General features: G+C 35.9%; 39 protein-coding genes, 1 other RNA gene and 3 pseudogenes (2 of these 43 only partly in view). 22 read left to right on the forward strand and 21 right to left on the reverse strand.

The window, feature by feature from the left end; all coding sequences use genetic code 11:
• From rplD to rpsL, 6 genes and pseudogenes are all read right to left on the reverse strand, one after another.
• Positions 1 to 326: the 5' portion of a 50S ribosomal protein L4 gene (gene rplD, locus RRF69_RS02985; protein WP_316940495.1), read on the reverse strand. Its footprint begins 304 nt before the window's first position; 326 of the gene's 630 nt are visible here — the first part of the coding sequence; the start codon lies at positions 324 to 326; its stop codon lies beyond the left edge, outside the window.
• Complete coding sequence (gene rplC, locus RRF69_RS02990) at positions 326 to 943, reverse strand: 50S ribosomal protein L3 (RefSeq protein WP_316940496.1); 618 nt, start codon at positions 941 to 943, stop codon at positions 326 to 328. The genes rplD and rplC overlap by 1 nt, the downstream gene beginning before the upstream one ends.
• Positions 944 to 1170: 227 nt before the next feature.
• On the reverse strand, positions 1171 to 1476 hold the full coding sequence (gene rpsJ, locus RRF69_RS02995) for a 30S ribosomal protein S10 (RefSeq protein WP_075342599.1): 306 nt from the start codon (positions 1474 to 1476) through the stop codon (positions 1171 to 1173).
• An 18-nt stretch (positions 1477 to 1494) separates the two neighbouring features.
• Positions 1495 to 3613: pseudogene (gene fusA / locus RRF69_RS03000) on the reverse strand (elongation factor G).
• Positions 3614 to 3618: 5 nt separating this feature from the next.
• Positions 3619 to 4098: a 30S ribosomal protein S7 gene (gene rpsG / locus RRF69_RS03005; RefSeq protein ID WP_316940497.1), complete on the reverse strand. Its 480-nt coding sequence runs from the start codon at positions 4096 to 4098 to the stop codon at positions 3619 to 3621.
• A gap of 29 nt (positions 4099 to 4127) precedes the next feature.
• Positions 4128 to 4503: pseudogene (gene rpsL, locus RRF69_RS03010) on the reverse strand (30S ribosomal protein S12).
• Between the two features lie 421 nt (positions 4504 to 4924).
• Here rpsL and RRF69_RS03015 point away from each other — a divergent pair.
• The 13 genes from RRF69_RS03015 (at position 4925) to rlmB (ending at position 25262) form a co-directional block, all read left to right on the forward strand.
• Complete coding sequence (locus RRF69_RS03015; protein ID WP_316940498.1) at positions 4925 to 6349, forward strand: ShlB/FhaC/HecB family hemolysin secretion/activation protein; 1425 nt, start codon at positions 4925 to 4927, stop codon at positions 6347 to 6349.
• Between the two features lie 117 nt (positions 6350 to 6466).
• Positions 6467 to 7390, forward strand: a complete 924-nt coding sequence (locus RRF69_RS03020; RefSeq protein WP_316940499.1) for a carboxypeptidase-like regulatory domain-containing protein — start codon at positions 6467 to 6469, stop codon at positions 7388 to 7390.
• A gap of 153 nt (positions 7391 to 7543) precedes the next feature.
• Positions 7544 to 9580 carry a TonB-dependent receptor gene (locus RRF69_RS03025; protein WP_316940500.1) on the forward strand — a complete coding sequence of 679 codons (2037 nt, stop codon included), beginning with the start codon at positions 7544 to 7546 and terminating at the stop codon, positions 9578 to 9580.
• A gap of 61 nt (positions 9581 to 9641) precedes the next feature.
• Positions 9642 to 11063, forward strand: a complete 1422-nt coding sequence (locus RRF69_RS03030; protein ID WP_316940501.1) for a SusD/RagB family nutrient-binding outer membrane lipoprotein — start codon at positions 9642 to 9644, stop codon at positions 11061 to 11063.
• Between the two features lie 209 nt (positions 11064 to 11272).
• Positions 11273 to 14413, forward strand: coding sequence for a PA domain-containing protein (locus RRF69_RS03035; RefSeq protein WP_316940502.1), 3141 nt, complete (start codon positions 11273 to 11275; stop codon positions 14411 to 14413).
• Between the two features lie 355 nt (positions 14414 to 14768).
• Positions 14769 to 17900 carry a SusC/RagA family TonB-linked outer membrane protein gene (locus RRF69_RS03040; RefSeq protein WP_316940503.1) on the forward strand — a complete coding sequence of 1044 codons (3132 nt, stop codon included), beginning with the start codon at positions 14769 to 14771 and terminating at the stop codon, positions 17898 to 17900.
• Positions 17901 to 17921: 21 nt separating this feature from the next.
• On the forward strand, positions 17922 to 18926 hold the full coding sequence (locus tag RRF69_RS03045) for a SusD/RagB family nutrient-binding outer membrane lipoprotein (RefSeq protein ID WP_316940504.1): 1005 nt from the start codon (positions 17922 to 17924) through the stop codon (positions 18924 to 18926).
• Positions 18923 to 19363: a SusD/RagB family nutrient-binding outer membrane lipoprotein gene (locus RRF69_RS03050; protein WP_316940506.1), complete on the forward strand. Its 441-nt coding sequence runs from the start codon at positions 18923 to 18925 to the stop codon at positions 19361 to 19363. Before RRF69_RS03045 ends, RRF69_RS03050 begins: the two co-directional genes overlap by 4 nt.
• A 74-nt stretch (positions 19364 to 19437) precedes the next feature.
• On the forward strand, positions 19438 to 19653 hold the full coding sequence (locus RRF69_RS03055; RefSeq protein WP_316940507.1) for a hypothetical protein: 216 nt from the start codon (positions 19438 to 19440) through the stop codon (positions 19651 to 19653).
• Between the two features lie 31 nt (positions 19654 to 19684).
• Entirely contained in the window at positions 19685 to 20254 is a 570-nt protein-coding gene (locus tag RRF69_RS03060; RefSeq protein WP_316940508.1) for a hypothetical protein, read from the forward strand.
• 10 nt (positions 20255 to 20264) lie between these two features.
• Entirely contained in the window at positions 20265 to 21134 is an 870-nt protein-coding gene (locus RRF69_RS03065) for a hypothetical protein (RefSeq protein ID WP_316940509.1), read from the forward strand.
• 78 nt (positions 21135 to 21212) lie between these two features.
• Positions 21213 to 24395: a PA domain-containing protein gene (locus RRF69_RS03070; RefSeq protein ID WP_316940510.1), complete on the forward strand. Its 3183-nt coding sequence runs from the start codon at positions 21213 to 21215 to the stop codon at positions 24393 to 24395.
• 105 nt (positions 24396 to 24500) lie between these two features.
• Positions 24501 to 25262 (forward strand): 23S rRNA (guanosine(2251)-2'-O)-methyltransferase RlmB, encoded by a 762-nt coding sequence (gene rlmB, locus RRF69_RS03075; protein WP_316941101.1) that lies wholly within the window; start codon positions 24501 to 24503, stop codon positions 25260 to 25262.
• Between the two features lie 9 nt (positions 25263 to 25271).
• Here the strand turns inward: rlmB and RRF69_RS03080 are convergent, their stop codons facing one another.
• Positions 25272 to 25949 (reverse strand): rhomboid family intramembrane serine protease, encoded by a 678-nt coding sequence (locus RRF69_RS03080; RefSeq protein ID WP_316940511.1) that lies wholly within the window; start codon positions 25947 to 25949, stop codon positions 25272 to 25274.
• A gap of 76 nt (positions 25950 to 26025) precedes the next feature.
• Between RRF69_RS03080 and RRF69_RS03085 the strand changes: the two are divergent.
• Positions 26026 to 27298: pseudogene (locus RRF69_RS03085) on the forward strand (replication-associated recombination protein A).
• Here RRF69_RS03085 and RRF69_RS03090 read toward each other — a convergent pair.
• On the reverse strand, positions 27295 to 27915 hold the full coding sequence (locus tag RRF69_RS03090) for a hypothetical protein (RefSeq protein WP_316940512.1): 621 nt from the start codon (positions 27913 to 27915) through the stop codon (positions 27295 to 27297). The pseudogene RRF69_RS03085 and the gene RRF69_RS03090 sit on opposite strands and share 4 nt — an antisense overlap.
• Before the next feature lie 345 nt (positions 27916 to 28260).
• Positions 28261 to 28944: a YjjG family noncanonical pyrimidine nucleotidase gene (locus tag RRF69_RS03095; protein WP_316940513.1), complete on the reverse strand. Its 684-nt coding sequence runs from the start codon at positions 28942 to 28944 to the stop codon at positions 28261 to 28263.
• 76 nt (positions 28945 to 29020) lie between these two features.
• Here RRF69_RS03095 and RRF69_RS03100 point away from each other — a divergent pair, with 76 nt between their 5' ends.
• Complete coding sequence (locus RRF69_RS03100; RefSeq protein ID WP_316940514.1) at positions 29021 to 30157, forward strand: glycosyltransferase family 4 protein; 1137 nt, start codon at positions 29021 to 29023, stop codon at positions 30155 to 30157.
• A 161-nt stretch (positions 30158 to 30318) separates the two neighbouring features.
• Positions 30319 to 31431, forward strand: a complete 1113-nt coding sequence (locus RRF69_RS03105; protein ID WP_316940515.1) for a polysaccharide biosynthesis C-terminal domain-containing protein — start codon at positions 30319 to 30321, stop codon at positions 31429 to 31431.
• Here RRF69_RS03105 and RRF69_RS03110 read toward each other — a convergent pair.
• The 3 genes from RRF69_RS03110 to radC are packed head-to-tail and all read right to left on the reverse strand — an operon-like array spanning position 31428 to position 34368.
• Complete coding sequence (locus tag RRF69_RS03110) at positions 31428 to 32336, reverse strand: hypothetical protein (RefSeq protein ID WP_316940516.1); 909 nt, start codon at positions 32334 to 32336, stop codon at positions 31428 to 31430. The genes RRF69_RS03105 and RRF69_RS03110 overlap by 4 nt on opposite strands.
• The gene (locus RRF69_RS03115; protein ID WP_316940517.1) at positions 32333 to 33643 is read right to left on the reverse strand and encodes a polysaccharide deacetylase family protein; all 1311 of its coding nucleotides are present in this window, start codon (positions 33641 to 33643) and stop codon (positions 32333 to 32335) included. Before RRF69_RS03115 ends, RRF69_RS03110 begins: the two co-directional genes overlap by 4 nt.
• A 38-nt stretch (positions 33644 to 33681) precedes the next feature.
• Positions 33682 to 34368: a RadC family protein gene (radC, locus tag RRF69_RS03120; protein ID WP_316940518.1), complete on the reverse strand. Its 687-nt coding sequence runs from the start codon at positions 34366 to 34368 to the stop codon at positions 33682 to 33684.
• Positions 34369 to 34482: 114 nt separating this feature from the next.
• Between radC and trkA the strand changes: the two genes are divergently transcribed.
• Positions 34483 to 35829 carry a Trk system potassium transporter TrkA gene (trkA, locus tag RRF69_RS03125; protein WP_316940519.1) on the forward strand — a complete coding sequence of 449 codons (1347 nt, stop codon included), beginning with the start codon at positions 34483 to 34485 and terminating at the stop codon, positions 35827 to 35829.
• A 1-nt stretch (position 35830) separates the two neighbouring features.
• Positions 35831 to 37330, forward strand: a complete 1500-nt coding sequence (locus tag RRF69_RS03130) for a TrkH family potassium uptake protein (protein WP_316940520.1) — start codon at positions 35831 to 35833, stop codon at positions 37328 to 37330.
• 634 nt (positions 37331 to 37964) lie between these two features.
• Here RRF69_RS03130 and RRF69_RS03135 read toward each other — a convergent pair.
• Entirely contained in the window at positions 37965 to 39317 is a 1353-nt protein-coding gene (locus tag RRF69_RS03135) for a UDP-N-acetylmuramate--L-alanine ligase (protein ID WP_316940521.1), read from the reverse strand.
• Between the two features lie 94 nt (positions 39318 to 39411).
• Here RRF69_RS03135 and RRF69_RS03140 point away from each other — a divergent pair, with 94 nt between their 5' ends.
• A complete protein-coding gene (locus tag RRF69_RS03140; RefSeq protein WP_316940522.1) occupies positions 39412 to 39852 on the forward strand; it encodes a hypothetical protein in 441 nt (146 codons plus the stop codon).
• A 7-nt stretch (positions 39853 to 39859) separates the two neighbouring features.
• On the opposite strand, the gene RRF69_RS03145 is transcribed toward RRF69_RS03140, so the two are convergent.
• Positions 39860 to 40852 (reverse strand): M28 family peptidase, encoded by a 993-nt coding sequence (locus tag RRF69_RS03145; RefSeq protein ID WP_316940523.1) that lies wholly within the window; start codon positions 40850 to 40852, stop codon positions 39860 to 39862.
• A 68-nt stretch (positions 40853 to 40920) separates the two neighbouring features.
• Here RRF69_RS03145 and kdsA point away from each other — a divergent pair, with 68 nt between their 5' ends.
• The gene (kdsA, locus tag RRF69_RS03150) at positions 40921 to 41739 is read left to right on the forward strand and encodes a 3-deoxy-8-phosphooctulonate synthase (RefSeq protein ID WP_316940524.1); all 819 of its coding nucleotides are present in this window, start codon (positions 40921 to 40923) and stop codon (positions 41737 to 41739) included.
• A 156-nt stretch (positions 41740 to 41895) separates the two neighbouring features.
• Positions 41896 to 42468: a hypothetical protein gene (locus tag RRF69_RS03155; protein ID WP_316940525.1), complete on the forward strand. Its 573-nt coding sequence runs from the start codon at positions 41896 to 41898 to the stop codon at positions 42466 to 42468.
• On the opposite strand, the gene RRF69_RS03160 is transcribed toward RRF69_RS03155, so the two are convergent.
• Positions 42469 to 42690: a DUF3820 family protein gene (locus tag RRF69_RS03160; RefSeq protein ID WP_316940526.1), complete on the reverse strand. Its 222-nt coding sequence runs from the start codon at positions 42688 to 42690 to the stop codon at positions 42469 to 42471. It lies immediately after the preceding gene.
• Positions 42691 to 43896, reverse strand: a complete 1206-nt coding sequence (locus tag RRF69_RS03165) for an NAD(P)-dependent oxidoreductase (RefSeq protein ID WP_316941102.1) — start codon at positions 43894 to 43896, stop codon at positions 42691 to 42693.
• A gap of 111 nt (positions 43897 to 44007) precedes the next feature.
• Between RRF69_RS03165 and ssrA the strand changes: the two genes are divergently transcribed.
• Positions 44008 to 44400: a transfer-messenger RNA gene (gene ssrA / locus RRF69_RS03170) on the forward strand.
• 83 nt (positions 44401 to 44483) lie between these two features.
• On the opposite strand, the gene RRF69_RS03175 is transcribed toward ssrA, so the two are convergent.
• From RRF69_RS03175 to RRF69_RS03195, 5 genes are all read right to left on the reverse strand, one after another.
• Positions 44484 to 45371 (reverse strand): PorP/SprF family type IX secretion system membrane protein, encoded by an 888-nt coding sequence (locus tag RRF69_RS03175; RefSeq protein WP_316940527.1) that lies wholly within the window; start codon positions 45369 to 45371, stop codon positions 44484 to 44486.
• A gap of 24 nt (positions 45372 to 45395) precedes the next feature.
• Entirely contained in the window at positions 45396 to 49898 is a 4503-nt protein-coding gene (locus RRF69_RS03180; protein WP_316940528.1) for a gliding motility-associated C-terminal domain-containing protein, read from the reverse strand.
• Entirely contained in the window at positions 49888 to 50319 is a 432-nt protein-coding gene (locus tag RRF69_RS03185; RefSeq protein ID WP_316940529.1) for a hypothetical protein, read from the reverse strand. The genes RRF69_RS03180 and RRF69_RS03185 overlap by 11 nt, the downstream gene beginning before the upstream one ends.
• A 608-nt stretch (positions 50320 to 50927) precedes the next feature.
• The gene (locus tag RRF69_RS03190; protein ID WP_316940530.1) at positions 50928 to 51926 is read right to left on the reverse strand and encodes a PorP/SprF family type IX secretion system membrane protein; all 999 of its coding nucleotides are present in this window, start codon (positions 51924 to 51926) and stop codon (positions 50928 to 50930) included.
• Position 51927: 1 nt separating this feature from the next.
• Positions 51928 to 57671 carry the 3' portion of a PKD-like domain-containing protein gene (locus tag RRF69_RS03195; protein ID WP_316940531.1) on the reverse strand. Its footprint extends 3595 nt past the window's final position, so the window shows 5744 of its 9339 coding nt (coding positions 3596–9339); its start codon lies beyond the right edge, outside the window; the stop codon is at positions 51928 to 51930.

A 57671-nucleotide genomic window follows, 5' to 3' on the forward strand; every position in this document is an offset into this window, starting at 1 on the left:
GCCAAACGCTTTAAATTTTTGTTAAGTTTGAAAGAGTAATCTCTTGGTCTTGGTCCGAACATGCGTCCTCCACCTCTAAAAACACCAGACTTGATAGAACCTGCTCTTGCAGTACCAGTTCCTTTTTGTTTTTTAATTTTTCTTGTACTTCCAGAAATCTCAGCTCTCTCTTTCGATTTGTGAGTTCCTTGTCTTTTGTTGGCCAAATGCTGCTTTACATCTAAGTAGATCGCGTGATTATTTGGCTCTATTTCGAATACATCGCTAGAAAGTTCAACTTTTCTACCGGTATCTTTTCCTGTAATATCTAAAACTGCTACTTTCATTATTTCTGAATAGTTACGTAAGCATTTTTGTGTCCAGGAACTGCTCCTTTAACAACAAGTAAGTTCTTTTCAGCAACTACTTTTAATACTTTTAGATTTTGTACTTTAACTGTATCTCCTCCCATTCTACCTGCCATGCGCATTCCTTTGAATACTCTTGCAGGATAAGATGCTGCACCAATTGATCCTGGCGCTCTTAAACGGTTGTGTTGTCCGTGTGTTGCTTGACCAACTCCACCAAATCCATGACGTTTTACAACCCCTTGGAAACCTTTTCCTTTTGAAGTACCCGATACATCAACAAATTCACCTTCTTCAAAAAGTGATACTGAAATCGAATCTCCTAATTGATACTGATCTTCAAATCCTTGAAATTCAATGACTTTTCTTTTAGCACTTGAACCCGCTTTTTTAAAGTGGCCATCTAAAGCTTTATTAGAGCTTTTTGCTTTTTTGTCATCGAAACCAAGTTGTAACGCATTGTATCCGTCTACCTCTTCGGTTCTGACTTGGGTGACAACGCAAGGACCTGCTTCGATTACTGTACAAGGAATGTTCTTCCCGTTTTCGTCGAATAAGCTGGTCATTCCAATTTTTCTACCTATTAACCCAGACATTTAATTAAAATTTAAGACGTTAGATTTTTTATCCAGCGCGTCTATATTAGTACTTATTTGTTTGAAACTATTGTTTCCTTTTCGTCCTATGAAATTTCATCAAAAAAAAACAGCGTAAAAACATTTCAACGCTGAAGATGTTTTTACCGTTTTTCCCTTGCGAAACGCTTAGGACATGTAAATTAGAGATGCTTCTATAAAAGAAACATCTCTAAACTTTTTGATACTTATACTTTGATCTCAACTTCAACTCCACTCGGCAACTCTAATTTCATTAGGGCATCAATAGTCTTCGATGAAGAACTATAAATGTCTAACAATCTTTTGTAAGCAGATAATTGAAATTGCTCTCTTGATTTTTTGTTTACGTGTGGTGAACGCAATACAGTAAAAATCTTTTTATGTGTTGGCAAAGGTATTGGTCCGTTTACTACAGCACCAGTACTTTTTACCGTCTTTACGATTTTTTCAGCAGATTTATCTACTAAGTTATAATCATAAGACTTTAATTTAATTCTAATTTTTTGACTCATCTTAATTCTTTTTGTAGATTAACCTTTAGATTTTGCAATAACTTCTTCAGATACATTTGAAGGAGTTTCTGTGTAGTGAGAGAATTCCATAGTAGAGGTTGCTCTACCAGAAGACATTGTTCTTAAAGCAGTCACATATCCAAACATTTCAGATAAGGGAACCAATGCTTTTACAACTTTAGATCCAGCACGATCACTCATATCGTTTACTTGACCTCTTCTTCTATTTAAATCTCCTACAATATCTCCCATGTTTTCTTCAGGAGTGAGAACCTCTAATTTCATCAATGGCTCCATGATCTTCGCTTTTGCAGATTTTGCAGAAGCCTTATAGCCCATTTTTGCTGCCAATTCAAAAGACAAAGCATCCGAATCCACTGCGTGGAAAGAACCGTCTCTTAAAGTAACTTTCATTGAATCCATTTCATATCCTGCTAGAGGACCATTCTTCATTGCTTCTCTAAATCCTTTCTCTACAGAAGGTACAAATTCTCTAGGAACGTTACCACCTTTAATCACTGATTCAAATTGCAAACCATGAACACCTTCATCTGCAGGTCCAATTGTAAATACAATATCTGCAAATTTACCACGTCCACCAGATTGTTTCTTATAAACTTCTCTATGTTCTGCTTCGGCTGTAATTGCTTCTTTATATTCTACTTGTGGTTGCCCTTGATTTACTTCAACTTTAAACTCACGTTTTAAACGGTCTACAATTACATCCAAGTGCAATTCACCCATTCCGGAAATGATTGTCTGTCCTGAAGCTTCGTCCGTACGTACTGTAAAAGTAGGATCTTCCTCGGCTAACTTACCAAGACCAATACCTAGTCTATCTACATCTGCTTTTGTCTTCGGTTCAACTGCAATCCCGATTACTGGATCTGGAAAGTCCATAGATTCTAAAACTATCGGGTGCTTTTCAGCAGATAACGTATCTCCTGTTTTGATAGATTTAAATCCAACAGCGGCACCAATATCTCCAGCTTCGATAAAATCAATTGCATTTTGCTTGTTTGCGTGCATCTGGTAAATTCGTGAAATACGTTCCTTTTTTCCTGAACGATTGTTCAAGACATAAGATCCCGCATCTAAACGACCAGAATAGGCTCTAAAAAATGCCAAACGTCCTACGAAAGGATCGGTTGCAATTTTAAAAGCTAAAGCAGCAAAAGGCTCTTCAACACTTGGCTTACGAAGTTCTTCTTCACCAGTATCTGGATTGGTTCCAACAATTCCTTCCTTGTCCATTGGAGAAGGTAAGTAACGACATACAGCATCTAAAAGAAACTGAACCCCTTTGTTTTTGAACGCAGATCCACAGATCATTGGAATGATAGACATATCCATAACAGCAGCTCTCAATGCAGCGTGCACCTCATCTTCTGTTATAGAGTCTTCATCCTCCATGTATTTTTCTAACAAATTTTCATCATATGCAGCAACTTCTTCAATCAGTTTGCCACGAAGCATTTTTGCTTCTTCTTTCAGGTTTTCAGGAATATCAACAACATCAAATGTTGAACCCATTCCTTCTTCATGCCATACAATAGCTCTATTCTTAACTAGATCTACAATACCTTTAAAGTTCTCTTCATCACCAATGTTTAAAACAATTGGCACTGCATTAGAACCTAACATTTCTTTTACTTGATTACAAACCATCATAAAATCAGATCCTTGACGATCCATTTTATTGACAAAACCAATTCTTGGCACTTTGTAATTGTCCGCAAGTCTCCAGTTTGTTTCTGATTGTGGCTCTACACCATCAACCGCAGAAAACAAAAACACCAACCCATCAAGAACACGTAATGATCTGTTTACCTCTACAGTAAAATCTACGTGACCCGGTGTGTCAATAATGTTAAAGTGGTAGTCTTTTGTTTCAGGAAGAACTTGTGCATTTTCTTTTGGAAATTGCTAAGGTACAAGTTGTAGCAGCAGAAGTAATTGTAATTCCTCTTTCTTGCTCTTGCTCCATCCAATCCATTGTAGCAGCACCATCGTGAACTTCACCAATCTTGTGAGAAACTCCAGTGTAGTACAATACACGCTCTGTTGTTGTAGTTTTACCTGCATCAATATGAGCTGCAATTCCAATATTTCTTGTGTATTTTAAATCTCTAGCCATTTCTATTAAAATCTAAAGTGAGAGAATGCTTTGTTTGCTTCTGCCATTTTGTGAGTATCAGTACGCTTTTTAACAGCAGCACCTTCTTCTTTAGCGGCAGCTAAGATTTCAGCAGCCAATCTCTGAGCCATTGTTTTTTCATTACGCTTTCTAGCATAAAGAATCATCCATTTGATAGCCATAGATACTTTACGATCTGGTCTAATTTGCATTGGAATTTGGAATGTTGCTCCACCAACACGACGAGATCTTACTTCAACGTGAGGCATAACATGCGACAAACCTTCTTTCCACACTTCTAAAGATGATCTTTCTTCATCTTCTCCTTTTTTCTGTTCTACGATGTCTAGTGCATCATAAAATACTTTGAACGCTACAGACTTTTTACCTGCCCACATTAAGTTGTTCACAAAACGTGTTGCTAATTGATCATTAAACTTTGGATCCGGTAAAAGGACTCTTTTTTTCGCTCTTCTTTTCCTCATGTCTTTACATTAAAAAAGTTAATTAATAATTACTTCTTTGGGCGTTTTGCTCCATACTTTGATCGTCTTTGGGTTCTACCCTCAACTCCCGCTGTATCTAATGCACCACGTACTACGTGATACTTAACTCCTTAGCAAATCCTTTACCCTTCCACCTCTAACTAATACTATCGAGTGCTCTTGTAAGTTATGTCCTTCTCCTAGGATGTAAGCGTTTATCTCATTACCATTTGTCAATCTAACTCTTGCTACTTTACGCATCGCTGAATTAGGTTTCTTTGGTGTTGTAGTATAAACACGTGTACATACTCCACGTCTTTGAGGACAAGACGACAAAGCAGCCGATTTACTCTTCTTAGTTATTTTGGTTCTTCCTTTACGAACTAATTGTTGAATAGTTGGCATACTAAATAATTCCTGTTTTCGTTTATATTAAACTTTTCTCTTATTTTCTAAGAGTGCGCAAATGTACGACTAATTTCTATTTATACAAATATCAGGGAGTTATTTTTTTAAAATGATCCATTTCCAAATCATATTCTCTCATTTTAATTTACTTTTGAATCACTTTTTATACCTAATTTTGAAAAACAGCACTCCTTATTATTTCCTTGCCTTTTGTTTTTTGTTTTTGTTGAACGAAATTCATTCCCAAAAACTGGAATTAAAAATCGAAACTTCTTCCCAAAAAAACAATTCAATCATTAACAACATAAACTATCAAAAAACGCATCAAGACTCGACAAGTTTACAACAGGAAATACATCGAGTTGAATACCGTTTAAAAAATAGAGGCTATTATAGTTTACTCCTTCAAAAAATTGACATGAAAAAGGACACTACTATTGTCCAATTTTCTTTGGGCGAACGAATTCAAACAGTTTCTATGACAATCGATTCAGCTCAGCTCAAGTTTTTACAAAAATTCAAGCCCGAAAACGGAACCCTCAAGCTTCCTTCAGAAAATTTAGCTGCTACTTTAGAAGAGATTTCAAATGAACTAGAACAAAAAGGATATTCGTTTGCTGAAGTGTCCTTATATAACACAAAAATTAAAGACTGTATTTTATATGCAAATTTACAAATCCTACCCGCATCAAAAAGAACTATTCAAAGGGTGGTTGTTAAAGGCTATGAAAAGTTCCCCAACTCATATATCAAACATTTTCTAAAAATCAATGAACAAACCCACTTCCAGAAAGCAACCATTCAGGAAGTTTCAAAAAAAATAGCAGCACTTTCATTTGTTACGGAAACAAAACCCCCAGAAACTTTATTTAAAAAAGATTCTACCCTTCTATACCTCTACCTAAAAAAGAAACAAAACAGTAGTTTTGACGGGTTGGTCAATTTTAATTCTAACGAATCAGGTAAAGTTGAATTTCAAGGATACCTAGACATACAAATGCATTCTATTTTTAATAAGGGAGAAGAATTGTCGTTACTATGGAATCGATTCGATGAAGATCGACAGGAATTGAAGATAAAAACAACAGTTCCCTTTCTATTAAACTCTCCGATTAGTAGCCGTTTAGAATTCTCCTTGTACAAACAAGACAGCACGTTTTTGACCACAAGCTTTAAAACCGATTTCAGCGTGTATCTCAATGAAAGACTTCAATGGGGAATCAATTATGAATCAAACGCTTCTCAAACAACACAAACAAACATCAGTACTAAAAATACAGCGGACTTTTCTAGTCAATTTGTTGGTCTTTTGATGAACTATAGAATCCCACTCAATGATGTATTTTCAACTCAAAAAGTCAATTTAAGTATCAATCCTCAATTTGGACAAAGAACCTCCAATTCGACCACTTCCAATCAATTTAAAATTGACTTCTTTTCTTCCTATCTTTATGAAATCAACCAACGAAATCGTTTTTATTTGGCAAACAGTACAGGATATCTGAACTCAAACAGATTCCTAACCAATGAATTGTATCGAATTGGTGGAGTAAAATCGATTCGCGGTTTTAACGAACAAAGTCTTTTCGCCTCTAAATACTCTTTTTTCACCTTAGAATATCATTTTTTAACTACTCCTACATCTTTTGTCTATATGTTAACAGATTTCGGTAAATTCAAAAATTTAATCGCTACCAATACCATACACGGAATTGGCACTGGATATCAATTCATTGTTAGCAATTTACGAGTGAATATAAGTTACTCTACGGGAAAAATCAACAATCAATCCATTGACATTAAAGGTTCTAAAATTATTTTAAACCTATCTACTTTTTTCTAAAATCATCATACCTTTATATTGTTAAAATGTTAAAGTTTAACACAATTTAACATAAATATTTTGTCAGTAACTGTATGTTTACTACATTTGATAAACATAATTCAAATAATACTAACAATGAAAACAAAGTTAAAAGGATTTTTAACGCTATTACTAGCGTTGGTTGTGCAAATTACCTTTGCACAAGAGAAAACAGTTTCAGGAACCGTAAGCGAGAGTTCAGGACCCTTACCTGGAGTGAGTGTCCTCGTCAAAGGAACCACTCGAGGTGTTGAAACTGATTTTGATGGAAAGTACAGCATCAAAGTGAACACAGGTGATGTATTAGTCTTCAGATATCTGGGCTACACAACAGTTGAAAGAACAGCTGGAAACTCAAACACTATTGACGTTACCTTAAAAGAAGGTGGCGAAGTATTGGATGAGATTGTGGTGACAGCTTTAGGTAACAAAAGAAACAAAAGATCATTAGGTTACGCTCAACAAGGTGTAGACTCAGAAGAACTCGTTAGCGCAAAACAAGCTGACATAGCTAACGCGATCGCAGGAAAAATCTCAGGAGTGCAAATTTTAGCTGCTCCAAAATCAGGATTTAATCAATCTCAAATTAGATTGAGAGGTAATAGAAATGTTCTCTACGTTGTTGATGGGATACGTCTACAGAATTCTGATGATGTAAACCCAGAAGATGTATCAAGTATGTCGGTCCTTAAAGGTGCCGCTGCTACAGCTTTGTATGGACCAGAAGGGAGTAATGGTGTTGTAATTATCACGTCTCAGAAAGCTAAAAATGGTGATTCGAGTATATCATATGACGGTGCATTAGAAATTGGAAATGCCGCATACATTCATGATCTTCAAAATGAATACGGAGGTGGCTACTCGCAAACTTTTTCTAAATTCTCATATGATGACACTAGAGACCCTACTTCTTGGGCAAGTTTTGACGGCGACAATATTGTTGACTATTTTGCAGATGAATCGTGGGGACCCAAACTAGATGGTAGATTAGTTAGACAATGGGATAGCTGGATCCTATGAAATCCAAATTTCGGAAAATCTACGCCATGGGTAAGTAATGGAGGGATTAAAGATTTTTTCAAAAACAGTACTAACACCAAACATAGCTTCACTTTTAAAAAAGGTGGCGAAGGATATAACTTAAAGTTTAATATTTTACGAAACGATAGAACTTTGAATATTGAAAATGCACATAGAAAAAATAATAGATTATCATTTTCTGGTGATGTTGATGTAAATTCAAAAATGAATATTTCATCTAACATAGCTTATCAAGACAGATCTACTCAAAATAACCCAAATGAAGGTTATGGTTCTCTTGGAGCAAATATATTTCAATGGTGGCAAGCACAATTAGATTTAGATAAACTAAAGAATTATAGACAAGGAGGTAATATTGTTTCATGGAATATTTCTAGCCCCCGAAATCCAACACCCAAATATTGGGACTCTCCTTACTTTGAATTGTACGAAAACGTAAAGAATCAAGACAGAAAATCAATTGTTGGAAATATAGCTATAAATTATAAATTTACGAATGACTTACAAACAATTTTAACCCTCAATAAAACCTACGAAATTAATAATTTTGACAGTAGACAGGCATTTGGAGGATTAGAAACACCGTCATATAGTGAATCCAGTTGGTATAAAGACAGAAATTTACTTACAGGTCGTTTACTATACGAAAAAGAATTAGGACAAATTAGTCTATCTGCAACTACTGGTTTTGAATTTGATCAATTCAAACTCGAATCAACAGGTGCATCTAGTAAAAATGGGCTAACCGTTCCTGATTATTACAGTATCAGAACCTCTAAGGAAAGACCTGATTATTTTAATTCAATAACAAAAACAAAAGGAAGAGCACTATACGGTTCTCTAACTCTTGGTTTCAAAAAAATATTGTTTTTAGACACTAATCTCAGAAAAGACTGGAGCTCTACAGCAAAAATTGGAGACAATAGTGTTTTTACAAAAGGAGCTACTTTGAGTTTTATTTTTTCTGAATTAATTCAGAAAAACACCTTTCTAAGTTACGGAAAATTAAGAGGAGGTTTTGCACAAGCCCCTAGATTCCCTGGGCCATATGCTCTTTCTGAAACATACGGAATATTAAATAGTTATGACGACAAAGCTGTATTATCAACTAGTTCAACAATATTTAACAAGAACTTAAAAGGAGGGATTCGTGAAGAAATAGAACTTGGAACTGAATTAGGATTTTTTGACAATAAACTTTCTCTTGATGTTACCTACTTTTCGAAAACTGACAAGAATTTACCAACTCAGTTATCATTAGATCCTACCACTGGTTATTCATCTGTTTTAGTAAACTCTGGGGAACAGTCATATAAAGGGTTTGAAATTGGGATTTCAGGATCACCAATTAAAAATGAACTTTTTTCTTGGAATTCAAAATTTAATTTCGCGACACTAGAACGAAAGGTTATTAAATTAGCTGAAGGATTAACACAAACTGACCAAAGATACTTATCCGATCGTTGGGGTGGACTTGTTTTAAGAGACAAAGTTGGCGACAGATGGGGAGAAGTTTATGGTACAAAAGTGAAAGAAATTAATGGAAAAAAAGTACTCAATAGCAGTGCTAATTACGTTACTGAAACTAATCAATCTTTAGGCAACTTTCTACCTGATTTCACAGGAGGTTTTATAAATTCATTTAAATATAAAAATTTAACATTGGATATAGACATGGATTTCCAAGTAGGAGGTAAATATTTCTCAATTACTCAAATGTTTATTAATTACTCTGGCCTAGGAACCCCTACAGTTGGTAACAATAATTTAGGCAACCCCAAAAGAAACCCAGTAACTGGTGGATCATCACCTAGCTATGTTTTGGCTGCAAATGCAGGAGCAGATTCTGGCGGAACATATATAGAAGGTGTAGATGAAAACGGAAAAGATGTTGCCTATTATGTGGATACACAAAGATGGTGGGGTAATCAATTTGGAAACATTAGTGATTTTTCATATCACGCAAGCTATCTGTCAGTTAGAAATATAAAATTAGGTTACACTTTTCCAAACTCAATTACAAAAAAAATTGGTTTTAAAAATCTTAAACTGTCTGGATATGTAAATAATGCTTTCTTACTTTTTTCTGCATTACCAAATATTGACCCTTCGCAAATTGAACAAGTATATAATAATGTTAACTTTATGGAAGGTGGACAGTTACTATAGGTGTAAGAACATTTGGATTAAATTTATCAATGAAATTTTAAACATACTAAAAATTCAAAAAATGAAAAAATTAAATATTTTTGTAATCCTACTATCTTTATTAATAATAGGATGTACAGATGTAGACTTTGGAGAAACTAACAGAAATCCAAATAACCCAAGCGCTCCTTTAGCATCAGCAATATTGACTCGAGCTGAACTAAATATAGGAAACACATATAGCGATACAAGACCTTCATTGTATGTTCAATATTTATCAAATGAACAATATGAGGACGAATCCCTATATGTAACAGAACGATTTGATTATGCAGGATATTATTCTGCTATTACAAATTTAAATAAGGTCATAGAACTTAATACAGATCCTGAAACTGCTTCAAAAGTAATTAATCAAGGTTCAAATTCTAATCAAATAGCAGTTGCAAGATTAATTAAAGCATACTATTTTCATCATATGACTGACCGATGGGGCATGATTCCTTATAAAACTTCGAATCAGGGTCTTGAAAGTAAATTTAACGTCTTTAACACCCAATTAGATATATACAATTCTTTATTTATCGAAATAGAAGAAGCTATTGCTCAAATAGATACTGGAATTGGTCCAACTGGCGATATCATTTTTAACGGAAATATGACTAAATGGAAAACTTTTGCTTATACATTGATGATGAACATGGCTATGAGGTTGTCAAAAAAAGAACCAGCACTAGCAAAAACTTATTTCACTAAAGCTTTAAATGGAGGTGTAATTTCATCAAATCAAGAAAACATTTTTTACCCATATATTGCTTCAGAAGATTATGATAATCCTTGGGAAGATAGATTTACAACACGTTCTGACTATTTAATTAGCAAACCTTTGGCTGACGCACTAATCGGGTCAGGATCCAATATAAATCCAGAAGACCCAAGATTAACTAAGTTTGCTAGTGTAGCTGAAGAGTCTCAAACATATAACGGAGCTCCTTATGGAAATTCCAATTCAGCTACTACTACTTTTTCAAAAATTACTGATGACATAATTAAAAACCAAGAAGCAAAAGGTTATATTTATACCTATGCACAGATATTGTTACATTTAGCTGAAGCAGCTGAGATAGGGTGGATCACCACTAAAACTGCAAAAGAATACACAGAAGAGGGTATTACCGCCTCTATGGAGCAGTGGGGAGTTGATGCAGAAGATATAAATACGTATATAGAAAATAGACCAGCTTTTAATGGCCAAAAAGAAATCTCTTATCAAAAATGGGTAGCATTATTTTTACAAGGCTATGAAGCATGGTCTGAGTGGAGAAAACAAGGAGAAAATCAGGTTCAATTAACAAAACCTTCTGCTGCAAATACTTCTGGAATACCTAATAGACAAGCATATCCTCTATCTGCTGAAAGTTCGAATGAAGACAACTATAAAGCTGCAATATCTATTCAAGGTCCAGATAATTTAGACACTAAAGTCTGGTGGGCTAATAATTAACTGTTAGAAATTTTGAAATCATTTATAATAAGCCGTAAAAGGAATCCTTTTACGGCTTATTTTAATTTTGTAAGTTCTTTAAAAAACTTGATATAATACTTTAAAAAATAATCTAAACGTAACTTAAAATCATTTTTCAATAGATGTGCTATTATAAAACCTATCAAATAAAAAATAAAAAAAATCTTTTTTTATTACTAGTGAGTATTTTGGGAGTTTATTTATTGTCAACCACCCCTTTAAATAACGATAAAACAACAAGTATTAATAAAGAAATAAAAACACTTCACAAACAGAATATAGACCAAAACCCTTTTAAAGAAACATTACAACTCTCTAAAGAAGAACGAAAAAAAATTGGCCTCCCCCCAAACAAATACAATGAGGAACAATGGGTACTTTCCATGAATCCTGAATTAGGGAGACCAACTCCAATCAAAGTCGCTCAACTACAAAAAGAATTGTTTGAACAGCAATCTAATTTTGCGCGTACCCCTTATGATGCCCCTGACAATTTATGGATCAATCGTGGACCCAACAATGTTGGAGGGAGAACCAGAGCTCTAATGTTTGACCCAAATGATCCAACCGATGAGACTGTATTTGCAGGAAGTGTAAGTGGTGGTCTATGGAAAAACACCAAAATCTCTGATGCTAATTCTGTATGGCAACGCGTGAACATCCCAGAGAATTTAGCGGTTTCAAGTATTGCTTTTGACCCAAACGATACCAATATCTTTTATGTTGGAACTGGTGAATCTTATGTTGGACATACCGATGGTTCTGTAAATGGAGATGGAATTTGGAAATCAGTTGACGGTGGAACTACTTGGACAAATATTTTTGGAGGAAATACCGGAGTTAGTTATTTTGTATCTAGTTCTAATATATCTGTTAATAGTCCTTCAACCATTGCAGGAAATTATCAATCTTTTCCTACAACTAATTTTGGAACAACCATTACATCTAAAATAACTGCTGATTTTATTTTAGCAAACGATCCTTCTGGAACCCCTACTGAAGGGTGTTCAGCATTTGGACCGGATGCAACTGGTAAAATTGCACTTATTAGAAGGGGAAATTGCCCCTTTGTAGACAAGGTGAAAAACGCCCAAGATGCGGGTGCCATTGGAGTAATCATGCTGAACAATGTATCTGGTGAACCGATTCCAATGGGCGGTGAAGATACCTCTATTACCATCCCTTCTGTGATGATATCGAAAGAAAATGGAGATCTTATTGAAGCTGCTTTAGCCTCAGGATCTGTAAACGGTTCTTTAAACCCTGCTGCTGGTAATTTTACAGCTACCGTAGTTCCGGGAGTACAACACATTAACGACATTACAATCAAAGACAATGCTGGGGTTTCTGAAATCTATGTCGCTGCAGCAGATGCATTGTACGGAACCTCGAATGCAGCAACTACTGTAGGTGGATTGTCCTACGGACTCTATAAATCTGTAGATGGAGGAAACAACTGGGTAGAACTCGAACTTCCTTTGACTGCAAATGGAAACAAGCACTGTCCCAATGATCTTGAAATTGGTGCTGATGGAAAAATATGGCTTGCAACAACGGAAAGTAAACTCTATGGAGATGGTGGGGGGGAAATATTCTCATCAACCGATGGAACTACTTTTACAAAGACCTATACCGTTTCAGATGGTAGAAGAACTCAAATCGCAGTTTCAGCTAAAGACGCCAACAAAGTATATGTACTCGCTCAAGTCAGTGGAGGGGTAACTATTAAAAAAACAACAGATGGATTCAATATTTCTTTTTTAACACTCTCAAAAGCGCTTCCAAATGATGATGACACTGGAATCACTGCTGGAGACTTTACCAGAGGACAAGCATTTTATGACCTACTTCTCGAAGTTGATCCAAATGATGATGAAGTAGTTTACACAGGGGGAATTGATTTATTCAAATCTACTGATGGGGCTTCTGCTTGGACTCAGTTTTCACATTGGTACGGAGGTTTTGGACACCAATATGTACATGCCGATCAGCACATAGCTGCTTTTGGACATAAAGATTCCAATAAAGTCATCTTTGGAAATGATGGGGGTGTTGCCTACTCTGCAGACGGAGGAATAACAACTGAAGAAAGAGTAAACGGATTGGTTACTTCTCAGTACTATACCGTTGGTGTAGGACCCACAACAGCATTTACAGGAGACTATTTTGCTGGAGGACTACAAGATAACGGAACCCAACTTATTCAAGATGGGAATATAACAAACCCTGATAGTGCAACAGAAATCTTTGGGGGAGATGGTGCATACACCTTCTTTGACCAAGACGGAACCGACCGATATATCATCAGTAATTATGTTTACAATGGTGCAGTCAATTTATATAATTTTGATGGAGACAATGTCTCAATTAATAGCGAGGACGATAGCAATGGTGCTTTTATAAATCCGCAAGCATTAGACTCTAATTTAGACATTCTTTATTCTAACTATTCTGCTAGTGGAAATTATATTGTAAAAAGATATGCTGGTATCAAATCTGCCGAAACTTTAACTAAAACCGATTTGACTGATGAACTGTTGACAACAACACCAACGGCGTTTACTGTATCTCCACATACCACGGCTTCTTCTACTTTACTTGTAGGTACCGTATTGGGAGATGTTCTTTTGGTAGAGAATGCAGAAAGTACAAGTCCTACTTGGACAAATCTAGATCGTCGTTTACTCATAGGTAGCGTATCTGATGTAGAATTTGGACAATCTGAAAATGATATTTTTGTAACCATGCATAATTATGGTGTCAATAATATTTGGTACACCAGTGACAAAGGAGCTACATGGCAAGAAAAAGATGGCAACTTACCCGATTTACCCGTAAAAGCGATTTTGCAAAATCCGCTTAATTTGGAAGAAGTCATTATAGGAACTGAACTGGGTGTTTGGTACACCAGTAATTTTTCTAACGAAAATCCAACTTGGCAGACTTCTTACAATGGAATGAGCAATGTAAAGGTCTTGGATTTGGACCTAAGAGATGACAATATGGTCTTTGCAGCTACACACGGTAGAGGAGTCTTTTCTGGACAGTTTACTGCAGAAGCATTGGCCGTAAAAAACGAACTGTTTGAAGAAACTACAATAAAAGTCTACCCGACTGTCTCGAACGGAGAACTACAAATAGCTTCAAAAGAAAATCTTGGAAAAACAGAAGTAATCGTTTATACCATTTCTGGGCAAAAAATTCATTCTGAATTTAAAGAAATCTCTACTATTGAAAGTACTTTAAATTTAACACACTTATCTAGTGGAATGTACCTACTAAAATTTTCGAATGATACTAAAAGAACTCATAAAATTATGATTGAGTAATCTGTATGAAAATTTAAACCCAACAAAACCGTCAAAGAATTCTTTGACGGTTTTTTTATGTTTTGTTTTTCTCAAATCTTATACATAGGCCTCTCATTTTTAACTTAAAAAGAACCCTCTTGAAAAGTTATGAGAAAATAACATATTGGAGGCCTTCTTGATTGAAAAAATAAGTTTCTGCAAGAATAAATACAAAGTTGAAAAGGAAGAAAGGTAAATTTTTACTTTTTACAAGCCAATAAATTAGGGATTAATCAATAAAAATTAACAATATTTAACAGATTTTCTTATTTATTTTTGTTTTATTAAGATATATTTAAGACTTTTGACATAATTAATTCAAATTAAATAAACAATGAAAACAAAGTTAAAAGGAATTTTAACGCTATTACTAGCGTTGGTTGTGCAGATTACCTTTGCGCAAGACAAAACAATTTCAGGAACGGTATCCGAGAGTTCGGGCGCATTACCAGGGGTTAGTGTTGTGATTGAAGGAACAAATAGTGGAACAGAAACTGACTTTGACGGTAAATATTCGATCAAAGCAAACAGTGGAGATGTTTTAGTCTTTAGATATCTAGGATACAAAACAGTCCAAAAAACAGTAGGTGCTACTTCAAATACTATTGATGTTACCTTAGAAGAAGGTGGCGAAGTACTAGAGGAAGTCGTTGTTACTGCTTTTGGTATCAAAAGAAAAGAAAAAGCACTTGGATACTCTGTTCAGAGTATCAAAGGAGATGCGATGACAGAAGCAAGAGAAAGTAATATTACCAATGCAATTAGTGGAAAAATTGCTGGGGTACAAGTTACTGGAACTTCTGGTAGTGTTGGTGCTTCTTCTAGAATTGTATTAAGAGGAAACTCTTCAATTACTGGAAACAACGAACCTTTATACGTTGTAGACGGTGTGCCAATTAGCAACTCTAACTTTGGTAGTGCTGGATCAGGCGGTGGTGTAGATTTACCTAACGGTGCTGCAGACATCAATCCAGATGATATTGAATCGATTACCGTATTAAAAGGACCAAATGCAGCTGCATTGTATGGTCTAAGAGCAGGTAATGGTGTCATTGTAATTACTACCAAAAGAGGAAATGCCAATAAAAAATTTGGAGTTTCCATCAATACAAACGTTACCTTTTCTAATCCTTTACTCTTACCAGACTACCAAAACTCGTATGGTCAAGGGGGAGATACCAACAACTTCAAATATGTAGATGGAGCAAGTGGTGGTATTGGTGATGGTGTTGATGAAAGCTGGGGACCAGCGCTTGACGCAGGTTTCGAATTTGTTCAATGGGATTCTCAATTAACCAATAATGGAAATCCAACTCCTTGGATCTCTCATCCTGACAACGTAAAAGATTTCTTGAATACGGGTGTCAACATTTCAAACAATGTTTCTATTACCAGTGGTAACTTCAGATTATCTTTAGGAAATAGTGATCAAAAAGGAATGGTCCCTTTTACAGAATTAAAGAAATTTACAGTAGGGGTAAGTGGATCGTTAGAGCTTGGAGAAAAAATGAAAGCAGGAGTTTCTGTCAACTATATCAACCAAGATTCGGATAACATCCCTACAAGTGGATATAATAACGAAAATCCTTTTCAACAGTTTATCTGGTCTGCAAGACAAGTGAACTTTTCAGACTTAAGAGACTGGAGAAACTTCCCATTAGCGCCGGTAGGAACTGCTGCAGAAGGAACTCCTTTAAACTGGAACCATAACTTCCAGAACAATCCATACTGGATTTTGGAAACCAACAGAAATACCTTTGAAAAAGATCGTGTAATTGGGAACGTAGATTTGACTAGTCAATTATCTGATCACTTATCTTTAACAACTACTTTAGGATTAGATTCATTTAGCCAGCGTACCACTAGCAGACAAGCTGTTGGAAGTAACAATGCACAAAATGGATCTTATAATGAAAGAATCAGAAGATTTGAAGAAGTCAATGCAAGTTTCTTATTCAATTATAACAGAGACTTAACAGAAGACATTGGATTCTCTATGAGTTTTGGTGGAAACCACATGAACAGAACACAAGACAATGTTAATGGATACTTACCAGCATTGGAATTGCCAAACCTATACAGTTTGTCAAACTTACAAACAGGATCTACAGCTGTATTAAGCAACTACCACTCTGATCAACAAATTAACAGTTTATATGCATATGGGCAGTTTTCTTATAAAGACATGTATTTCTTAGACTTTACAGGAAGAAATGACTGGTCAAGTATTTTACCCGTTGCAAACAATTCATTCTTTTACCCATCGGTAACAGGTTCTGTATTGATCTCTGATATTTTTGATGAGTTAAAAGCGAATAACATCAACTTCTTAAAAGTAAGAGGTGGATGGTCTAAAGTAGGTAGTACAGGAGCATTGGGTGCTTATTCTTTGAACCAAACGTTTGGATTATCTAATTCAGGTTTTGGAAATCAAGCTAGTGTGCCAAATACTCAGTTTAACCAAAACTTAAAGGCTGAGACAGTAACTGGAATTGAATTCGGTTTGGACTTAAAAATGTTTCAAAACAGATTGCGTTTTAGTGCAACTTATTATGACCAAAACAGTGAGGACTTATTAGTGCCAATTCAAGTTTCTGCTTCAACAGGTTTCACCAATGTGTGGGATAATATTGCAGACATGAATAACTCTGGTATTGAATTACAATTAGGAGGTACCATCATTAAAAAAGATGATTTCAGTTTTGATGTAGATGTAAACTTTGCACAAAACAGTAATAAAGTTACTTCTTTAGACGGTTTAGATTCGTATGTATTAGGAGGTCAATGGGGTGTGAGCTTAGAAGCAAGACCCGGACAACCTTATGGTACATTAGTAGGTAGAGATTTTGAAAGAACTTCTACAGGACAAGTAATTTATCAAAATGGTTTACCATTGATTAGTTCAGAGCAGAAAGTGATTGGTAATATCGCTCCAGACTGGACAGGAGGTGCTAATTTCTCGGTACGTTACAAGTCACTTGATTTCTCTGCGTTAGTGGATGCAAAAATGGGTGGTGATGTTCACAGTATGACTTATGCTTGGGGACGTTATGCAGGTACCTTATCAGAAACAATGGTAGGTCGTGAGACTGGTATCATTGGAAATGGAGTAATGGCTGACGGTAACGGAGGATATGTTGCTAACAACGTTCTTGTTGGAGCTAAATCTTTTAACCAAGCTTCGTATTCAAATTCTATAGAATCTAGTTCTGTATTTGATGCTTCTTATGTAAAATTAAGACAAGTATCAATTGGATATACATTACCACAAAAATACCTTGAAAAATCAATTGTACAATCTTTAAAGTTCTCAGTAGTAGGAAGAAATTTAGCGATTTTATACAAGAGAGCTCCACATATTGATCCAGAAACAGGGTTCAGTAGTTCAAATGGAAATCAAGGTCAGGAATTTGGACAGTATCCATCTGCAAGAAACATTGGATTTAATGTTAACTTAAGATTTTAATTTAAAAAAATATAGAACATCATGAAAAAAATAAATATAATTTTATATACTTTTTTGAGCTTTATCTTAGTCACTAGTTGTGACAAAGACTTCGAAGAGTTAAACGTGGATCCAAATAACTCCACGGCTGTTCCTGCACACCTTTTACTAGGTGGACCACAAAGAATATATGCAAACACAATGTATTCAGCTGGTTTGGGTGGAGACATGGGAGCATGTTGGGCACAACACTGGTCGAAAGTTCAATACAACGATGAAGCAAGATATGTTCCTAGAAGAGGAAGTATCGATGCTATTTGGAGAAATATGTACACAAGTGTCATTGCAGAATCAAGTGCAATGTATGACTTAGCTGAAGCGGAAGGAAACACGAGTTTGATGGGAGCTGCATTAGTTATGCAAGCAATCGGTTTTCAAACTTTAGTAGATTTATACGGACCAGTTCCTTTTACACAAGCAATTGATAGTGATGTATTGCAACCGGCTTACGATGATGAAGCGGTAGTATACGAAGGGATTATCAGCTTGTTAGATAGAGCTTCAGGTCTTTTGAACGGAAGTTCAACAGCGATTGTTGCTAGTTCAGATCTTTTTTACGGTGGAAATGTTTCAAAATGGTACAAGTTGGCCAATTCATTGAAATTTAGAGCCTTGATGAGAGTTTCTTCTACAAGAAGCGTAAATACTGAATTGCAAGCATTGATGGGGAAAATGTTTACCTCTAATGATGACAGCGCACAAGTTACTTATTTAGCAGCTGCTCCAGATGCAAATCCAATTTGGGAAACCATTGTTGATGGAAACAGAGCAGAATACAAGATAAATTCTGTAATCGTTGATGTATTAACAGAATTGAATGACCCTAGACTATCAGTATATGCTGGTGTGAATGCAAGTGGTGATATTGTTGGAAAACCTTCTGGTTTTGGAGCACAAACTACCTTACCAAATGAGGGCTTAGGCTATACTTATGCAAACATCTCACCTTTAGGAAAGTTTTACTTAACACCAACACTTATGGTGTGATTATTTCACATGCACAATTGAGTTTATTAATTGCTGAAGCAATGAATGAAGGCTATGTAAGCGGAGGAGTTACTGGAGCTTTAGCATGGTATAAAAAAGGAATTGCTGCGAATCTTGAGTTCAATGGGGTAAGCTCTTCAGATGCTACCGCTTACTTAGGTCAAGCGTCATTAGACTTTTCAACTACAACAGATGGAAGAACAAAGATAGCTACTCAGGAATGGATTGCTTTGTTTGGACAAGGATTTGAAACTTGGACAGAATGGAGAAGAACTAAAACACCTGTTTTAGCTCCTGCTGCAGAAGCGTTAATCTCTCAAGTTCCATCTCGTTTATTTTACCCAACTAATGAGCCATCTTTAAACAAAGCAAATTACGATGCTGCTGTTTCTAAGATCAGTGCTGATGAATTAACATCATCATTATTTTGGCAATAAATCAACACATAACACTTAAAACTAAAAAAATGAAAAACATAAAATTTCTATCAATATTCTTCCTCTCGATCTTTATGACCTTTACGTCATGTGAAGATAGTGAGAGTGCATCTGATGTAGATTATAATATTGCAGCAGAAGGAGTTGTTACTACTTTGAAGGGAACATCGGGTAAATTATTAGGAAATGCTTTAAATCCTTCTGATTTAGCAAATTCTGAAGTAGCTTTATCGGATGCAAACGCAGAATTGACACTTAATTTAGATGTATTACTAAGGTCAGATTGCTAAAAATGTAGCCAAATACCAAATCGTAAAATCATTGAAAGGTGGTGCAGAAGCGGTAGTATTAGAAACTACTACATTACCTGTTTCGGCTAGTTTCTCATCTGTAAATGAATTCTTAGATGGGTTAAACGTAAGTGCAAGTGATTTAAGAATTGGAGATCAAATAGAATTTCAAGTAAAGGTATTCACTACTACTGGAAATGTGTATTATGAAGGATCTAATTTCAGCAAATACAATGTAACTATTAACTGTGCGTCTAACTTAGCAGGTGCATATAGTTTAATTCTTTCAAGAGATAATGGTGCAGATGTAGCTTTTCCGAATGAGATCATTACTGAAGTAAGTCCTGGATATTACAAAACAGAATCAACGTATCGTTGGGCTGTAGGTTCAATCGCACCAGATCAAGGATTTAATTTCAACGATGTGTGTGGTACTTTAACGGCTCCTCAACAGGGCTTAGCTCAAGGGTACTATTCAAACAAGGTGTATAGCTTTGAAGATGGTAGTGCAGACCCAGTAACAGGTGATTTAGTAATAAAATACATCGTTGAATTCGGATCTGGACCAGTTGAATGTATCGGAACTTATACAAAACTTTAAAATGAAAAAAATGAAAAAACTTATAAAATACGCATATCTTACTCTAATTACGGGTGCACTATTGACATCATGTAGCGAAGAAGATCATACTGGTGCCTCTGAAATGAGCTACAGTAGTACAGCGATTACTTTGACAAGTGCTCAAGCTGCATATACCATAGACGAAAGTCTTATTGACGAAGACACTCCGTCTACATTCACCATCACGATCAATGCAAGCATTGCCCAACCACAACCAGTGGACGCAACCGTGTCATTCGTACAATCAGATGGAACTGCTGATAGTAGTGATTATTCTGTAGGTGAAATTAAAATCGCTGCAGGTACAACGTCTGGATCTACTAAAGTTGAAATAAACAGAACTGGTGATATTGAAGGTACTGAAAACTTTAGCTTAAGTGCTAAAGCTGGAAGTAATTTCACATTAGCAAGTTCTTTTAACTTAGCTGTTACAATAGAAAATGATCATGTAAATGATATCTTAGAAACCGCTACTACATGGAGTGGTGAAACGTCTTTTGATGATGCAAGTGGTGCAGTTGTTACTTTAGATTTTTGCAATATAGATTTGGATGTATTACTATTTACTGATGCAGGAGATTTTGTAAAATATTTAGGAGCTACAGGTGCTTGTACAGAAACAGGGGCAATTAGTGGATTGCCTGATGGAGACTATTTTATTGTATTGGATCTGTATGACAACCCATACTCTAGTTTTGGTGTTACAGAAGCATTACCAGTGACTGTCTCTTATTCACAAGACAATTTTGCCTCAGATTCTTTTATTTATGATGGACTTACAGTGAGTTCTCCAGAAGGACTAACCGCAGTGGCTGTGATTACAATAAGTGGTTACAACTATACAGTTACTCCTCTATAAGAAGTACTAATTATTATTCTATAAGGCGTCTCTGTAAATTCATTTTTGCAGAGACGTTTTGTTTAAAACTGAAATCGTATGAAAAAAAATATACTTTTTACAATTGCTATTATTTGTGGAGTACTGCTAATTACTAGGTTTGCGAATCAAGACAAAACGAATACGCATTTAAGTAATATTGACAAGATTAAAACACTTCACAAACAGAATATAGACCAAAACCCTTTTAAAGAAACATTACAACTCTCTAAAGAAGAACGAAAAAAAATTGGCCTCCCCCCAAACAAATACAATGAGGAACAATGGGTACTTTCCATGAATCCTGAATTAGGGAGACCAACTCCAATCAAAGTCGCTCAACTACAAAAAGAATTGTTTGAACAGCAATCTAATTTTGCACGTACCCCTGATGATGCCCCTGACAATTTATGGATCAATCGTGGACCCAACAATGTTGGAGGGAGAACCAGAGCTCTAATGTTTGACCCAAATGATCCAACCGATGAGACTGTGTTTGCAGGAAGTGTAAGTGGTGGTCTATGGAAAAACACCAAAATCTCTGATGCTAATTCTGTATGGCAACGCGTGAACATCCCAGAGAATTTAGCGGTTTCAAGTATTGCTTTTGACCCAAACGATACCAATATCTTTTATGTTGGAACTGGTGAATCTTATGTTGGACATACCGATGGTTCTGTAAATGGAGATGGAATTTGGAAATCAGTTGACGGTGGAACTACTTGGACAAATATTTTTGGAGGAAATACCGGAGTTAGTTATTTTGTATCTAGTTCTAATATATCTGTTAATAGTCCTTCAACCATTGCAGGAAATTATCAATCTTTTCCTACAACTAATTTTGGAACAACCATTACATCTAAAATAACTGCTGATTTTATTTTAGCAAACGATCCTTCTGGAACCCCTACTGAAGGGTGTTCAGCATTTGGACCGGATGCAACTGGTAAAATTGCACTTATTAGAAGGGGAAATTGCCCCTTTGTAGACAAGGTGAAAAACGCCCAAGATGCGGGTGCCATTGGAGTAATCATGCTGAACAATGTATCTGGTGAACCGATTCCAATGGGCGGTGAAGATACCTCTATTACCATCCCTTCTGTGATGATATCGAAAGAAAATGGAGATCTTATTGAAGCTGCTTTAGCCTCAGGATCTGTAAACGGTTCTTTAAACCCTGCTGCTGGTAATTTTACAGCTACCGTAGTTCCGGGAGTACAACACATTAACGACATTACAATCAAAGACAATGCTGGGGTTTCTGAAATCTATGTCGCTGCAGCAGATGCATTGTACGGAACCTCGAATGCAGCAACTACTGTAGGTGGATTGTCCTACGGACTCTATAAATCTGTAGATGGAGGAAACAACTGGGTAGAACTCGAACTTCCTTTGACTGCAAATGGAAACAAGCACTGTCCCAATGATCTTGAAATTGGTGCTGATGGAAAAATATGGCTTGCAACAACGGAAAGTAAACTCTATGGAGATGGTGGGGGGGAAATATTCTCATCAACCGATGGAACTACTTTTACAAAGACCTATACCGTTTCAGATGGTAGAAGAACTCAAATCGCAGTTTCAGCTAAAGACGCCAACAAAGTATATGTACTCGCTCAAGTCAGTGGAGGGGTAACTATTAAAAAAACAACAGATGGATTCAATATTTCTTTTTTAACACTCTCAAAAGCGCTTCCAAATGATGATGACACTGGAATCACTGCTGGAGACTTTACCAGAGGACAAGCATTTTATGACCTACTTCTCGAAGTTGATCCAAATGATGATGAAGTAGTTTACACAGGGGGAATTGATTTATTCAAATCTACTGATGGGGCTTCTGCTTGGACTCAGTTTTCACATTGGTACGGAGGTTTTGGACACCAATATGTACATGCCGATCAGCACATAGCTGCTTTTGGACATAAAGATTCCAATAAAGTCATCTTTGGAAATGATGGGGGTGTTGCCTACTCTGCAGACGGAGGAATAACAACTGAAGAAAGAGTAAACGGATTGGTTACTTCTCAGTACTATACCGTTGGTGTAGGACCCACAACAGCATTTACAGGAGACTATTTTGCTGGAGGACTACAAGATAACGGAACCCAACTTATTCAAGATGGGAATATAACAAACCCTGATAGTGCAACAGAAATCTTTGGGGGAGATGGTGCATACACCTTCTTTGACCAAGACGGAACCGACCGATATATCATCAGTAATTATGTTTACAATGGTGCAGTCAATTTATATAATTTTGATGGAGACAATGTCTCAATTAATAGCGAGGACGATAGCAATGGTGCTTTTATAAATCCGCAAGCATTAGACTCTAATTTAGACATTCTTTATTCTAACTATTCTGCTAGTGGAAATTATATTGTAAAAAGATATGCTGGTATCAAATCTGCCGAAACTTTAACTAAAACCGATTTGACTGATGAACTGTTGACAACAACACCAACGGCGTTTACTGTATCTCCACATACCACGGCTTCTTCTACTTTACTTGTAGGTACCGTATTGGGAGATGTTCTTTTGGTAGAGAATGCAGAAAGTACAAGTCCTACTTGGACAAATCTAGATCGTCGTTTACTCATAGGTAGCGTATCTGATGTAGAATTTGGACAATCTGAAAATGATATTTTTGTAACCATGCATAATTATGGTGTCAATAATATTTGGTACACCAGTGACAAAGGAGCTACATGGCAAGAAAAAGATGGCAACTTACCCGATTTACCCGTAAAAGCGATTTTGCAAAATCCGCTTAATTTGGAAGAAGTCATTATAGGAACTGAACTGGGTGTTTGGTACACCAGTAATTTTTCTAACGAAAATCCAACTTGGCAGACTTCTTACAATGGAATGAGCAATGTAAAGGTCTTGGATTTGGACCTAAGAGATGACAATATGGTCTTTGCAGCTACACACGGTAGAGGAGTCTTTTCTGGACAGTTTACTGCAGAAGCATTGGCCGTAAAAAACGAACTGTTTGAAGAAACTACAATAAAAGTCTACCCGACTGTCTCGAACGGAGAACTACAAATAGCTTCAAAAGAAAATCTTGGAAAAACAGAAGTAATCGTTTATACCATTTCTGGGCAAAAAATTCATTCTGAATTTAAAGAAATCTCTACTATTGAAAGTACTTTAAATTTAACACACTTATCTAGTGGAATGTACCTACTAAAATTTTCGAATGATACTAAAAGAACTCATAAAATTATGATTGAGTAATCTGTATGAAAATTTAAACCCAACAAAACCGTCAAAGAATTCTTTGACGGTTTTTTTTTATCATTTAGCTTAAAATTGAAAATATTTTTGGCATACCTTTGCTCCATGACTACAGAAACTACAGAATCAACTAATATATTTGGAATTCGTGCTATTATTGAAGCTATTAATAGTGGCTCAACGATGAATAAAATATATCTTCAGAAGGGACTCCGAGGAAGCTTATTTTTTGAATTGAATCTTTTGATCAAAGAAAAAGGAATTACCACCAGTGTGGTTCCTGTTGAAAAATTGGATCGTCTTTCAAAATATAGCAATCACCAAGGGGCTGTAGCTCAAATTTCACCTGTTGCATTTCACGATTTAGAACCTTTGATTGAAAAAGTCCTCGAAGAAAAAAAAGCTCCGATCTTTTTATTATTGGATCAACTGTCAGATGTTCGAAATTTTGGTGCCATTTTAAGAACCGCTGAATGTACCGGTGTAGCTGCTGTAATTGTTCAAAAAAACGGGAGTGCCCCTGTCAATGCAGAAACCATCAAAACCTCTGCGGGTGCGGCTTTTAAAATTCCGATTTGTAAAGTAGACCACATTAAAGATGCAATCTTTTTACTACAAGCTTCCGGAATTAAAACGGTTGCTGCTACTGAGAAGACCGAACAATCTGTTTACCAGGTAAATTTGAATCAACCCATTGCTATCATTATGGGTTCTGAACACAGAGGAGTCAATCCTTCCATTTTAAAAATGGCTGATTACAAAGCAAAATTACCTATTTTGGGTGAAATAGAATCACTTAATGTATCTGTGGCCTGTGGTGCCTTCTTGTATGAAACCCTAAGACAACGATTGGTTACAGAAGAGTAAAAGTACTCTTTATACTTCCGTTTCATCAGGGTGGTCCTCCTCTATTTTTGGCGGAGAAAAATTTCCGTTTTCATCAAACAACAAATCAAAGGCTGTTTCTTCAAAATAAGGAGTTTTTTTTCTGAGTCCCTTCTTTCTATACAAAAAGGCGAACAAAAGCCCTACAAGAAAACCCGACAGATGTCCTTCCCAAGACATGCCTTCTTTGATCGGAAAGACATACCAAATCATTCCTCCATAGAGAAAAATGATCATCAGAGAGACTGCTACCAAGCGATAGTATTTTTTAATGACTCCACTAAAAAAAATAAAACTAAACAAGAGGTATACAACCCCACTGGCTCCAATATGATAAGATTCTCGGGCAATACATAAGGTTAAAACTCCCGTTAGAAAACCTCCCCACAATAGTACTTTTAGTGCAGATTCTTTATAAAAGAAGCAAACGGTTGACAACAAGACAAATAACGGAATTGAATTATTAAAAAGATGCTGGGTATTGCTGTGGATAAAATGAGTCAAGAAGACACCCCTAAAGCCTGTCAGATCTCTAGGATATACCCCGTATTTGTTGAAATTAAATCCAAACTTTATTTCTATGAAATAAATCGCCCAGATCAAAACGACATATAGAATCGGAATTCGAAATATAGAGGCTGAAAAGTGAATATGAAGGTCGTTTTTCATAGGACTAAAGTAAACAAAAACCCAACCAAAATAGATTCAGGCAAATTCTGTCAGAAAACTTTGCTATTTTTACCTTATGAATGAACCTTTGGCAGAACGCATACGTCCAAAAACCCTAGAAGATTATATCAGTCAACAACATTTAGTAGGCGAAAAGGGTATTTTAACCAACCACATCAAACAAGGAATAATTCCATCGTTGATTCTTTGGGGGCCTCCTGGTATTGGTAAAACAACTTTGGCCAATATCATTGCTTCGGTATCCAAACGACCGTTCTATACCCTAAGTGCCATCAGCTCGGGAGTCAAAGATGTTCGTGAAATTATTGAAAAAGCAAAACAAAGTGGCGGTCTTTTTACTGCAAAAAACCCTATCTTATTTATTGACGAAATTCATCGGTTCAGCAAATCACAACAGGATTCCTTATTGGGTGCTGTAGAAAAAGGCTGGGTAACACTGATTGGTGCCACCACAGAAAACCCAAGTTTTGAGGTCATCCCTGCCCTCCTCTCTCGTTGCCAAGTATATATTTTGAATTCTTTTGACAAAGATGACCTAGTAAACTTATTGAAAAGAGCCATGGAAAAAGATGAAATGATTTCCAAAAAAGACATTGTTTTAAAAGAGACTGAAGCACTTTTGCAAGTCTCTGGAGGAGATGCCCGAAAACTACTTAATATTTTTGAGCTAATTGTGGGTGCAGAAGACCGCATAGAAATTACCAATGAACTGGTCTTGTCCAAAGTTCAAAAAAATACTGCCCGTTATGACAAAACAGGAGAACAGCATTATGATATTATTTCCGCATTTATCAAATCGATCAGAGGAAGTGATCCGAACGCTGCAGTGTATTATTTAGCAAGAATGATAGAAGGAGGGGAAGATGTGAAATTTATTGCAAGAAGAATGCTAATATTGGCTTCAGAAGACATTGGGAATGCCAATCCTACAGCTTTTATCTTGGCAAACAATACCTTTCAAGCTGTGACCGTTGTTGGTCATCCAGAATCTCGGATTATATTGAGTCAATGTGCAATTTACTTAGCCAGTTCGGCAAAGAGTAATGCATCGTATATGGCAATCAATGAAGCACAAAATCTGGTAAAACAGACTGGTGACTTGTCGGTACCTCTTCATTTGAGAAATGCTCCTACCCAATTGATGAAAGATTTAGACTATGGAAAAGACTATCTATATTCACACAACTACCCCGAGAACTTTGTTCATCAAGAATTTTTACCCAAAGAAATTTCGGGCAAAAAACTTTATGACCCTAAGCAACAACGCTCGAGAGAATCAATTTAGAGAGCTTTTAAGAAAAAGATGGAAAGATACCTATGGGTATTAGAACTTAATCTGATAGTGAACACTCACCAATTGTTGGTCTTGATAATACTCAGCAATCCAATGATCTTGTTTCTTGTATAAAACACCCTGTGGATTTTCTAGGATAAAAACTTCTTTTTGATTCGTTTTTAAAATTCGAAAAACTACCTTATTTTTTTGATTGAAAAGCTGAAACCCATTGTGAAATTCTTTTGCATACAACCTATTGTCACAAACTACAGGTTTACTAGGAATCGGTAATGAAACACTCGGCACAATTACTACAGGGACCTCTTTTACATCCTCTTCAACAAGTTCGGGAGCTGCGGGTGTTTTTGTTTCAAGTATAACTGCAACTTCTTCATTTGGTTCTGGATTGTACTGAAGATCTTCTAGGGTATTAAATGCATTTCTAATCGCTTCATGATAGGCCTTTTTATAGTCTTTTTCCCGACTGCTTCCTGCTTCAGAAGTAAACAGTAGATTGCCATAACAATCTTTAAACTGAAGTCTGCTCACAACCTTAAAAAGTCCAGAATCGTCGACAACATCGACTTTGATCGCCAGACAGTTGTTTTGGCTTAAAGCTACGGGGAGTTGTTCATCGCTTAAAAAAACAGTAAATCCTTTTTTCTTCAATAAGAATTTTGTGAGAGAACTGGTTTGATATTGATCTGATTGTTTTAGAAAATCAAAATGATTGGACACAATCAGATACTTATATTTATTGAGATTTTGCTGTTGACCCTTCGTAGAAAGTGTCCATATAAAAAGAAAAGCGATTGTTATTTTTTGTATCATCATCTTAAAAAAAAATTATTGAATCCTATTTGAAGAGTACTGCTATATCCATTTGCTAAAGTAGTAAACTCTAAGAGATTGTCTAGCATCCGCAAAATAAAATAGTTCTTGAAACGAACGATCCTAGAGGTCGTTCGATCGTTTCATTTTGACCTAGAAAGGTTAAAAATCGAAATTTTAGGATTAAAGATATTGTTTTATTTCTAGTAATGACGTGACAGTTGTATACTGAGAACTTCTCACGTTTTTCTTTTCAAAATCACAATAAATAGCTGGTATCCCATAATTTATGGCACCTTCAATATCGGCTTCCAAACTATCCCCGATCATGATTGAATTTTCTTTGGTGGCATTGGCAGATTGAATGGCATGTTCAAAGACCCTAGGATTTGGTTTTTTGACACCTACCGATTCTGAAGTGATTACTTGGTCAAAATAATGATCGATTTTGGAGCTACTCATTTTTTTAGACTGCACTTCTTTAAAACCATTCGTGATGATATGGAGTTGGTATTTCTCTTTCAAATAATCTAAAATTTCGAAAGTTCCCTCAAAAAGATGGTCAAACAATGGCAATTGTTCAATATACTCGATCGCCAACACATTGATCAGCTCATCTGAAATTTCGTAATGAACAATATCAAATGCATCTTTTAATCGGCGGTATCTTAAATCTTCTTTACTGATTTTCTCTTCTCGATACATGCGCCAATACTTTAGATTAATAGCGACGTAGGCATCTAAGAAGCTCTTGTAGTTGAGAGAAATTTCAAACTCTTTAAATAATTTCTGAAAGGTTAAAGCGGAATTTTTTTCAAAATCCCATAAGGTATGATCTAAGTCGAAGAAGACGTGTTTTATTTTCATGTGTAAAAATAGAAAATTAATAAATAAAGAGCTCAATTACTCGCTATATTTGTTAGACTATTTTAAATACTTTTTTTTGGATACTAAACTTCATATTTTATTTCTTTGTGGGTGGTACCCTTCTAGGGTTTTACCAACAAATGGTGATTTTATTCAAAGACATGCAGAAGCTGTTTCTTTAGTTCATAAAGTGAGTGTCTTACATATAGTTTCTGATCAAAGTTGTAAAGAAGACATAGAAATTGTATCTAAAATAAATAAAGGAATTCACACTCATATTGGATATATTAGACCTTCAAAGAATCCTATTTGGAAAATCTATCTTTTTTTAAAAGCGTATCAACAACTACTTTTAAGAATTGAGGCTTTTGACTTGATACACTTAAACACCCTATATCCCTTTGGATTATTCGCCTTACATCAAAAAAAGAAAAATAAAATTCCTTTTATTATTTCTGAACATTGGACAGGATATCATAAACCACAAGTAACTCAATTAACACTCATAAGAAAACTTATTTCTAAACGAATCACCCAAAAAGCCGCTTTTATTTGTCCGGTGTCAAATGATTTAAAAAAATCCATGAAGCTTTTTGGACTCAAGGGAACTTATAAACGGGTGCCTAATGTCATCGATACTGATCTATTTCTTCCTAAAGAAAAAACAAATCAACTATTTACAATCCTTCATGCTTCAAACATGGTAAATGACCATAAAAACATTGAAGGTATATTACGTGTTGTTGCTAGACTCCAGCACAAAATAAACCCTTTTGTTTTTAAGCTAATAGGTGAAAATGCAGCGCAATATCAATTATTGGCAAAACAATTAAAAATAAAACCCAAAGTCCTAATTATTAAAAACCATATTTTGCACAAAGAAGTTGCCCAAGAACTAAATGCTAGCAATCTTTTTATTTTATTCAGTAATTACGAAAATTTACCTTGTGTGATTTTAGAGGCCTTTTCTACGGGAACTCCAGTTATAAGTACAAATGTTGGTGGTATTGATGAATACTTCCCTGCAAATTTTGGGTCTTTAATTGAAAAAGAAAACGAAGACGAATTATTCGATAAAATAGTAACCTTTTATAAAGGGTTTAGTGTTGATCAACATAAAATGCATGCCTATGTTCAAGAACATTTTTCAAAGAAAAAAATTGCTCAAGAATTTACCAAAATATATGAATTATCCTTAAATAAAAAAAACTGAAACAAATAGCCACATATCTTCTTAACTTTAAAAATCGATCTGGAAACTATGTTTTAACAGCTACTATTTTAGCTCGTATTATTTCTTTTTTAGCTTCTTGGATTGCTTTACAATTAATTTCTAATAAGGAATTAGGGGTGGTTCTGTTCGCATATAATATTGTGTATTTTTTAATCCCTATAAGCGGTTTGGGGCTGTCTCAAAGTTTACTTCGATATGGAGCCCTTTTGAATACAAAAGAAGAAAAAGATAGTTTGTTTCTCTATGTTTTAAAAAAAGGCCTACTAGCAACAGTTTTTTTAATCTTATTAATTATTGTTTTTAGTTTTTTCATTCCATTTAACTTTCCCAATACTCAAACTTATATCATTACCTTATCTTTTATTCTTATCCCTTCTTTTATTTTTGAAATAATCAGAGCTCAATTAAGACTCAATCACAATAATAAAACTTTTGCCTATACAGAAATTACGCATAGCTTGTTGTTATTCTTTAGTGTCTTTTTTTTAAGTAACTTTTTCAAAGAAATGGGGTATGCCATTGCTCTTTTAGTCCCCTCTTTATTAACATCTTTATTATATATAAAAAAACTTAATATTGATTTTAATAAAACAATAATCCTTTCTATCACAGATACTGCTTTTTGGAAATATGGCTTTTTTGCAAGTTTATCAAATGTTGCAACCCAACTCCTTTTTTCTATTGATTTAATATTAATAGGATATTTACTTTCTAATACAGAACTTGTTACTACTTATCGGTATATTTCTATCGTTCCGTTCAGTCTTTTGTTTTTGCCCCGGGCATTTATCGCCACAGACTTTGTTACTTTTACAGAGAAAATTTATGACAAACAGTACATCTTCAATTATATAAAAAACTACATGTTATTCTTCTTTTCTGTAAGTATCCTTTTATTGATATTTTGTAGCCTATTTGCGAATCAAATCATAGCTATTTTAGACAAAGGTTTCCTTCAATACTCTAGTTCTTTTTTAGTTTTGGTATTTGGAATTACTGGTATTTTTATTTTTAGAGGATTGTTTGGAAATCTATTATCATCCATCGGAAAAGCACATGTGAATTATTATATCGCAAGTTTTGGTTTGCTTATTAATATTGTTAGTAATTATTATCTAATTCCTAAGTACGGGATTTTGGGCGCTTCCATAACAACCGCTTCACTAATGTGGATCACAGGGATTCTGTCTGCACTTCTTTTTAGAGGATATTATAGGAACTTTTTTTCTAGATCCAACTCAACAAAAAATTAAGCCTTCAACATCTTTAACAGAAAAGGCAAATTATTATATTTCACTTGCTGATACTCCTCTGTTTTTGCTCCAAAGCTCATAAAGTATTTTGCAATAGATTGCATTGACGAACCCCCAAAATTAAATATTTCAAAACTCTTTTCGTATTTGTAAATGGCTCTATCTATAAGGAAGGTATTGGCGCCATTGTTTCTATTTTTAAAATCTGTTGAAGATATTAAAATTGAAACCCTCTTTTTGTCTTTAAGAAAAAAACCAGAAGCGATAAGGTTTTTTGAAGAATCGTAAATGGACAAAATCTCTCCTACATCTTTTTGAATACACGTATCAAGAAGATTTTTTAAAACAGTATAATCTTTATCTTGAATTTTTGAAGTTCTCTTCCCTACGTTATTTCGAAAAAGTTCAATCAACTTTTCTGAAGAGTCATTCCACTTTTCAGTTAACTTATTTTTTAATGCCTTTTGGAGATCTTTTTTTCGATCTTTTCTGTAATTTTTACAAACACTTTCATAAGCATCCTGAATTGATAATGTTTGTAGCTGTTTTTGTACCACAAAAGAATCCAGTTCTTGATCACTGTTTTCAGTATTCAATCTCAATTCTACATATTTGAATTTGGTAAAAAGAACTTCAGAAAAAGAACTGTAATCTACAGTCTTCTTCAAAGAAAATATCCCTAATTCTAATAGCCAAAGTGGTGGATATACATATTTTATTCCCAATTTTTTCCTCCAAGGCAAAGGCATCACCGCTTTATAATCATCTAACACCAATACATCCCAATGATCTGCAACGATGTCTAAATACCATGAAAAGGCGTAGATTCTAGATTGTATCGAAGATGCAATACAGTCATCATATTTTTCAACATGAAGCTCCTTTCGTTTTACGTAGTGTATCATTGTTTTGCGGTGGCAATTTTTAGCATCGATTCATACAACCTATACCATCCTTTCCAACGGGTGTAATTGCTTAAACTTTCGTTATGAAACAAGGTAATGAACAAGCCATCAACAGCTTTAACCTCATTTCTTAGATCTCTAATTCTACCCAAAGATTGCTTGGGGGTCAGTTTCATATAATCATTTAAAGTCGTATCCATCAAAGCAAACGGAAACACTTTTAAGGGAGTCTGTATCTCAAAATCTAAGTCATAAAAATAAAAAGGTGTACAAGTTCCTGCTCTAAATCCTACATTACTGGCATAACCCATGGAATAATCTTCTTCAATTTCTAAATCAATTAAATTCTGATAGGTTTCTGGCATACTAAAACGCAGGTAGTGTTGTCTTGAACGTTTTGTGGGCATGTTCGTAATGTCTTCCAAACGTTCTTTTTCTTTCTTTAAAAGAGAACTGTTTAGCATTGTGAAATATGAAGGATGTAGCCCCACACTGGCATAGTCAACAATAGATTTGATCAACAAACGAAATTTATTTTTTGAAGCAGAAACATTGGTGTCAAAAGTGGTGTAGTCAGCAATTAAGAAGAAAAATAAGGTATTTACATTGTATTTTTTTTTATGTTCCAACAACTTGTCAAAAGTATTGAAAGGATCTTTTTTGATATTCGAAAGCACAGCAAAACGATTGAAAAAACTAAAAAATTTAAGCTTATACAGATCATTCAAAAACCCTCCAACTGTCCTCAATAAACTTTTATGTTTGTAAGCAAAAGCGTTGTCTACATCGATGGTAGAAATGAATTCATAGTTTCTTTTACCGAAGGTGTAGTCCGGGAATTTTTCTTTAAAAAGCGCCAAGAATTTAGTCGCCCAAATATCAATTACGGGCTTTTCCAAGAATTGATGCTGGAACGCAAGACTCTGCTCGGCAGTAAACCTGCCGTGTATGTCTTTTAAATGGGGTAAATATTCTTCATAACGGCTGATTAAATAAAAACTTGCTGCAAAAATATCAAACGGAATGAAGGATTTTGAACCCACACTAAAAAAACACGGTACTGCATCCCATTTTGCTATATTGATTTCCAAATCATTTACGCCTTGCTCAAACAAGATTTCAGTACTACGTATAAAAAACTCAGATCCTAATGGCTTTTTGGTGTAGGACATTTTAGGACCATTGTGTGCAACAAAGTCTTCAATCTTTGAAGTAAAATCTACCGAAGCCATTAAGGTTCTGGTGAAAATATGCTTAAAAATATATCGAATTCTTGGAGTAACTTTATGAGTGTAAACGAGTATCAATTAACTGTTGTTTTTAGTAAATGCTATGAACTGTGAAATTATAAGATACCTTCATCAGCAAAGCTAAAATACGCTTTTTCAGTAATAATTAAATGATCTAATAGTTTAATGTCTAAAGTAATGCCAGCATCTTTAATTTTTTGAGTCAATTCTTTATCTGCAGCACTAGGTTCTAATTTTCCTGAAGGATGATTGTGACAGATAATAATGCCAACACAGGAAAGCTCTAAAGCTCTTTTGTAAAGCAAGCGCATATCGACAAGTGTGGCTGTTAAGCCTCCTTTGCTAAGAGCTTGTTTGGAAAGTACTTTATTTGAATTGTTAAGATATAAAACCCAAAATTCCTCATGCTGTAAATCGCCAATCAGCGGTTGCATTAACTCAGATACTGCTTTGCTACTGGTAATTTTTAAAAGGACTTCTGCAGTTTCGAGTTGCCTTCTTTTCCCCAACTCCAAAGCAGTGATAATAGCAATGGCTTTCGCGGGTCCAATTCCATGAAAAGAAGTGAGTTTCTCTACTGAGAGTTTTGCCAAGGCATTGATATTTCCCTGTACAGATGACAAAATTCTTTTTGCTAAGGAGACTGCACTTTCATTGGAACTTCCTGACCCTATTAAAATGGCAATCAACTCTGCATCAGAAAGGGCCATTTTTCCTTTTGCAACTAATTTTTCTCTAGGCCTATCATCTAAAGCCCACGACTTTATTGTGAGTTTTTCCATTGGAAAGTTTTTACTAAAAATACAAAAATCCTTCAAAAGCAGTTAAAAATTTATTTTTTCACCTTTTCTGCCAAACTCTTTTTTATCTTTGTAGGACATTTCTATATTTTAAATATGAAGATCATCATAGCTGGAGCTGGAGACGTAGGTTTTCACTTGGCTAAACTACTTTCATACGAATCTCAAGATACGTATATCATTGATTTTGACTCTGAGAAGTTGAACTATTTGAATAATCATTTAGATGTTATCACCAAAAAAGGAGATGCTACTTCTATCAAATTATTGAAAGAAATTGGTATCGATTCTGCAGACTTGCTGATTGCAGTTACAGATAGTCCAAATACCAATTTTACAATTTGTGTAATTGGAAAGTCATTGGGTGTTAAAAAAACCATTGCTCGAATTGACAACACCGAATTTTTAAATACTACAGAAATTAATTTCAAGGACTTTGGGGTCGATTTTATGATTTCTCCACAGGAGCTAGCTGCAAATGAAATTCAAATGCTGCTCAATCAATCTTCTTTTAACGATACGGTAGAATTTGAAAGTGGTCTTTTTAATGTAATGGGAACGGCTCTTACCTACAAATCTCCTTTGATCGATTTGACGGTAAAAGAAGCCAAAGAAAAATTTTCTGCCATTGACTTTATTACCATTGCCATCAAAAGAGAAAATGTTTCTCAAACCATCATTCCACGTGGAGACACTGTATATGAGATCAATGATCAAGTATATTTTTCTGTCCCAAATTACAGTATGAAAGATTTGTACCCGATCATTGGTAGAAAACAATTCAATATCAAAAATGTAATGATTTTGGGTGGAAGTAGTATTGGCGAAAAAACGGCAAGGAACCTTTGTGAAGACAATTTTCAAGTAAAATTAATCGAAAAAAATAAAGAAAAAGCTGAAGCCTTGGCAGAAAGCTTGAACAATACTTTAGTCATCAATGGAGACGGAAGAGATTTAGAGTTGCTTGAAGAAGAAAATATTCGAGAAACAGATGCTTTTATTGCTGTTACGGGGAATTCTGAAACCAATATCATGTCCTGTCTGGTTGCAAAATCTAAAGGAGTTAAAAAGACCATTGCACTGGTAGAGAATATGGACTATATAGACATCTCTCAAACAATAGGGATTGAATCTCTCATCAATAAAAAGCTCATTGCAGCAAGTAATATTTTTAGACACATTCGAAAAGGAGGCATTTTGGCCTTGGCGAATTTGCACAATATTGATGCGGAAGTTTTTGAGTTTGAAGTACAAGAAAACGCAAAAATAACAAAAAAACCAATTAAAGATTTGCGTTTCCCTAGAGAAGCCGTTTTTGGCGGAATCATTCGAGGTGATAAAGCATTGATGTCTTTTGGAAGTATGCAAATAATGGCAGGAGACAAGGTGATCGTTTTCTGTTTGCCAGAAGCCATCAGTACCGTAGAAAGTCTTTTTAAATAGGATGGGAACTCTAAACACAAAAATCATTTTTCGCTTTTTAGGTATCACAGCTGTATTGAACGGTTTTTTTATGTTCATCGCCTTTCCTTTTAGTCATTTTTATAACGAATCCGTTAAATGGGGAATCTTAAATTCGGGAATAATTACTGTTTTTATTGGTTCGTTGTTGTATTTCTCAAATAAACCCACAAATACAAGTATTCAAAAAAAGGAAGGCTATTTGATCGTAACCCTTGGTTGGTTGACACTTTCTTTAACAGGAATGCTACCCTATCTTTTATCGGGAGAAATCCCGAATATAACGGATGCTTTTTTTGAAACAATTTCTGGATATTCGACCACAGGTTCTTCCATCCTAACCGATATTGAATCCATGCCCAAAGGAATTTTATTCTGGCGAAGTATTACTCACTGGATTGGCGGTATGGGAATTATCGTCCTTACCATTGCCATTCTACCCCTATTAGGAATTGGAGGAATGCAGTTGTTTATGGCGGAAGCTCCTGGACCCTCTGCTGATAAATTGCATCCTCGAATTACAGATACCGCAAAGCGTTTGTACCTCATTTATGTGGTATTGACTCTGGTAGAATTCTTATTACTCAAATTGGCTGGAATGACTTGGTTTGATGCTATAAATCATGCAATGTCTACAGTGAGTACTGGTGGTTTTTCTACCAAAAATGCAAGTATGGCCCATTACAATCACCTACCTTTTGTTCAGTATATTGTCATCTTTTTTATGATGGTTGCTGGAACAAATTTCGTGTTGACCTATTTCGCCTTGAAAGGAAAAATTCAAAAAGTATTTCAAAGCGAAGAGTTCAAGTACTATATCCTTGGGATTATTGGAGTTTCTGCTATCGTTACAATCATTATTCTCTTTTTTCAAGACCCTGATTTACATACCAGCATTCAGCATCCAAAAGTATATGGTGAAAATGAGAGTGCTATTCGGCACGCCCTTTTTCAAGTGACCTCTGTAATTACAACTACTGGTTTTGTTTCTGCTGATTTTACTCAGTGGAGTTTTTTTGCCACTGGAATCTTTTTTGCGTTGTTTTTTACAGGAGGATCTGCAGGTTCTACCAGTGGAGGGATCAAAGTAATGAGGCATATCGTCATGTTGAAAAATAGTTTTTTAGAATTTAAAAAAGCGCTTCATCCCAATGCCATCATACCTGTACGATATGACGGCAAGGCGATCAACCATACCATTGTATTAAACATTATTTCGTTTTTTATTATCTATATGCTAATTTTTATAATGGCATCAGTAACACTGACACTTTTAGGACTCGATTTTGAAACTGCTTTGGGAGCAGCAGCCTCTTCTTTGGGGAATATTGGACCTGCAATTGGAAAGGTTAGTCCTGTAGATAATTTTGCGCATTTATCTGGAGCAGCCAAGTGGTTTTGCTCATTCCTGATGCTGATTGGGCGTTTGGAGTTATTTACAGTACTTATTTTATTTACTCCTTTTTTCTGGAGAAAAAACTAAGTCATTTTTTTATATACTTTTTAGAACGCTAAAAACTAAGTTCTCAAATTTCGCTCCTGTGTGTTTTTTTGGATTCATGCTAAATGTATATTTGTAACCCAATCTATGGAAAAAGTACTTCCTTAGCAATCTTACAAGCTAACGGCTTTGACTGTGTAGCAGATGATTTTTTCCTATCGATGCAAAAGAACAAGAAGTGTATAGCTTTCCTGCGGCAATTTCTGTTAAAAAAAATAGTGTAGAGCCCTTACTCCCTATGTATCCTGAATTGAAAAGCTCAGCTGAATATCATTTTGAGCGTTTGGGGAAAATTGTTCGGTATTTGCAACCCAACAATCACAATTATGCACAACATCTCCCCTGTAATGAGTTGGTATTTATAAAATATGAACAGAAAGCTTTATTACAGTTTTCAATAATCAATAATCAATAAGATTGATGCCTTTTCTCAATTAGTTCCCGATTCTTGGTTGTCACCCAAAAAAGAAAATGCCCAGGTGTTTCTAGATTGGTTTTCCAATTTACAATGTTACCAATTGACCTATTCAAATAATGAAGAGATGTTTCAAACTGTAGGAAAACTCTTCAAAGGAAACTAGCAGACCAGACGGATTGAAGAGGAAAATGTTTGGCATTACAGAATCTGTTTGACTTCTTCAAAATCCAGCCCTCCATAATTCCCAGAACTCATTAATAAAAGTACTGTATTTTTAAGATTTTCTGAAAATATAAAGTCCTTAAATTCTTGTGGGTTGGTATAGATAATTAAATCCTCTCGTTGAAAAGCAGCTGCAATTTGGATGTGAGTAACCTCTTCCAATTGTTTAATTTTTACAGCATGCGGAGAATAAAAAACCACTGCTTTGTCTGCAAACTTTAAAGCCCCTTGGTATTGAGCTAAAAAATCTGCGTTGAGACTTGAATAGGTATGCAATTCTAAACAAGCCAAAATCGTTCGTTCAGCATACTGTTTTTTAACAGCCTTCGTTGTGGCTTCAACCTTAGAAGGTGAATGCGCAAAGTCTTTAAAAACTACAGTTGATGCGTTTTCTGCAATTTTTTCTAAACGCTTGCTTGCACCAGAAAAACTGGCAATGGCTTCATAAAAATCATCCTCATCAACACCCATATGTTGGCAAATCCATTTTGCTCCTGCCAAATTTTGTAAATTATGGGTTCCAAAAATCTCTAAAGGCAAATCGCCTTCTGAAGTTTCTAAATAAGTAACTCCATTTTCAATATGGTGATTTGGGGTTTGATACGGATACTTTTGAATATGATTTTCTGAAGACTCGACCACTTCTTTTACAATAGGATCTTCTTCGTTGTACACCATAATTCCTCCGTGTACCATCGAGTCTGTAAAGATTTTAAACTGTTCTGTGTAGTTCTCAAAAGTTGGAAACACATTGATATGATCCCAAGCAATACCGCTTAATAAAGCAATATTGGGTTTGTACAAATGAAATTTTGGACGCATGTCTATGGGCGAACTCAAATACTCATCTCCTTCCAAAACGATAAAATCATTTTCTTGAGTTAAATGCACCATGGTTTCAAAACCTTCCAATTGTGCACCTACCATATAATCGACTTGCTTTTCATGGTAATTTAACACATGTAAAATCATCGAAGTGATAGTCGTTTTTCCATGAGATCCTCCAATTACAACTCGTGTTTTGTCTTTTGATTGCTCGTATAAAAACTCTGGGTAGGAATAAATTTTCAATCCTAATTCTTGTGCCTCCAGCAATTCTAAATTGTCTTTTTTTGCATGCATACCCAAAATAATCACATCTAAATTTGCAGTTATCTTTTCGGGAAACCAACCAAATTTTTCGGGTAATAAGCCATATTTTTCCAAACGAGATTTTGACGGATCGTGAATAGTATCGTCACTTCCAGAAACGCAATATCCGTTTTGATGGAGTGCAATTGCTAAATTGTGCATGGCGCTTCCGCCAATGGCTATAAAATGGATGTTCATGAACTAAGAAATTTTAAAAAAGTAAAAATACAAAAGCTTTGGATACTAAAAAGAGTATTATTCCCGTTTTATTGGAACAAAAAAAACAAGACAAATGAAACAAATACTCTTCATTTTTGGCTTTCTATTCTTGGCTGCCTTTTCCTCCAAAGCACAAGAATTTCCTAAAAATGCCATTGGTCTCCGCATTGGAACAAGTGAGGGTTTTGGTGCTTCAATTTCTTATCAAAGAAAACTAAAAGAAAGAAATCGCTTGGAAGTCAACCTTGGACTTCAAAAACTCAATGAATTAAAAGCATCAGGATTGTATCAGTGGGTTTGGAAATTGGAAAATCAATTCAATTGGTATGCAGGTATTGGTGCTGGCATTTATTCAACTTCTCAATCTTCTTTATTTTTAGCCAGTGGAATTGGAGTCGAATATCATTTCACCTCTCCATTTTTAATCGCTATCGATTTTAGACCTGAATTTTCTTTAGATCAAGGAATTGGATTTCAGTCTGAAATTGCAATTAGTATGCGCTATCGATTGTAATTCGCCTTTATTTTTTTTCATCCAACACCACTCTTGAGGGCGTGTCTTTTCCGTTGATAATACTTTCAGTTCCTTTTGCTACCGCTTGAATGGTTTGTGCAATTACCATCATGTTCAATGTTTCTGCTTCGTCAGAGACTTTGTGGTAATCTTTATCAACATCGATCGGTGTTGTTGAAAAGGTGTGTGATGGGACTCCCAATCTTGCCAAAGAAGCATTATCCGACCTGAAAAATAAATTAAATTTTTTGTACGGATCAGGAAATAATTGATAGCCTGTCCCCTCTAGATTCCGCTGAATGATTTGCCCAAAATCGGAGCGTTCAAAGCCTGTCAACCATGCTGTGTTGGGACCAAAACTTGGAGTTTTCCCAATCATTTCTAAATTGATTCCCGCAACAAAAGCACTGGCATTGATTCCTTTTCCAAAGTGCTTCGAACCAATCAATCCCATTTCTTCTCCTGTAAAAGCAACAAAAACAATGGTTCGCTCATTGGATGCTTTGTTTTTAAAATACTCAGCCAAGGTTAAAACTCCAGTCACTCCAGATGCATCATCATTGGCACCGTTATAAATACTGTCCAATTCCCCTTCCTTTTGTCGAATTCCCAGGTGGTCAAAATGGGCAGAAATTACTACATATTCATCTTTTTTACCATTCCCTTCTAAAACGCCAATAATATTGCTAGCTTGAATTTCCTTCTTGGTTCGTTTATTTTGAAAACGAAAGGTTTGTCTGTAGGTTTCTAAATCTTGAAAAGTAGAAAGTCCAATTCTTTTGAATTCATTTTCGATATAAACGGCAGCTTTTTCGATCCCTGGAGTACCCGTTCTACGCCCTTCCATTGCATCGGAAGCTAAGGTATACAGGTGTTTCTTTACAGAACTGGAGTCTATCTGAAAGATTTCTAGGACAGGGTTACTTGTCGTTGTTTTTTGATTGTTCTTACAAGAAAACAGAATTCCAAAAAAACAAATGACTAGCGCAAATTTTTTCATTATAAATTGATTTTTAAAGCATAAAGATAGCTAAATTAATTTCGTATTTTTGTGGAAAATATCAAGACATGATTTTATCTGAAATTCCAAATATAAAACACACCAAGGCTAATAATTTCTTTTTATTGGCAGGTCCTTGTGCGATAGAAGGCGAAGAGATGGCCTTACGAATTGCTGAAAAGATCCTTACAATTACAGATAAATTAGAAATTCCATTTATTTTTAAAGGAAGTTTTAAAAAAGCCAACCGAAGTAGAATTGATAGTTTTACAGGAATTGGCGATGAAAAAGCCTTGAAAATTTTACGAAAAGTCTCTGAAACATTTCATGTTCCTACGGTTACAGACATTCACGAAGTTGCAGATGCTGAAAAAGCCGCAGCCTATGTAGATGTGTTGCAAATTCCTGCATTTTTAGTGCGTCAAACAGACTTGGTCGTTGCCGCTGCAAGGACTGGCAAAGTGGTCAACCTTAAAAAAGGACAATTCATGAGCCCTAGCGCAATGAAGCATGCTGTTCAAAAAGTGATTGATGCTGGGTCACACAAAGCATGGATCACCGATAGAGGAACTATGTTTGGATATCAAGACATGATTGTAGATTTTAGAGGCATTCCAGAAATGCGAGAATTTGCTCCGACTATCTTAGATGTAACTCACTCGCTCCAACAACCAAATCAAACCGCAGGTGTGACGGGTGGAAGACCAGAGATGATCGAAACAATAGCTCGAGCAGGGATCGTAAACAATGTTGATGGTTTGTTTATTGAAACGCATTTTGACCCTGCAAATGCAAAAAGTGATGGTGCAAACATGTTGCACATTGACAATCTTGAATCTCTTTTAAGCAATTTAGTTGCCATTCGCAAAACGATCAATCAGTTTTAAGGTATATCGTTGACTCTTTTTTGACCATCTCTAGAAATTAGCATTTTTTCTCATGTGAATCTTTTTTTAACTGAAGGTTTTCATAAGAAATTTGTACACTTCTAAAAGAAGACTGAATTAATGCTAAAATTTGTATATTGTGCTAGAATAAAAACCATGCGCAAAAAAACCTATTTACACGACAACTATGACGTAAACTTTATTTTAAAAGGTTTTACAAGCATTCTTGTAGGTATCTATATGATTGTTGGTGTCTACTTAATGCAATCAATTTTGTCTGGATTTTTAATTGAAAACAACCCGTTGGGGATGCTTTCTGCTGAAATCATTGAGCTTCTTTTTGTTGGAATTCTTTTTTTCGTGGTTATGGGTGCATCACTTGCATTGATTTTTGGTGGAAGAAGAGATGCCAAAAAGTTTCAGTATAAATTATGGAATCGCAAAACCAAAAAAATAGCCTTTCAATATTTACTTCTTGTAGCGATGGTCTTTTTCACCCTCATCATATTAATGAATGTAGGTCAAATAGATGCCTTAACCCCCACTTTCTTACTATTATATGCTCTTTTTCTATTTCGCTTAAAAAACAAAAATCGTGCTCAACTCCTTCTTCTTTCTGGGCTAGCACTCTTATTGGCAATTTGTTGTTTTTTCATCCCTAGCTATTGGGCTTCTACCCTTTATGTGCTAGGTATTGGACACATTGCATATGGTGTCATTATACGTTAGTCAATAGCGTTTCTTAATCTCTTTTACGAGATCTTCCAAACCATTCAGTTTTAGTTCATAGACCAAACCCATTTGCTTTCCTAATTTTCCGGCCGGAAACCCCTTGGTTTTATACCAAACAATATAGTGCTCAGGTAAATCAATTAAAAAAGTGCCTTTGTATTTCCCAAAAGGCATTCTCATTTTGGATAAATCAATTAAAAATTGTTGATCTTGTATCATTTATTCTTTTCCGTCTAAATAGGCTTGCAAGTAGGAAAATCGAGGGGTTAATTTTCCGTTTTCAGTCATTTTTGCACGGGCCAAAATTCCGTCTTTGTCCTCATTGAAAAAAGCAGGAATTACATATTTCAAAAAGAGGTCACCAAAACCTTCACTCGCGTCTTTAGGTAATTCACACGGTAAATTATCTACAGCCATCACTACAATAGCGTTTTTAGCTTGAAAGTCGACTTCTTGTCCTGTAGCTGGGTCGTATCCATAGACTGGGTCAACAATGGTAGATGCCCGAATCGTAGAAGCAACTGGACCGTCAATATCACAAGAGATATCTGCTACAAAACGGATATTAAAATTGGGAGTTCTTGCATCCTCTCTGGTAAATAAATATGGAGATCCTTCTCCAAAAAAATGTCCCGCAATAAAATAATCTGTCACTTTTGCAAATCGCATAAAATTTGAGACATATTGTTCTGGATGCTCATAAAAATCTCTATTATTCAATACTCTACCGTCCATCCTCTGATTGTAGTCTAGCACGTCGATCAGACAATACACAGGTTCGTCAAAAGTTTTTGACAAATACGCTGCTACCGATACTTTTTTGATCTGCATAGCATCCAACATTTCTTTGGCTCCACTTGCAACTTTTCCATTTCCTGTGAGTACTATTTTGATGTTTGGAAGCTCAATGCCTTTTAATTGTTGAATGAGTTCTTCTTGTCCCCTTAGTGTTTCTGCTTTTGGCAACTGAAAGGTTTTAAGAGTACGTCCAATAGCTCTAAAACCATTGTACACTCCCACAATCCCTGCATACCTTCCAAAACCAATCAGGCGCATTCCGTTTTCTTTTACAATCACTTCATGATCATACAGTTCAATATTTTTATCCAATACTGCTTGCAATAAGTTTCTATTGTAGGGTTGTTTTTTTATGGTATGACTAAAGAAAAAATATTTTTTATTGGGAAGTAATGCTTCAATAGGGACTTCTTTTACCCCAATAAGCACATCGCAATCAGAGAGGTCTGAAACTACATCAAATCCCTCCTTTCGATAGGCATCGTCGGTAAAAACACGAATGGGTGAAGACTCTACTTTAAGAATGGCTGTAGAATGGATCTTTTTAAATTCAGATAGTTTTTTTGGTGAAAAAACTACTCTTCGATCTGGTGGATTTTTACGTTCTTTTAGAATTCCAAACTTTATCATTTTCAATTTTGTAATGTTTGTTCGAAGATATTGGAATTTATAAAGATAGACAACAAGATTTTGTATACTTTTGTATCAATTTGCATACTTTTGTAGAGTAAATAAACTGGGGACGACTGGTTTTGACAGCAAGGTTTGTTAATTAGTAAGCATATCAAGGACTGAAATCATTCTTGTAAAACTCATTTCACCTTTTTAAACGGCGAAGATAACTACGCTTTAGCTGCTTAATCCGAATCACAGTAGGATTGGCCTCGGCACACTAGGTGTGCAAGCTTTATGTCCACGAAAAGCCTTGGTTTACGGCGTTTCACTTTTGGGCATCGTAAAAGTAAACATAGAAAACTTGATGCTTTGGCAAGTTTTTGAAAATCAAAAAGATACGTTTAAAATGGATTGTTCTTAATCAGTTTTAGACCGACAATCAACTAAGAACTAAATATGTAGAAAGCTATTTGGCTGCTTGTTTGGACCCGAGTTCGATTCTCGGCGTCTCCACAAAATACGAAAACCCACACCTTTTATAGCTGTGGGTTTTGTTTTTTTGAGTGTGTTTCGTCCTGAAATAGCGTTACACTGAATTATTAAAATTCGTAAAGCAAAATAAATTCAAAGCTATCGCCTATCGAAGACATTTCGGATCTTGAATTCACCTCATAAGTCCAACCAAATTGCATGGTCTCTGTAATATCTACTTGCGCTATTCCAGCATAATTACCTCCAGATCTAACGGTAGCACCTACCTCAAACCTATCCATAAAACGAACCATCGTGTTTAGATCTATAGAAGTGGGGGCCCCAATTACATTTCGTGTAAAAATACTTGGTTTTAAATGGATGTCTTGCACCTTATGCAACACAAAATCATACCCAATAGCACTGTATATGTGTAAAAGACCTCTTACCGAAGTTACCCGATTATTTGTGACTTTTGCTCGAACTGTTTTTAGCATTCGTGGAATTCCCAATGAAACATAAAAGGCTCCTTTAGTAATATAGGCTCCAATTCCAATATTTGTGGCAAAATGACTCATCGAATTCAAAGAAGGATCTATATAAGAAGGAGTGTATGTATTCAAACCAGAAGTATCTAAGGAGTAAAAATCTACTCCAGCCTTTATTCCTAAATAAAGATTTGTAAGCGCGTCTAATTGTATTTTATACGAGTAATCAATCCCTACAAATGTACGCTGTTCAATAAACACTTTATCGGTTACAACAGAAAGTCCCAGACCTACATTTCTTCCAACGTAAACCCCATAGCTGAAACTAGAAGAAACTGGAGAAGAAGGAATATTTATCCATTGTCGTCTATGTATGACTGACAATCTTGAAACTCCATCAATACTAACTGCAGCAGGATTAAACAGTGTCATTTGCTGTCTGTATTGAGAGATCAACCCTTCTTGTTGACTCCAAAGATTGACGCTTACAAGCGTCAGCAAACTTATCAAAATAGTTATTTTTTTCATCTGAATGTTTTTCTAAATAGTTACTCACTTTGTAATATAGATCCATCCGTTATAATCAATTACACCATCGCCATCCAAATCCAATTGGTAGTAATAGGATGCAGCCTCAGGTAGTATTTTAGGATGATTACCATTGTAAGTTCCATCCCAGTCATTTTGGTAGGCTTTTTTAAAATACACCCGTTTTCCCCAACGGTTATAAACGCTGAGGTTGTTGTTCGGATGATTTTCAATATTGTAAATAATCCAAGTATCGTTAATTCCATCTTGATTGGGTGTAATCGCTTCCGAAATATTTACAACATCTAAATCACAAACATTTCCTAACCCATTTCTATCCCGATCTTCTTGAAATGGATTGTAAACTAGAGAACAGTTATCATCTGCGTCTAAAACTCCGTCATTATCATCATCATCGTCGCAGAAATCTGCGGATCCGTCTCCGTCAGTATCTAGCGTGTCAATCGTCAACTCATAGGGATTACTTTGGGCACTAGTATTGCCTACAGAATTTGTTGCACTAGCTGAAAAGTTGTATCTCCCATCTGCTAACACTGTATTGGTGTAATCGAATCTAAAGAATCCATTGCGATCTGTATCTGTTCTCCCAATTCCATATCCGTTTAGAAAAAGAGTTACTAATGAGGCGACCTCTGAAGTTCCTTCTACTACCAAGGTGTTATCACCTGTTACTGCTAGATTTGCAGTACAAGTAAAATCAGAAACACGGGTAATTATGGGTACTGCAGGCGGGGTAGTATTATAATAAAACTCAGATACATTACTTGCTATATTTCCGTTTGATCTACAGTCTTTCACCAATCCTGGTGCTAAAAATATTGTTACCAAGCCCTCATTAATGGGAGTGACATCAACTGTATAGGTCGTTGAAGATATTGCGATTAAATTAGAAAGCATTGCATTTATTGCACTGAAATCTGAAAGAGTAAAATCATAAATAGTTTCTGTAAAATCTATTTGCGCAACAACTCTTTTTGAATTGGTTGGACTAGACTCGCTCAAAATAATTGCTACTCCTAGCTCAGTATGATCTATAACTGTAATCGTTTGTTCTGCAGTAGTAATACTTCCACTTAGATCTGTAGCCTTCCAAGTTACAGTAGTTAGCCCAAATGGATATTCAACAGGAGCGTCGTTGGTTAAAGATGCGATACTACAGTTATCTGAAGCTGTTGCTTTTCCAATTGAGATATTAAACACATCACAAACTCCATCTACATTTAAACTAACATCTGATGGTAAGAAAATTGTTGGGCCGATGTTATCTTCTACAGTGACCTTAGCTGTATTTGTAATCATATTTCCGTTAACATCCGATACAGTTAAAACAATCGTATTGGCTCCTATATCATTACAATCAAAAGAGGTTGTATCCAAACTAAAAGTTGTCTTAGCACTAAAAACACCAATATCACAGATGTCTTCTGGAGTAATTGTTACCAGCCCGTTGCTTTCTAACTGAACTACAACATCTTGGGTTTCTACTGTGTTAATCTCAAAATTAATGCCTGTTTTAAAATCAATAAAATAATTAGTTGCTTTAAAATTAGCATTGTCTTTTAGAGTCAATGACCCAATTTTGATATCATAAAGACCAACTTTTTCACCGACAGAGCGAGATAAATTTCCTGAAAATTGAGCATCCTCTCCTTCAATAGATGAAGAGAATACAAAGATTAATAAAGGGTCTTGTTGACTAAAAAATTTTGATTGCTGCTTTGCTGGAGCTACAATTAACCCTTTTGCAATTATGGTAAATTCGGTTGTTGTCACACCACTGTAATTTCCCAATCCTGTAATTGTGATCGTTGCAGTGCCAACATGTATATTATTACTATATTCCAACGAATAATCGATATCTTTTACTAAAGGACTAGAACCATCTGTTAAACTTACTAACGGTGTTTGAGATAAACCTGAATAGGTCTGATCTACTATGGTTGATGTTTTGATACTAGGGGAAGACATATCTATTGTGTCAGTAACATGGTATATAAATGGAAATTCAATGTATTGCTCATCACAATCGTTTGTTATCAAGTGCATTGCAGGAGAGAATGAACCCGCTTCTGTAGGGCTAATTTTGAGTGATATCACTTTTTGTTCTCCTTGTTGAATGGTTAGTGGAAATGTAGCCCCTGAAATAGTTAAGTGTGTTGCACCCGACCCTGAAAAGTTGGCTCCACTAATTCTCAAATCGGTAGGTCCTGAATTGGATATGGTATAATGATAGGTAGTCTCTGATTTTTTAGAAACGATACCACTATCTTTAATTGTTCCCGATACAAAGCTTGAAGATTCAAAAAATACGTCAACCTCAGGAGCTGCCTCATTCGACACTACAATAATATCAGAGGTCGCTATGCAACCAAATGAATCGGAGACTCTTACCTGATAATCTCCAACAGTTGTGGGTTTGTAAAATTGAAAAGTCGCATCAGGAATCTCTGTTCCATTTTTAATCCATTGATAAATTGAAGATTCCGCGGCCATAAGCTCTAAAGATTCGCTACATAAATATGTGATTCCATCTGGAAATACATCAATAACTGGACTAGTAGCAACTGTCACTTGTGTCTCTAGAGAAGTCCCTGAGCACCCTCCTGAATTTATTACTTCTACAGAATAAGAACCACTCTCTGAAGCTGTATACACTCTGTTGGTAGCGTTTACAATTAAAAAATTATTTTTATACCATTGATAACTATCTCCCTCATTAGCCGTTAGTTCAACAGTTTCTCCTACACAAACAGTTGTTTGACTAGCTACTTTAATTGCAGCCTGTTTAATGGTTACAATTGCAGTTGCAGTACTTACATTTCCTGCGTTATCTGTCACTGTAAGCGTAACCGTATTGTCACCAACATCACTGCAAGTAAAAAGGGTTTTAGACAGCTCTAAGCTATCCAATCCACATGCGTCACTGGAACCATTATTTACCATATCTTCGGTAATAATTACAGTACCGTCTGTGCCAAGACCAACAACAATATCTTTGGTGAGTGCATTTGGTGGTGACGTATCAGAAATGATACTCTTATTTCTAAAGATCCTAATAGTACCCGAAAAAGATGTAGATATACCAATATCGGGTACAAGATCTCCGTCAAAATCACCAACTACCAGTCCAGCAATGTCTGCTTCATAAATATCATCAAAATCAATTTTTGCATCAAACTTTAAACCACTAGACACTTCATCACTTTTATTTATGTAGACAGAAAATTTCCCTGAATCAAAAGATCTCGTTATCAAATCAGGATAACCGTCTCCATTAATATCTCCCTGACCGATACGGTAGTTCCCAGCAGGGCTCGGATCATTGTAGACAATATCAAAAGAAATATCCCCAGGGACAGAGTTATTTCGCCACACAGCAATAGAAGTATCTCCAGTATAATTTGGAGATGCAAAATCCATCTTACCATCCTTGTCAAAATCTGACATTACCAATCTGTAAGGATACGATCCAACTCCTGCCTCATTGGGGTTATCAGATCCCCACCTCTCTATCGTCTCAAATTGGGGTGTACTAGATCCAACAGGAGTTATATTTCGTAAAGAGACCCCTTGATTTGAACTACCAACAGCACCAAAAAAATCAGGTTTACCATCTCCATCAATATCGGAACACCGAGCACCAGTAACATTACCTGTTTGAAACCCAGTTTTTCCAACTTGTGTCGTTATTATCCCAAAATTCCCGGGACCTGTAGAGGTATTTAATCCAACCTTTAAATAATTGGAAGACCCAATAATATCTACTTTACCATCCTGATTAATATCTCCAACTGTAATTTGATAGTTAGAAACTTGAGTAAATGGTCTGCGAGGTCCAAAAGTTAAGGCTCCTCCGTATGTAGCTGTCGTATTCGGATATATGTTTTCATTTGTTATAATATCTAAAAAACCGTCACCATCCATATCTGCTATGGCAACTGAATTTGAACTACCTGATAAATCTATGCTGGTAAAACTCAAATTACCCGGAGTACTATTATTGACTAAAATAGTTATACCCTCCCAGCCTTGAGAAATTAGATCTGGTTTGCCATCCAAATTTAGATCCGCATATTTCATATTGTAAGATGGATTCCTGACTGCTTGTTCAAATGGAGAAGAATTTTTGTAAGTATTCTCATCAATCACATTTTCACAAAAAATACCGTTGAATGTTTGTTTTGAATACCCTGTTTGAAAATTGTCAAGGTTCGTTATCGAAATTGTACTATTGGTAGCTCCAACAGGAACTATAACTTTTAATTTCCCGAAAGAAGATTCAATAACTTGTCCATATGTCGCACCAAATAATACTGCGTTTCTTGAAGAATTTTGATTGAAATTAGCTCCAAATACTTCAATCACTCCACCTATAAAAGCTGTTTTGGGGCTAAAATCATTTATAATCGGTCTAGTACTTTGACTATAAATTGAAACAAATATCAATTGAAGCACTATAAAAAAAATCCTAATGAAAGAACTTGTTGAAATGATATTAATTCTCATAATCAAATTTTAATTTAATTTTTTTTGTAGAATTATCTGTTCTCCAATTTAAAGTTGAAACCAACTTTTGTGTTAAATTTGAACAGTTAGAGATCAACATTTCACCAAACTTATAGTTCTTGTTTGGGAAATTAAAAACTTCAGATTTTCCATTTTCATCACTTATTGTAATTTGAAAGCTAGTCACGATATCTTTTCGCGCTCTAGACTCATTAAATGTTCCTATTCTGAGACTAGGAATACCGTCACAATTGACCACACTGACAAAGACGTCAAGATGCAAAGGGTGTTCAAAGGATATTGCTGGATATAAAATATCATCGTTTTGACTGAAAGTAGTTGATGAATTTGTTTGTTCTTGAGAAGAAATTCTGACTATTATTAAAATAAGGCAGACGAAAAATAAATAATTGTTTTTCATGATTTAGAATATTAGAAATTGGGTTGGGGAACTATTTTATGCGCTTCTTCCAAACAAGAATAAGATCTATATTTAAATGACAAAATGGGTCGTATGCTCATTCGGTTTTCCGAAAGAGTTCTGTTTTAAAAAAATTGATGTGCAATTAAAATCTCAGTCAAGAATAGACTGAAAAGAAGATGTAATGAAAGTACAGAAATAAATATGTACATGTGTTGTAAGTTAGGGGCACTTTAAATATACAATAAATATCATAAAAATAAAAGTTCATTTACGAAATAAAATATCGATATTATTTTCATATTTGAGAATTCCGTTTTTTAAAACACACATTTAAAGCATACTGTAGAAATATATCCTTCTTATATTTTTAATTAAAAACCTGTAAATTCAAATAAAAAAATACGTCCCTAAAAATAAATTTATAGGATTAAATTCTTTAAATATCAAATACATGATTAATTTAATAACCTATCTTTAAATACTTAGAAAGGATTAAAAACGGGTTTTTATGAACAAAGTCTCAAGAGAACCTCCTTTTAACACTGAGCCCCACAACTAGATGTTGTGGGGCTCTGTGTTTTTTTTCAGAAATTATCCTCCGTTTCCTAAAAGAAAGGAACACATTTATATCGATTCAATTCTCTGATATTGATATTAAAATCATAGGAAATTGAAAATTCATGGATACCACCAGAATTCAGTAGTTCTGAAGTATTTAGATCATACGAATATCCAAATCGATAGCCCTGCCACTGAACTCCTACAAAGGTACTGAGAGAACTCAATGGGGTGGTTTTATCTGTGTTCTTGGACGGCGTGGTTACCGACGTTAAACCCAAAGATATTTTGTCATCAAAAACATATTGCACTCCCGCATCAAAACGACTGTTAACCCCTTGTTTCATATAGTTTGACAGGAGGTAGATCTTGCTTTTGTCGGCCAACCATGTTCTCACATTGTCTAATACAGGTAGGTAATATTTTCCATGGGCTGAAAAGAAAATATCTAGCGGAACATTTCCAGCTTCAGTCAATGAAATATTCGGTTTATTAAGATGCCGTATCGTAAGTCCAAACCACGACTCTTCGTTATTAAAAAGAAGGGAAGAACTAATGTCAATAAAAGATCTTTGAGCTTTTAACACTGCAGGATCGATAGAACCTGTATTCATCCATGGACTTCCTAAGTTGATTTGATCTTCTAAAAGCAAATTTTGAAAACCATAGTTTTTCATCCCAAATCCGGCTGAAATACTAGGTCTAAAAAACCATGTTTCACTGATTTCAAAAGCCATTGCAAAATTCAGATTGGCCTGATTAAAAGTATAGCTTGAACCGCTTTCCTTTTGATTCAATAGACTAATCCCAATTCCAGACTTAAAGCCTTCAAACCAAGTGTCTGCAAATGCAAAATTTGAGGATACTTTTAAAGCACTACTTCTCCATTGAGATCTAAAAACAGCACCCGTCTTGGTTCCTCTAGTTGCTCCCGTAAACGAAGTATTCAACGTTTCTGGTACTAAGAAATTTTGTGCAAAAATAACATCCTGTGCATAACTAAATACAGAAGTAAAAAACAGTAAAAAGAGTAAGTATTTTTTCATCTTATTTAATTAAAGTTATTGATTTGTTTTGCACAATTTCTTTCCCATTGAAGGTAAATCCTTTTACATACATGATGTAATTTCCATTTTCTGCAGGGACATTTCGAATCAATCCGTTCCACCCTTCTAAGCTCGTTCCTTCTTCAAAATATACTAAGGATCCCCAAGTATCATAAATTGACATCTGCACATTCTCCATACACGAAAACAAGGGCCTTATGGTATCATTGATTCCATCTTGATTGGGTGTAAAAGCGTTTGGAAGCACCAGTTCATAGCCTTTGGTTATTTCAATGCGTTCGGTATAGGTTTCTGTACAGCACTCGGAAGGATATTCTACAGTAAGTGAAACTTCATACGACCCTGCTGTTGCATACAAATGTGTTGGATTCATATCTCCAACCAACACGGGAGAGCCATCCCCAAAGTCCCAGTAAAAATCGACAACATCTCCTGTAGATTCATTACTGAATGTAACCAGTTCATTATTACTCACCAAATCACAAAAACTATTGTTTGGTGAGGTATAGCTAAATGCAGCATCACCAAGTACTGGCAAATCAACAATCACTTCCACCTCAATCGGAGGACATCCATTGGCTAAACTTTCTTGATCGTGGATGAATGCAATATAAGTTCCAGATTCGGTGGTTTCCATACACTGTGGATTGATGGGATCACACCAATCTCCACCCGACCAAGAAAACTCATAGGGAGGAGTTCCTCCAGTAACAAACACATAATTGGTTTGAGTCATGGTATTGGTCTCACACGCAGCCGTAACGGTAGTAGTAATGTGCGCATCGATTGCAGGTGGTCTGGTGATGACCACATCGGTACTATTGACATTGGTAGAACAATTATTGATATCATCCACATCAACGGTATAGGTTCCTTCAGATAAATTTTCTAAACACCAAACCCCTCCTCCCAAAGAGATCCATCCTACTCCTATGGGAGACGGATTGGTTCCTCCTGAGATGGTAATACAGATCGACCCATTGGAATAACTCCAATCTGGAGAACAGGTGGGATTTTCTACACTGTCAATCGTATATAGTAATTCATCAGGTTCGTCTACAAATATATTATTAGAATACACACAGCCATTGGCATCGGTAACCGTGAAAATAAAATCACCTGAAGTTGGATTGAAAATTCCAGTTCCAGCATAAGGAGGTGTTCCTCCACTTGCGGTAACCGTTACTTCGCTCGCATCACCAAAACACAATATAGGACTTGTAATACTAGCCGAAGCTGTTAATTCGGTAGGCTCACCGACTGTAATCGTTTCGGTTGTTTGACATCCGTTGGCGTCTGTAACAACAATTGAATGAATTCCTGCTGGGAGGGTATAATTTCCAGTACCTGCATAGGGTGGTGTTCCACCTGAAGCGGCAACATTATAGGTTACAGTATCTCCAAAACATAGTGCTGGTCCAGAAACTAATGCATGTGATGAACTCATTGGTGTAGGTTCTTCCAACGTATACTCGAATGTAATGCTAGCTGGACAATTATTGTCTGTTAAACTTAGTGTATACACTCCAGCTTGAAGATTCTTAAATTCAAGAAGATTTGGAGTACTCGTATCGCTATCTAACACGCCTCCTGGACTAAGAGAATAGGAGAAGTTTCCTGAACCACCTAAAACCGAAACCTCAATAAATCCATCGTTACCGCCCATACAACTCACTTCATATCCATTGTAATCTGAAAAGGTTTCACTAACCAAAATTGGGCTAGCTGTCTGTTCAACTGTATAAATTGGTGAGGTAAATTCACAGCCATTGGTGTCGATTACCTTTAGCACATAATTTCCTTCACAGGCATTGTTTAATTCGCTATCTCCTGTTTCCACGATGGTATCAAAATTTCCTGATTCTGCAACAGACTCTGTATACCATTCTAATAAGGTATAGGGCTCTGTTCCACCTTGAGGTGAAACTTCTATAGCACCATCGCAATTCGGTGAAATATTATTACAGGACAAATCAACTAAAGAAATAAGATCAAAGGTTACCGGAAGCGGAGGCACCACCACATAATCAAAAAGATAGGTACATCCTAAAGAATCTGTTATTGCAACTGAATACTCTCCCGGACAAAGATTGTATTGATCTTGAAGTGTTGGATCTGAAAGCGAACCAATTCCATCGCCAATATAAGTCCAATTATAAGTAAGTGGCCCAATCCCTACTGGATTTAAGACAATACTTCCACCACAGAGAGGACTGTAGCTACAACTGATATTGGTAATGGTTGCATTATCGTCTATACCTGGATTCACTGTAACTGTAATCCGAAAGGGATCTCCAACGCATTGTGGCAATCCAGGATTGGATGGCTTGTAATAGGTAGGAGTGACATCATAAATGAGAGTCTGAATTTCCGTACTGTTATTAGACAGTATTCCTGAATCTATAAATGGCTGATCAGTGCCGTCACTGAACCCAGAAATCTGGCCTCCACTCAAATCTGTTACCGCCCAAGAATACAAGGTGAGATCGGGAACAATGGTACTTGCATCTGGGAAAATACCATTTTCTGGAGCAAACAAAAATGAGTCTCCATCACATACCGTCTCAAAATGGTCCAGTACAGAGGGAACCGGTTCTATCCAAATTACCGCATTGAAAACTGGTCCTTCACAGGTCCCATTAGATGGTGTGATTAAGTATTCAATATTTTGTGGAATATTGGTTAAATTCACTAACCGTTGTGAAATTAAATTCACTGGTACCGTAGCATCACTCCAACCTACCAAATTGTTGTTTGGAACAACCACCCATGTGTAGCTTGTGTTTTCAGGAACTATAACCGTAGCATCTGGAACTGCATTTACGGGTTCGATGACAAAAGGATCATCGCTACACCTTGTATCTGTTAATCCCGAATCATAAGGAATGAAAGGAGTTGGCTTTACGATAATTTCTAATTCAAAAGTACTTGAACAATTCCCTGCAGCAACAGCAGTCACTGTATAGATTACCGACTGATTGGTATTACTCGTATTGATTAGGCTGGTTTGTTCAAATTGAATTTCACTAACACCATCAGATGCCCCTGAAATCGATGAATTATCTCCAAAAGTCCAACTATAAGTCGTTCCTACTGGAATGATGGTTGTTGGTGGATTGTCTGTAGGTAAAAAAGAAAAAGACTCACCACTACATATTTCAACTTGTTGATCTGGTATTTGAGGTGCTGGTGCTACAGAAATAAGCACTTCAAAAGTAGTTCCCAAACACTCTACATCTGTTCCTGAAATAGGAGTCACTTGATAAGTTACTGTTTGAACGGTACTACTGGTATTGGTCAATGCCTGAGAAATCACAGTTCCAGAGCCACTTGATGCATCTGGAATTTCAGTATTTGAATCCAAGACAATCCAAGTATATGTGGTGCTTAATGGAACAATATCTCCATCAACATTATTGATGGGCTCCACAATAAAGGTATCCGTAGAACACATATCTGCAGACTTGTTTTGTATTAGTGGCTTAGGATTTACCGTAATGCTAAAGGTTTCTGCTGATCCTTCACACGATACCCCGCCACTACTGTAAGTTGGTATAACCGTTACAGTTGAAACTATTGGAACATTGGTTGAATTCTCTGCGATAAATAAAGGGAAATCACCAGTACCTGTTTGCGGACTAAGACCAATCGCTGTATCCATAGACCAACTATAGGTCGTAGTTCCACCAGTATTCAGAGTACTAAAAACTACCGCCTGAGTAGCCTCATTCTCACAGACAACCTGAGGAGAAATTGCATCTACTTGACCAGATGGATTGACGGTGACGCGAAGCGTAAAAACTTCTCCTTCACAACCCGAAACTGAAACTGGCACAGCCGTATAAACAACATCAACAGGTGCATTGGTTGTATTGGTAAAGGCATCGTCTGCCAAATCACTTGCCAACAAATCATTGGCAATACTTGCATCTCCCGCTGAAACGGTCAATCCATTTAGATTTAGTGCAATGACATTATAAGTATCTGCTGCAACAGTGCTACTTGCGTTAAAGTTGATTCCGAAAGCTTCATCACTACATACCGTGAAAAATTGATCACTGACCACAGGCTCTGGAGCGATGGTAACAGTAATGGTAAAAGGGCTTCCCTCACAACCATTCTCAGAAGTTGGAAGTACCGTATATGCAACCGTACCTGAACTTGCACTAGTATTGCTAATGGTTCCTGTGATGTTTCCTATTCCTGAATCACCTTGTGAGACTCCGCTAACCGTTCCTGTGATTTGGCTTACTGTCCATGTAAAACTACTGGCAATGGAGTTTCCTCCAGTTGTAATATTCGCTTGTGGATCAAAATCAAAGGCAACATCTGAACAAACCGTTTCTACTGAAGCAACACCTACAGGCTCGGGATTTACAGTAACTGTTACCGTAAAAGCATCTCCCTCACAACCATTGTTACCAACAGGGACAAAAGTGTAAATAACATCAACAGCGCTTGAGGTGGTATTGCTCCAAGTATCACTACTGATGGCAGTATTGGCATATCCTGTTTGAACTGTACTGTTTCCTGAACCTGGAAGCAATCCATTCTCTTCAATGTTGGTCAGATTGTAACTGGAAACAGGAAGGTTCTCAGAACCATTTAGGGTGTAATTTAGCAATTCATCACTACACACCTCAATGCTTTGAGCAGCAACAACAGGTGCTGGATTGACGGTCACTGTAACCGTAAAAGAATTTCCTGCTGTTCCGTCAGTACTCACAGGAACAACTGTATAGATCACATCAACTGGTGCATCGGTTGTATTGGTAAAGGCATCGTCTGCCAAATCACTTGCCAACAAATCATTGGCAATCGCTGCATCTCCCGCTGAAACGGTCAATCCATTTAGATTTAGTGCAATGACATTATAGGTATCTGCTGCAACAGTGCTACTTGCGTTAAAGTTGATTCCGAAAGCTTCATCACTACATACCGTGAAAAATTGATCACTGACCACAGGCTCTGGAGCGATGGTAACAGTAATGGTAAAAGGGCTTCCCTCACAGCTATTGGCTGTAGAAACAGGGAGTACCGTATATGCAACCGTACCTGAACTTGCACTAGTATTGCTAATGGTTCCTGTGATGTTTCCTATTCCTGAATCACCTTGTGAGACTCCGCTAACCGTTCCTATGATTTGGCTTACTGTCCATGTAAAAGTACTAGCAATGGAGTTTCCTCCAGTTGTAATATTCGCCTGTGGATCAAAATCAAAGGCAACATCTGAAGAGACTGTTTCTACTGAAGCAACACCTACAGGCTCGGGATTTACAGTAACTGTTACCGTAAAAGCATCTCCCTCACAACCATTGTTACCAACAGGGACAAAAGTGTAAATAACATCAACAGCGCTTGAGGTGGTATTGCTCCAAGTATCACTACTGATGGCAGTATTGGCATATCCTGTTTGAACTGTACTGTTTCCTGAACCTGGAAGCAATCCATTCTCTTCAATGTTCGTCAGATTGTAACTGGAAACAGGAAGGTTCTCAGAACCATTTAGGGTGTAATTTAGCAATTCATCACTACACACCTCAATGCTTTGAGCAGCAACAACAGGTGCTGGATTGACGGTCACTGTAACCGTAAAAGAATTTCCTGCTGTTCCGTCAGTACTCACAGGAACAACTGTATAGATCACATCAACTGGTGCATCGGTTGTATTGGTAAAGGCATCGTCTGCCAAATCACTTGCCAACAAATCATTGGCAATCGCTG

The sequence above is a fragment of the Polaribacter sp. HL-MS24 genome, assembly GCF_032758595.1.
Classification (GTDB): Bacteria; Bacteroidota; Bacteroidia; order Flavobacteriales; family Flavobacteriaceae; genus Polaribacter.

Excerpts from the sequence above, each read along its gene's own strand:
- rplC (WP_316940496.1), bottom strand. The coding sequence starts at position 943 with ATGTCTGGGTTAATAGGTAGAAAAATTGGAATGACCAGCTTATTCGAC.
- rpsJ (WP_075342599.1), bottom strand. The coding sequence starts at position 1,476 with ATGAGTCAAAAAATTAGAATTAAATTAAAGTCTTATGATTATAACTTA.
- rpsG (WP_316940497.1), bottom strand. The coding sequence starts at position 4,098 with ATGAGGAAAAGAAGAGCGAAAAAAAGAGTCCTTTTACCGGATCCAAAG.
- RRF69_RS03015 (WP_316940498.1), top strand. The coding sequence starts at position 4,925 with ATGAAAAAGGACACTACTATTGTCCAATTTTCTTTGGGCGAACGAATT.
- RRF69_RS03020 (WP_316940499.1), top strand. The coding sequence starts at position 6,467 with ATGAAAACAAAGTTAAAAGGATTTTTAACGCTATTACTAGCGTTGGTT.
- RRF69_RS03030 (WP_316940501.1), top strand. The coding sequence starts at position 9,642 with ATGAAAAAATTAAATATTTTTGTAATCCTACTATCTTTATTAATAATA.
- RRF69_RS03040 (WP_316940503.1), top strand. The coding sequence starts at position 14,769 with ATGAAAACAAAGTTAAAAGGAATTTTAACGCTATTACTAGCGTTGGTT.
- RRF69_RS03045 (WP_316940504.1), top strand. The coding sequence starts at position 17,922 with ATGAAAAAAATAAATATAATTTTATATACTTTTTTGAGCTTTATCTTA.
- RRF69_RS03055 (WP_316940507.1), top strand. The coding sequence starts at position 19,438 with ATGACCTTTACGTCATGTGAAGATAGTGAGAGTGCATCTGATGTAGAT.
- RRF69_RS03065 (WP_316940509.1), top strand. The coding sequence starts at position 20,265 with ATGAAAAAACTTATAAAATACGCATATCTTACTCTAATTACGGGTGCA.
- RRF69_RS03070 (WP_316940510.1), top strand. The coding sequence starts at position 21,213 with ATGAAAAAAAATATACTTTTTACAATTGCTATTATTTGTGGAGTACTG.
- rlmB (WP_316941101.1), top strand. The coding sequence starts at position 24,501 with ATGACTACAGAAACTACAGAATCAACTAATATATTTGGAATTCGTGCT.
- RRF69_RS03080 (WP_316940511.1), bottom strand. The coding sequence starts at position 25,949 with ATGAAAAACGACCTTCATATTCACTTTTCAGCCTCTATATTTCGAATT.
- RRF69_RS03095 (WP_316940513.1), bottom strand. The coding sequence starts at position 28,944 with ATGAAAATAAAACACGTCTTCTTCGACTTAGATCATACCTTATGGGAT.
- RRF69_RS03110 (WP_316940516.1), bottom strand. The coding sequence starts at position 32,336 with ATGATACACTACGTAAAACGAAAGGAGCTTCATGTTGAAAAATATGAT.
- radC (WP_316940518.1), bottom strand. The coding sequence starts at position 34,368 with ATGGAAAAACTCACAATAAAGTCGTGGGCTTTAGATGATAGGCCTAGA.
- trkA (WP_316940519.1), top strand. The coding sequence starts at position 34,483 with ATGAAGATCATCATAGCTGGAGCTGGAGACGTAGGTTTTCACTTGGCT.
- RRF69_RS03130 (WP_316940520.1), top strand. The coding sequence starts at position 35,831 with ATGGGAACTCTAAACACAAAAATCATTTTTCGCTTTTTAGGTATCACA.
- RRF69_RS03135 (WP_316940521.1), bottom strand. The coding sequence starts at position 39,317 with ATGAACATCCATTTTATAGCCATTGGCGGAAGCGCCATGCACAATTTA.
- RRF69_RS03140 (WP_316940522.1), top strand. The coding sequence starts at position 39,412 with ATGAAACAAATACTCTTCATTTTTGGCTTTCTATTCTTGGCTGCCTTT.
- RRF69_RS03145 (WP_316940523.1), bottom strand. The coding sequence starts at position 40,852 with ATGAAAAAATTTGCGCTAGTCATTTGTTTTTTTGGAATTCTGTTTTCT.
- kdsA (WP_316940524.1), top strand. The coding sequence starts at position 40,921 with ATGATTTTATCTGAAATTCCAAATATAAAACACACCAAGGCTAATAAT.
- RRF69_RS03155 (WP_316940525.1), top strand. The coding sequence starts at position 41,896 with ATGCGCAAAAAAACCTATTTACACGACAACTATGACGTAAACTTTATT.
- RRF69_RS03160 (WP_316940526.1), bottom strand. The coding sequence starts at position 42,690 with ATGATACAAGATCAACAATTTTTAATTGATTTATCCAAAATGAGAATG.
- RRF69_RS03175 (WP_316940527.1), bottom strand. The coding sequence starts at position 45,371 with ATGAAAAAAATAACTATTTTGATAAGTTTGCTGACGCTTGTAAGCGTC.
- RRF69_RS03180 (WP_316940528.1), bottom strand. The coding sequence starts at position 49,898 with ATGAGAATTAATATCATTTCAACAAGTTCTTTCATTAGGATTTTTTTT.
- RRF69_RS03185 (WP_316940529.1), bottom strand. The coding sequence starts at position 50,319 with ATGAAAAACAATTATTTATTTTTCGTCTGCCTTATTTTAATAATAGTC.
- RRF69_RS03190 (WP_316940530.1), bottom strand. The coding sequence starts at position 51,926 with ATGAAAAAATACTTACTCTTTTTACTGTTTTTTACTTCTGTATTTAGT.